Source organism: uncultured Acetobacterium sp. (genome assembly GCF_927416815.1).
Taxonomy (GTDB): Bacteria; Bacillota; Clostridia; order Eubacteriales; family Eubacteriaceae; genus Acetobacterium.
In genome coordinates, this window is record NZ_CAKMJU010000030.1 from 1 (window position 1) to 57,671 (window position 57,671).

At 42.8% G+C, this 57,671-nt stretch carries 52 protein-coding genes (1 of these 52 running past the window's edge); 45 read left to right on the plus strand and 7 right to left on the minus strand.

Annotation, left to right across the window (positions count from 1 at the left end):
- Window positions 1-401 precede the first annotated feature (401 nt).
- The 20 genes from QZ998_RS05405 (at window position 402) to QZ998_RS05500 (ending at window position 16,935) form a co-directional block, all read left to right on the plus strand.
- The gene (locus QZ998_RS05405) at window positions 402-821 is read left to right on the plus strand and encodes a type II toxin-antitoxin system HicB family antitoxin (RefSeq protein ID WP_296558681.1); all 420 of its coding nucleotides are present in this window, start codon (window positions 402-404) and stop codon (window positions 819-821) included.
- A gap of 195 nt (window positions 822-1,016) precedes the next feature.
- The gene (locus QZ998_RS05410) at window positions 1,017-1,448 is read left to right on the plus strand and encodes an arsenic metallochaperone ArsD family protein (RefSeq protein WP_296558683.1); all 432 of its coding nucleotides are present in this window, start codon (window positions 1,017-1,019) and stop codon (window positions 1,446-1,448) included.
- Window positions 1,449-1,702: 254 nt separating this feature from the next.
- Window positions 1,703-3,136: a nicotinate phosphoribosyltransferase gene (locus QZ998_RS05415; protein WP_296558685.1), complete on the plus strand. Its 1,434-nt coding sequence runs from the start codon at window positions 1,703-1,705 to the stop codon at window positions 3,134-3,136.
- Window positions 3,137-3,179: 43 nt separating this feature from the next.
- Window positions 3,180-4,226 (plus strand): L-threonylcarbamoyladenylate synthase, encoded by a 1,047-nt coding sequence (locus QZ998_RS05420; protein WP_296558688.1) that lies wholly within the window; start codon window positions 3,180-3,182, stop codon window positions 4,224-4,226.
- Window positions 4,227-4,242: 16 nt separating this feature from the next.
- Window positions 4,243-4,692, plus strand: a complete 450-nt coding sequence (gene rpiB / locus QZ998_RS05425; protein ID WP_296558689.1) for a ribose 5-phosphate isomerase B — start codon at window positions 4,243-4,245, stop codon at window positions 4,690-4,692.
- Between the two features lie 178 nt (window positions 4,693-4,870).
- Complete coding sequence (locus QZ998_RS05430) at window positions 4,871-5,212, plus strand: AtpZ/AtpI family protein (RefSeq protein WP_296558691.1); 342 nt, start codon at window positions 4,871-4,873, stop codon at window positions 5,210-5,212.
- The gene (locus QZ998_RS05435) at window positions 5,181-5,591 is read left to right on the plus strand and encodes an ATP synthase subunit I (RefSeq protein ID WP_296558692.1); all 411 of its coding nucleotides are present in this window, start codon (window positions 5,181-5,183) and stop codon (window positions 5,589-5,591) included. Before QZ998_RS05430 ends, QZ998_RS05435 begins: the two co-directional genes overlap by 32 nt.
- Window positions 5,592-5,658: 67 nt before the next feature.
- Window positions 5,659-6,321, plus strand: coding sequence for a F0F1 ATP synthase subunit A (atpB, locus tag QZ998_RS05440; protein ID WP_296558694.1), 663 nt, complete (start codon window positions 5,659-5,661; stop codon window positions 6,319-6,321).
- Window positions 6,322-6,345: 24 nt separating this feature from the next.
- A complete protein-coding gene (gene atpE, locus QZ998_RS05445) occupies window positions 6,346-6,645 on the plus strand; it encodes an ATP synthase F0 subunit C (protein ID WP_296558696.1) in 300 nt (99 codons plus the stop codon).
- A 32-nt stretch (window positions 6,646-6,677) separates the two neighbouring features.
- Window positions 6,678-6,926 (plus strand): ATP synthase F0 subunit C, encoded by a 249-nt coding sequence (atpE, locus tag QZ998_RS05450; RefSeq protein WP_296558697.1) that lies wholly within the window; start codon window positions 6,678-6,680, stop codon window positions 6,924-6,926.
- Window positions 6,927-6,977: 51 nt separating this feature from the next.
- On the plus strand, window positions 6,978-7,226 hold the full coding sequence (gene atpE, locus QZ998_RS05455) for an ATP synthase F0 subunit C (RefSeq protein ID WP_296558699.1): 249 nt from the start codon (window positions 6,978-6,980) through the stop codon (window positions 7,224-7,226).
- A 64-nt stretch (window positions 7,227-7,290) separates the two neighbouring features.
- Window positions 7,291-7,797 carry a F0F1 ATP synthase subunit B gene (locus tag QZ998_RS05460; protein WP_296558701.1) on the plus strand — a complete coding sequence of 169 codons (507 nt, stop codon included), beginning with the start codon at window positions 7,291-7,293 and terminating at the stop codon, window positions 7,795-7,797.
- Window positions 7,794-8,336, plus strand: coding sequence for a F0F1 ATP synthase subunit delta (locus tag QZ998_RS05465; RefSeq protein ID WP_296558703.1), 543 nt, complete (start codon window positions 7,794-7,796; stop codon window positions 8,334-8,336). Before QZ998_RS05460 ends, QZ998_RS05465 begins: the two co-directional genes overlap by 4 nt.
- A gap of 16 nt (window positions 8,337-8,352) precedes the next feature.
- Window positions 8,353-9,861, plus strand: coding sequence for a F0F1 ATP synthase subunit alpha (gene atpA, locus QZ998_RS05470; protein WP_296558704.1), 1,509 nt, complete (start codon window positions 8,353-8,355; stop codon window positions 9,859-9,861).
- A gap of 23 nt (window positions 9,862-9,884) precedes the next feature.
- On the plus strand, window positions 9,885-10,787 hold the full coding sequence (atpG, locus tag QZ998_RS05475) for an ATP synthase F1 subunit gamma (RefSeq protein ID WP_296558705.1): 903 nt from the start codon (window positions 9,885-9,887) through the stop codon (window positions 10,785-10,787).
- A gap of 87 nt (window positions 10,788-10,874) precedes the next feature.
- Complete coding sequence (gene atpD / locus QZ998_RS05480; protein ID WP_296558707.1) at window positions 10,875-12,275, plus strand: F0F1 ATP synthase subunit beta; 1,401 nt, start codon at window positions 10,875-10,877, stop codon at window positions 12,273-12,275.
- Window positions 12,276-12,290: 15 nt separating this feature from the next.
- Window positions 12,291-12,692, plus strand: a complete 402-nt coding sequence (gene atpC, locus QZ998_RS05485; RefSeq protein WP_296558709.1) for an ATP synthase F1 subunit epsilon — start codon at window positions 12,291-12,293, stop codon at window positions 12,690-12,692.
- A 202-nt stretch (window positions 12,693-12,894) separates the two neighbouring features.
- Window positions 12,895-14,226 carry a UDP-glucose/GDP-mannose dehydrogenase family protein gene (locus QZ998_RS05490; RefSeq protein ID WP_296558711.1) on the plus strand — a complete coding sequence of 444 codons (1,332 nt, stop codon included), beginning with the start codon at window positions 12,895-12,897 and terminating at the stop codon, window positions 14,224-14,226.
- A complete protein-coding gene (gene galU, locus QZ998_RS05495; protein ID WP_296558714.1) occupies window positions 14,227-15,096 on the plus strand; it encodes a UTP--glucose-1-phosphate uridylyltransferase GalU in 870 nt (289 codons plus the stop codon).
- Window positions 15,097-15,231: 135 nt separating this feature from the next.
- A complete protein-coding gene (locus QZ998_RS05500) occupies window positions 15,232-16,935 on the plus strand; it encodes a phospho-sugar mutase (protein ID WP_296558716.1) in 1,704 nt (567 codons plus the stop codon).
- A gap of 103 nt (window positions 16,936-17,038) precedes the next feature.
- On the opposite strand, the gene QZ998_RS05505 is transcribed toward QZ998_RS05500, so the two are convergent.
- Window positions 17,039-18,544: an LCP family protein gene (locus QZ998_RS05505; protein ID WP_296558718.1), complete on the minus strand. Its 1,506-nt coding sequence runs from the start codon at window positions 18,542-18,544 to the stop codon at window positions 17,039-17,041.
- A gap of 279 nt (window positions 18,545-18,823) precedes the next feature.
- On the opposite strand from QZ998_RS05505, the gene rfbD reads away from it, so the two are divergent.
- The 19 genes from rfbD (at window position 18,824) to QZ998_RS05600 (ending at window position 43,977) form a co-directional block, all read left to right on the plus strand.
- Window positions 18,824-19,681 (plus strand): dTDP-4-dehydrorhamnose reductase, encoded by an 858-nt coding sequence (gene rfbD / locus QZ998_RS05510; RefSeq protein WP_296558720.1) that lies wholly within the window; start codon window positions 18,824-18,826, stop codon window positions 19,679-19,681.
- Between the two features lie 115 nt (window positions 19,682-19,796).
- A complete protein-coding gene (gene rfbA, locus QZ998_RS05515) occupies window positions 19,797-20,666 on the plus strand; it encodes a glucose-1-phosphate thymidylyltransferase RfbA (protein ID WP_296558722.1) in 870 nt (289 codons plus the stop codon).
- A gap of 8 nt (window positions 20,667-20,674) precedes the next feature.
- Window positions 20,675-21,241, plus strand: a complete 567-nt coding sequence (gene rfbC, locus QZ998_RS05520) for a dTDP-4-dehydrorhamnose 3,5-epimerase (RefSeq protein WP_296558723.1) — start codon at window positions 20,675-20,677, stop codon at window positions 21,239-21,241.
- Window positions 21,242-21,302: 61 nt separating this feature from the next.
- Entirely contained in the window at window positions 21,303-22,406 is a 1,104-nt protein-coding gene (gene rfbB, locus QZ998_RS05525) for a dTDP-glucose 4,6-dehydratase (protein WP_296558724.1), read from the plus strand.
- A gap of 88 nt (window positions 22,407-22,494) precedes the next feature.
- Window positions 22,495-23,283: an ABC transporter permease gene (locus QZ998_RS05530; protein WP_296558725.1), complete on the plus strand. Its 789-nt coding sequence runs from the start codon at window positions 22,495-22,497 to the stop codon at window positions 23,281-23,283.
- A 33-nt stretch (window positions 23,284-23,316) separates the two neighbouring features.
- Window positions 23,317-24,519, plus strand: a complete 1,203-nt coding sequence (locus QZ998_RS05535; protein ID WP_296558726.1) for an ABC transporter ATP-binding protein — start codon at window positions 23,317-23,319, stop codon at window positions 24,517-24,519.
- Between the two features lie 15 nt (window positions 24,520-24,534).
- The gene (locus tag QZ998_RS05540) at window positions 24,535-26,745 is read left to right on the plus strand and encodes a glycosyltransferase family 2 protein (protein ID WP_296558728.1); all 2,211 of its coding nucleotides are present in this window, start codon (window positions 24,535-24,537) and stop codon (window positions 26,743-26,745) included.
- Between the two features lie 116 nt (window positions 26,746-26,861).
- Complete coding sequence (locus tag QZ998_RS05545) at window positions 26,862-29,696, plus strand: GBS Bsp-like repeat-containing protein (protein ID WP_296558729.1); 2,835 nt, start codon at window positions 26,862-26,864, stop codon at window positions 29,694-29,696.
- A 114-nt stretch (window positions 29,697-29,810) separates the two neighbouring features.
- Window positions 29,811-31,802, plus strand: a complete 1,992-nt coding sequence (locus QZ998_RS05550) for a GBS Bsp-like repeat-containing protein (RefSeq protein WP_296558731.1) — start codon at window positions 29,811-29,813, stop codon at window positions 31,800-31,802.
- Window positions 31,803-31,951: 149 nt separating this feature from the next.
- The gene (locus tag QZ998_RS05555; protein ID WP_296558733.1) at window positions 31,952-32,935 is read left to right on the plus strand and encodes a glycosyltransferase family 2 protein; all 984 of its coding nucleotides are present in this window, start codon (window positions 31,952-31,954) and stop codon (window positions 32,933-32,935) included.
- Between the two features lie 90 nt (window positions 32,936-33,025).
- Window positions 33,026-33,892, plus strand: a complete 867-nt coding sequence (locus QZ998_RS05560) for a glycosyltransferase family 2 protein (RefSeq protein ID WP_296558735.1) — start codon at window positions 33,026-33,028, stop codon at window positions 33,890-33,892.
- A gap of 23 nt (window positions 33,893-33,915) precedes the next feature.
- Window positions 33,916-35,316 (plus strand): undecaprenyl-phosphate glucose phosphotransferase, encoded by a 1,401-nt coding sequence (locus QZ998_RS05565; RefSeq protein ID WP_296558737.1) that lies wholly within the window; start codon window positions 33,916-33,918, stop codon window positions 35,314-35,316.
- A gap of 16 nt (window positions 35,317-35,332) precedes the next feature.
- Window positions 35,333-36,853, plus strand: a complete 1,521-nt coding sequence (locus tag QZ998_RS05570) for a DUF2142 domain-containing protein (protein WP_296558739.1) — start codon at window positions 35,333-35,335, stop codon at window positions 36,851-36,853.
- A gap of 85 nt (window positions 36,854-36,938) precedes the next feature.
- Complete coding sequence (locus QZ998_RS05575) at window positions 36,939-39,104, plus strand: hypothetical protein (RefSeq protein WP_296558740.1); 2,166 nt, start codon at window positions 36,939-36,941, stop codon at window positions 39,102-39,104.
- A gap of 11 nt (window positions 39,105-39,115) precedes the next feature.
- Window positions 39,116-40,069 (plus strand): glycosyltransferase family 2 protein, encoded by a 954-nt coding sequence (locus QZ998_RS05580; protein ID WP_296558741.1) that lies wholly within the window; start codon window positions 39,116-39,118, stop codon window positions 40,067-40,069.
- 13 nt (window positions 40,070-40,082) lie between these two features.
- Window positions 40,083-41,792: a hypothetical protein gene (locus tag QZ998_RS05585; RefSeq protein WP_296558743.1), complete on the plus strand. Its 1,710-nt coding sequence runs from the start codon at window positions 40,083-40,085 to the stop codon at window positions 41,790-41,792.
- 27 nt (window positions 41,793-41,819) lie between these two features.
- Complete coding sequence (locus QZ998_RS05590; RefSeq protein WP_296558745.1) at window positions 41,820-42,188, plus strand: transporter; 369 nt, start codon at window positions 41,820-41,822, stop codon at window positions 42,186-42,188.
- The gene (locus QZ998_RS05595) at window positions 42,178-42,528 is read left to right on the plus strand and encodes an EamA family transporter (protein WP_296558746.1); all 351 of its coding nucleotides are present in this window, start codon (window positions 42,178-42,180) and stop codon (window positions 42,526-42,528) included. Before QZ998_RS05590 ends, QZ998_RS05595 begins: the two co-directional genes overlap by 11 nt.
- 66 nt (window positions 42,529-42,594) lie before the next feature.
- A complete protein-coding gene (locus QZ998_RS05600) occupies window positions 42,595-43,977 on the plus strand; it encodes a DUF6056 family protein (protein WP_296558748.1) in 1,383 nt (460 codons plus the stop codon).
- A gap of 55 nt (window positions 43,978-44,032) precedes the next feature.
- Here QZ998_RS05600 and QZ998_RS05605 read toward each other — a convergent pair whose 3' ends face one another.
- Together QZ998_RS05605 and QZ998_RS05610 are read right to left on the minus strand one after the other, a co-directional pair.
- The gene (locus tag QZ998_RS05605; RefSeq protein WP_296558750.1) at window positions 44,033-45,946 is read right to left on the minus strand and encodes an LTA synthase family protein; all 1,914 of its coding nucleotides are present in this window, start codon (window positions 45,944-45,946) and stop codon (window positions 44,033-44,035) included.
- Between the two features lie 113 nt (window positions 45,947-46,059).
- Window positions 46,060-47,070, minus strand: coding sequence for an LCP family protein (locus QZ998_RS05610; protein WP_296558752.1), 1,011 nt, complete (start codon window positions 47,068-47,070; stop codon window positions 46,060-46,062).
- 498 nt (window positions 47,071-47,568) lie between these two features.
- Here QZ998_RS05610 and QZ998_RS05615 point away from each other — a divergent pair, with 498 nt between their 5' ends.
- The 6 genes from QZ998_RS05615 to QZ998_RS05640 all read left to right on the plus strand — a co-directional run bounded on the left by QZ998_RS05615 (window position 47,569) and on the right by QZ998_RS05640 (window position 53,634).
- Window positions 47,569-48,138 (plus strand): hypothetical protein, encoded by a 570-nt coding sequence (locus QZ998_RS05615; protein WP_296558754.1) that lies wholly within the window; start codon window positions 47,569-47,571, stop codon window positions 48,136-48,138.
- Between the two features lie 5 nt (window positions 48,139-48,143).
- Window positions 48,144-49,721 carry a hypothetical protein gene (locus QZ998_RS05620; RefSeq protein WP_296558756.1) on the plus strand — a complete coding sequence of 526 codons (1,578 nt, stop codon included), beginning with the start codon at window positions 48,144-48,146 and terminating at the stop codon, window positions 49,719-49,721.
- A 253-nt stretch (window positions 49,722-49,974) separates the two neighbouring features.
- On the plus strand, window positions 49,975-50,745 hold the full coding sequence (locus QZ998_RS05625; RefSeq protein WP_296558758.1) for a transporter substrate-binding domain-containing protein: 771 nt from the start codon (window positions 49,975-49,977) through the stop codon (window positions 50,743-50,745).
- Window positions 50,746-50,907: 162 nt separating this feature from the next.
- On the plus strand, window positions 50,908-51,573 hold the full coding sequence (locus QZ998_RS05630; RefSeq protein ID WP_296558759.1) for an amino acid ABC transporter permease: 666 nt from the start codon (window positions 50,908-50,910) through the stop codon (window positions 51,571-51,573).
- Window positions 51,554-52,282: an amino acid ABC transporter ATP-binding protein gene (locus QZ998_RS05635; RefSeq protein ID WP_296558760.1), complete on the plus strand. Its 729-nt coding sequence runs from the start codon at window positions 51,554-51,556 to the stop codon at window positions 52,280-52,282. Before QZ998_RS05630 ends, QZ998_RS05635 begins: the two co-directional genes overlap by 20 nt.
- A 152-nt stretch (window positions 52,283-52,434) precedes the next feature.
- Window positions 52,435-53,634, plus strand: a complete 1,200-nt coding sequence (locus QZ998_RS05640) for a hypothetical protein (protein ID WP_296558762.1) — start codon at window positions 52,435-52,437, stop codon at window positions 53,632-53,634.
- Window positions 53,635-53,677: 43 nt separating this feature from the next.
- Here the strand turns inward: QZ998_RS05640 and QZ998_RS05645 are convergent, their stop codons facing one another.
- From QZ998_RS05645 to QZ998_RS05660, 4 genes are all read right to left on the minus strand, one after another.
- Window positions 53,678-54,916, minus strand: a complete 1,239-nt coding sequence (locus QZ998_RS05645; protein WP_296558763.1) for a glycosyltransferase family 2 protein — start codon at window positions 54,914-54,916, stop codon at window positions 53,678-53,680.
- Between the two features lie 291 nt (window positions 54,917-55,207).
- Window positions 55,208-55,420, minus strand: coding sequence for a hypothetical protein (locus tag QZ998_RS05650; protein ID WP_296558764.1), 213 nt, complete (start codon window positions 55,418-55,420; stop codon window positions 55,208-55,210).
- 181 nt (window positions 55,421-55,601) lie between these two features.
- Window positions 55,602-57,515, minus strand: coding sequence for an ABC transporter ATP-binding protein (locus tag QZ998_RS05655; RefSeq protein WP_296558765.1), 1,914 nt, complete (start codon window positions 57,513-57,515; stop codon window positions 55,602-55,604).
- Window positions 57,512-57,671, minus strand: partial view of an ABC transporter ATP-binding protein gene (locus QZ998_RS05660; protein ID WP_296558766.1) — the final stretch only. It continues 2,075 nt past the right edge of the window; the window shows 160 of its 2,235 coding nt (coding positions 2,076-2,235); its start codon lies off the right edge, out of view; its stop codon occupies window positions 57,512-57,514. Before QZ998_RS05660 ends, QZ998_RS05655 begins: the two co-directional genes overlap by 4 nt.

Consider the following 57,671-nt stretch of genomic DNA (forward strand, 5'->3'; position numbering starts at 1 on the left):
CGCTCGGGTCTGACCCCTGCTACTAACTTATATTTGTTGGCGGCGTCATACCATTAGAATCAAATGCATATACAAGGTGCCTTAAGTATTTCTTCCGATTTGTAGAAAAAATTAAGCGAAACCTAGTTGATGTCATTGAAAAATGTGTGTTTGGTGTGTATGATATAATTGTCAGAAGGATGCTATGAAACGTAGAGACTTGATAAAGAAGCTGGAAAAATTGGTTTTGAGTTTGATCGTCATGGCGGGAAGCATGATGTTTGCCGGAGAGGTAAAGATTTAGAAGAAATTCCACGACACAATGAAATCAATGAACGTCTAGCAAAAGCAATCTTGAGGAAATGGGGCTTATAAAAGCCCTGCTTCCAATTGTACGATAAACAAACCAGGAGGATAAACAAATGAAAGCCATCTATCCCGTGATTTTCACACAAACAGATGATATTGTTTTGGTAGAGGTGCCAGATTTGGAAGTTCTGACAGAGGGAACCGATATGGCCGATGCCATTGATATGGCTCGTGATGCGATTGGATTAAAGGCGATCACGATTCAAGACGATGGTGAAGAGGTTCCAGAGCCTTCAAAATTCAATGAAATTGATCCATTAACGGGTACCTTTGCCACTGATGGGAGAGGGATTGTGTCGTTTGTTGATGTGGACTTTTTAGAATACCGCCGCCGATTTGATAATAAAACAGTTAGACGGAATGTAACTTTACCTAATTGGTTGAATCTTGAAGCAGATAAAGCAAACGTCAATGTTTCCAGAGTATTACAGGATGCACTTATGGAAAAGCTAGACGTTTCCAACCGAAGGTAGATTTTGGTGCTTGCCACCAATCTATTCGGAAAAAACTTTTTCGGCTAAGATTTTGATGTTTACCATGCCAACAATCAAAAGCAGCCGTAAAAAAGGGTAACCATCAACCGCCGCATCAAATTTAATAGTATTTTAAAGGTCAATCAATTATAATGATGACAAAAGATGAATGTCTGAGAATAATTGGAGGTAATAATGAAAAAATTAGAAATATACGAACCAGCCGGCTGTGCCAGCGGCGTTTGCGATCCGATGATCGAGGCCGATTTAAACCGCTTAGAGCGAATGATCGTCGATTTACGGGAACGCGGCGTTTCGGTGTCGCGCTATAACGTGATTGATGATATGCCAGCCTTTATGGAAAGCTTTGTGGTTAAGCAAGCCATCGCCACCAAAGGGATCGAGTGTCTACCACTAACGATTGTCGATGGCAAGATAGAATTGACGAGCGAATACCCGACTGATTTTGCCCTGGCCAGATGGGTAGGCTTACCCTGGAGTGATTTAGAAATTTATGCGGAACGGGAAAAACGCGAAAAAACAGTATTATTTGGCTTTAGCGATGATGTTAGTAACAGCGACTGCGACGACAGTGACTGTTCAGGGGATTGTGATAGCTGCGGCTGATTAGTAAAATAATTCGTGAAAAAATATGAAATGCGCAAGCATTTCTTTTTTTTGCCTTAATTTATCGCAAGAATTTATTATCGCAATTGTATAATTATTAACAAGTAGAAAATTGGCGAATGAATTTGGTTGAAACGGGGAAAAAAACGCGAAAACCGATAAACAGCATGCAAATATTTATATTGAAAAAGTTTGTATTTTACTCTAATAAAGTGGTAGAATAGTATGCAATGTGAAAAGAAGGAGAATTTAGTATGCAATTTGACCGAAAGCTTCAGCTGGCAACAGATTTATACCAATTTACCATGGGAAATGTATACGTTCAAGATGGTAAGGAGAATGAAGAAGCTGTATTCGACGTTTTTATTAGAAACAACCCATTTGAGGGCGGTTATACCGTTGTTGCCGGGTTAGAGCAGGTTATTGAATATATCAACGGGATCCGCTTTAGCAAAGAAGATACGGCATTACTGAAAAAGAATCATCCTGAATTTTCACCCGCTTTTTTAGCCTATCTGGAAAACTTCAAATTCGAAGGGGAAATTTTTGCCATTCCCGAAGGCAGCATTATTTTTCCGATGGAACCGATTATTCGCGTTAAAGCTCCGCTGATCCAGGCGCAGATTGTTGAAACCACGATTCTCAGTATTGTCAATCATCAAACCCTGATCGCCACCAAGGCATCGCGGATTATTGAAGAAGCCCGCGGCGATTTGGTCATGGAGTTTGGTTTGCGCAGGGCTCATGGAACCGAAGCCGGTTTTTATGGGGCACGGGCGGCGGTTATCGGTGGCTGTGCGGGAACCAGTGTGGTGGAAACCGAAGCAATGCTCGATCGCCCGGCCATGGGAACGATGAGCCACAGCTTTATCCTCAGCTATGATAGCGAACTGGAGGCCTTTGAAAAATATGTAAAATATAACCCCAACAATGCCACCCTTTTAGTAGATACTTACAATACCCTCGAAAAGGGTGTCCCCAACGCCATCACGGTTTTCAAAAAAGCCTTGGCCGAGGGCAGTCTTACCGGACGCTTCGGGATTCGGATCGATTCTGGAGATTTGGCCTATTTCAGTATCGAAGCCAGAAAAATGCTCGATCAGGCCGGTCTCGAAAAGGCCGGGATTGTGGCATCATCAGATCTTGATGAACATCTGATCAAGGATTTAAAGAGTCAGGGTGCAAAAATCAATTCCTGGGGGGTCGGCACCAAGCTGATTACCGCCTATGATTGTCCGGCTCTCGGTGGGGTTTATAAATTGTCGGTGATTTCCGGCAAAGCCAAGCTCAAGGTGTCGAATGATCCGGAAAAGATCACCAACCCCGGATACAAGAAAGTTTTCCGGATTTATGGGAAAAGCAATGGCATGGCGCTGGCGGATTTAATTACCCTAGAAGATGAAGTCATTAATGAAGCCGAACCGCTGACAATTTTTCATCCGGTTTATACCTGGAAAAAACGGATCATCACGGACTATTATATTCGCGAATTACTGGTGCCGATCTTTGTTGGTGGGAAATGCGTCTATCAATCGCCGAGCATCTCAGACATTTCGCAGCATTTAAAAGATGAAAAGGAAAGCTTGTGGCCAGCCTTTAAGCGGATGGTGAACCCTCACGTTTATCATGTCGATTTATCCCAAAAACTGTGGAACTTGAAACAACAACTGCTCAGCGAGGCCGAATGACAAAGTGATTGTGATAACGGATTAAGAATAGTGGAAACAAAAAATGAAAACAAAAATTATAAATATCGAAAACCTTGATGATGCGGCATTACGTGAATTAGTAGCAGCAGCGGTTTTGATCAAAGCCGGGGGAACGGTTGTTTTCCCAACTGAAACGGTTTATGGGCTAGGGGCTGACGCCCTAAACCCTGAAGCGATCAAGAAAATATTTGTGGCCAAGGGGAGGCCGGACGATAATCCGCTGATTGTTCATATTGCCGGTTTGGATGAGGTGGAGCCGTTGGTTGCCAATATTCCAGAAAAGGCACAAAAACTGATGCAGGTTTTTTGGCCAGGACCCTTGACAATTATTATGAATAAATCAGCAACAATTCCGACAGAACTAACGGGCGGACTCGATACGGTAGGCGTTCGATTTCCAGATCATCCGATTGCCCAGGCCTTTATCAAGATGGCAGGATGCCCGATTGCTGCACCGAGCGCCAATCGTTCAGGTCGTCCCAGTCCCACCCAGGGAAAGCATGTGCTACTAGATCTTGATGGCCGGGTCGATGCGATGATCCTTTCGGCGGATACTGAGTTGGGCTTGGAGTCGACGGTGATCGATCTGACAGTTGAACCGCCGGTGGTGCTAAGACCAGGCGATGTCACCCTGGCAGAACTCCGCGCGGTTTTAGGTGAGGTTGCGGTTTCAGCTCATGTGACCGACAATGTCGTGCCGGAAAAGGTCTCATCCCCCGGGATGAAATATACGCACTATTCCCCACAAGGGGAACTGGTGGTGGTTAAGGGAACGCCGGACGAGATTCGCGAGAAAATTACCAAGGCATTGTCGCACCACAAAGGAAAACCGATGACCATCGGGGTGCTGGCTAGCGATGAAACGATGGGTTTTTATCACGAAGGCCTGATTATCTCATTAGGAAGTCGCAATGATCCCAAGGAAATGTCGAAAAATCTCTTTTCCCGGCTGCGCACCTTTGATGAGCTTGGGGTAGAAAAAATCTATGCCGAAGATATTCCGCTCAATAATGAAACCTTGGCCTTAATTAATCGGCTCTATAAAGCGGCTGGTTATGCCTTTATATAATTAGGAAGGAACAAAGATGAAAATTGCAATTGGATCAGATCATGGTGGCCTGGCTTTAAAGGAAGTCATCAAACCATTTTTAATCGAACAGGGTCATGAGGTTATTGACTATGGCACCGCAACAGCAGATTCCTGCGACTACCCCATTTATGGGGAACGGGTTGGTGAAGCGGTCAGCTTTGGTGACTGTGACCGGGGGATCGCAATCTGCGGAACCGGTCTGGGGATCTCGATGGCGGTTAACAAGGTACCGGGAATCCGGGCAGCTTTGTGTACCAATGAGTTTATGGCCGAAATGTCCCGAGAGCACAACGATGCCAATGTATTGGTGTTGGGCGCGCGGGTCTTAGGTGAGGGTCTGGCGATGCGGATTGTTGCGATCTGGCTGCTAACAGAGTTTGCTGGAAACCGTCACCAACGGCGTATTGATGGGATTACCGCGATCGAAAAAAAGTATTCAAAATAGCTCCAAAAAGAGAGTTGTTGTATATACAAGTGTAAAAAATTGTGATACTATATGTAAAAGATTTCAAGAAGAAAGACAAAAATTTGCAGTTTCTTTAATTGCGCAGACAATTACAAAAGCTTGATGACAAAAAATAGCAGTTTGCAACAAAAATAATACCTGAATAGTGGAGAGATGGATGAAGAATCAAAAGGAAAAGCCTTATAAATATCTGGCGATGATTTCTCAAATTGGTATTTCGGTACTTGTCCCAGTGGGGATGATGATTTTCATTGGCAAAGTTCTTGATTTCTATTTTCAGACTGGAAATATGTTAGTAATTATTTTAGCAGTGCTGGGTGTATTGGCTGGCTTGAGAAACATGTATGTTATTCCTCTGAGGATGAGTGAAAGAGCCCAGAAGTTAGCGGCGGAGCAAAAGACTGAGGAAGAGCGAGAAGCAGAGAAAAAGCGGGCTCAGGAATACCGCGATCAGATAAAAAAGGAAGATGAAAATGATGAAAACGATACAGAATTTTAAGAAGTTATCATTAGAGTCAAGAATAATGATTTGTGGCGGGCTTGTCAGCCTGGGATTAATGATGTTCAGCTTTTTAACAAACGATCCCCTGGCCTTTGCCTTGGGCGTTGTTTTTGGCGGAATTTACAGTGTCCTCAACTTCAGACTAATGCAATTAACCTTTGACAAAGCAATGAAAATGCCATCGGCGAGGGCTCAAAAATATGTTCAGACCAGATATTTTTTGAGATACTTATTAACCGGTGTTGTTATATATGTGGCAATTATTAATCCCTGGGTAAACATCATTGGTGTCTTACTTGGGTTGGTTGCTGTAAAAATTTCAGTTTTAATCAATACAACAGTATCAAAAAAAAACGTCTTGATAAATGAGGCGTAAAAAATCCAAAAACACAATAGGCGATTTTAAGAATTTTAAAACGCCTGGACAATGAGGTGAAAAAACAATGGAAGGCCCAAAAATTTACGGGGAACTCTTCGGACTCCCGATCACACAAACACTTGTGAACACCTGGATCATCATGGTGATGATTCTGGTTGTGTGTGCTATTTTGACAAAAAATATGCAAAAGCGTCCAGGAAAAGCCCAAGTCATTGCTGAAACCATTGTCACGGTTATGGATGGTTTAGTCGGTCAAACGATGGGAAAAGATAAGATGAAGTTTGCACCATACATGCTCGCTTTAATTATGTTTCTTGCGTTTGCTAATACGTCTGGAATCTATGGTCTGAGATCTCCGACAGCCGATTTAAACTGTACAGTTGGCCTGGCTTTGATGACATTTTTTATGACCCAGTTTTTTGGTTTGAAATCAAAAGGACTGGGAGGCTTTCTCAAGGGTTTCCTTGAGCCAATGCCGTTCTTGCTTCCAATTAATCTAATTGGAGAGTTTGCCAATCCGGTTTCCCTATCTTTCCGTCTTTTCGGGAATTTACTTGGTGGTGGGATTATTATGGCATTACTGTATTCGGCATTAGCAGGACTGTATTTCTTTCCTGTTCTAGTTCCAGTTCCGTTCCATTTCTACTTTGATATCTTCTCAGGGTTATTGCAAAGCTTTATCTTTACAATGCTATCTATGGTGTTTATTTCTGGAGCTATGGATTAATGAGGGAGAAAGGGAGGAAACGGTATGATTGGTGATGCGAATATTGTAGATTTTTTATTGCAGTTTCTTGGTCAGTTTGATGGTGTTGATGTGATTAAAGCATTTTCAGCCATCGGCGCAGGTACCGCAATGATCGCCGGAGTAGGACCTGGGATTGGCCAGGGATTTGCAGCCGGTAAGGGTGCCGAAGCGGTGGGGATCCGACCCGATTCTCAAAGCGATATTATTCGAACAATGCTGCTTGGTGCAGCAGTGGCTGAAACCACCGGTATTTATGGGTTGATCGTCGCATTGATTTTACTCTTTGCGAATCCCTTTATGTAGGGAAGGAAATTATTTAGGAGGAAAGTACACAAATGGAAGGTTTAGATTTTATTAAAGCATGTTCAGCGATTGGCGCTGGTATTGCGATGATCGCTGGGGTAGGACCTGGTATTGGTCAGGGATTTGCCGCTGGTAAAGGTGCAGAAGCGGTTGGACGTCAGCCAGAAGCGCAAAGTGATATCGTGCGAACCATGCTTCTTGGTGCAGCGGTAGCTGAAACTACTGGTATTTATGGGTTGATTGTGGCATTGATCTTATTATTTGCAAACCCATTTATTTAGAAAAAAACTTAAGCTAAAAATTATCTGTAAAACGAGGAGGAACGTACACAAATGGAAGGTTTAGATTTTATTAAAGCATGCTCAGCTATTGGTGCCGGTATTGCGATGATCGCCGGGGTAGGACCTGGGATTGGTCAGGGTTATGCAGCCGGTAAAGGTGCAGAAGCGGTTGGACGTCAGCCAGAAGCACAAAGTGACATCGTCAGAACCATGCTTTTGGGTGCAGCGGTAGCTGAAACCACCGGTATCTACGGTTTGATTGTTGCACTGATTTTACTCTTTGCTAATCCCTTTATTTAAGAATGAGGTGGTTCTGTAATGAAATACTTCGATGCTTATGAATTAGAAAGGGGGCTATAACATTATGTTTGAATACGCAGGCTTAGTTGGAATTGATTTAAAACTCTTGCTAGCAACAATCGTTAACTTTATTATTTTCTTTTTAATACTGAAACATTTCTTTTATGAAAAAGTTAAGGATATTATTGCAAAAAGACAAGAGGATGTTTCTGCAGAAATAGTGGGTGCTACCGAAAAAAATGCCGCTGCAGCAAAACTGAAACAGGAATATGAAACAATGTTAGCTGATATCCGTTCCAAAGAACGTGAGATCATTCGAGATGCAAACGTCGATGCACAAGCTCAAAAACATGAAATTGTTGAAAAAGCGCATGCTGACGCAAAACTAATCATCGAAAAAGCCATGATTGAAATTGAAGTTGAAAAACGCAAAGCGATGAATGAAGTTAAATCGAACATCGTTGATCTGTCACTCTTTGCAGCTGAAAAAATTATTCACAAATCGATGGACAAAAAACAACATGAGGCTATGATTATGGACTTTATCGATAAGGTAGGGGATGCTAAATGAGTTTAGTAGCGAAAAGATATGCCCAGGCCTTATTTGACACAGCCGTTGATAACAATCTTGTTGATGGAATGTACGATGAGTTTTCTTCGGTCATTGATCTTTTCAAGTCTGAAGCCAGATTAATGAATCTGATGTTAACCCCCTCAATGAATACTTCTGAAAAGAAGGGTGTTCTTGGTCGGGTTTTTGGAGACTCATATAATCAGTACTTGAGAAATTTTTTAAACATTCTTTTGGATAAAAATCGTTTTGAATTTCTGTTAGAAATTCATGAAACATTTAAACAATTGGTGTTGCCTTACAAAAATACAGTCGAAGCCCGGGTATTAACCGTGGTGCCGCTGGATGAAGCGCTGCGAGTCGCTTTAGAAGCAAACCTGGCAAAACGCTTTGACAAAAAGGTGGTCCTTGAAAACATCATCGATACATCAATCCTTGGCGGTGCGGTGGTTTATGTAGGGGATCAGGTTATTGATGGGAGCATCAAAAATCAGTTAAATCAAATGAAAACACAAATGAACAGTTTAAGACTACATTAAAAAGAGGTGAGTAAAGTTGAATCTCCGACCAGAGGAAATAAGTCAAATTATTAAAAATGAAATAGAGCGTTATGAAGATAAGCTTGAAGTCGTCGATGTCGGTACGGTCATTCAAGTTGGAGACGGGGTTGCCCGTGTTCATGGTCTTGAAAATGCTATGGCAGGTGAGCTTTTAGCTTTTCCTAACGAGGTTTACGGAATGGTGCTCAACCTTGAAGAAGATAACGTTGGTTGTGTTCTTTTAGGTTACGATGATGATATCGTCGAGGGTGACATTGTTCGTTGTACCGGTCGTATTGTTGAAGTGCCAGTTGGCGAAGCCATGATTGGCCGTGTTGTTAATGCCCTGGGTTTCCCGATTGACGGAAAAGGCCCAATTGTTACGGATCAACGTCGTCCCGTTGAAGTTAAAGCACCGGGTGTAATTGAGCGTGAATCGGTTAATCAGCCAATTCAAACCGGTTATAAAGCGATTGACTCGATGATCCCGATTGGACGTGGCCAACGTGAGTTAATCATTGGTGACAGACAAACTGGTAAAACAGCGTTAGCGATTGATACCATCATCAACCAAAAAGGTGAAGATGTTATCTGTATCTATGTGGCTATTGGCCAGAAAGAATCAACCGTTGCCCAGATTGTTGGACAATTAGAAGAACACAATGCGATGGACTATACCATTATTCTTTCAGCCGGAGCTGCCCAGTTGGCACCACTCCAATATTTAGCACCTTACGCGGGTGTTACAATGGCTGAATATTTCATGAATGAACAACAAAAAGATGTTCTGATCATTTATGATGATTTATCAAAACATGCGGTGGCTTACCGAGCCATGTCCCTGATCCTTCGTCGTCCACCAGGACGTGAAGCCTACCCAGGCGACGTTTTCTACCTGCATTCACGACTTCTTGAACGTGCCGCTAAGCTTAAAGCAGGTGGATCGATCACCGCTTTGCCAATTATTGAAACCCAGGCAGGTGATGTTTCAGCCTACATCCCAACCAATGTAATTTCGATTACAGATGGTCAGATCTTCCTTGAAGGTGAACTTTTCCGTTCTGGTATTCGCCCAGCAGTTAACCCGGGGATCTCGGTATCTCGAGTTGGGGGATCCGCTCAGATCAAAGCCATGAAAAAGGTCGCCGGACCACTCCGTATTGAGTACGCTCAGTATCGTGAGTTGGCATCCTTTGCGCAGTTTGGTTCAGATCTTGACGAAGCCACCAAGGCGCAGTTAGCCAAAGGGGAACGGATCGTTGAAATCCTGAAACAGGATCAATATGACCCCATGAAGGTTGAAGAACAGGTGCTGATTCTTTTTGCGGCAACGAACGGCTTCCTGCTGGACATTGAAGTAAAAAATATCCGTGAATTTGAAAAAGGTCTAATGAAGTATGCTCAAAAGAATTACCCTGAAATCATGATTAAGGTTAAAGGGAAGGACGGCCTTTCAGATGAGGTTGTCGCAGCTTTTGCTGAATGTATTGAGGCTTATAAAAAAGTTTTCAGTAAATCTGTATAGATTGTCAGCGGAGGTGATTCTGAGTGGCAGAAAATATACAAGATATTAAACGTCGGATAAAAAGTGTAAACAGTACAAAGCAAATCACCCATGCCATGGAGCTGGTGGCTTCTGCAAAGCTGCGAAAAAGTCGTGAGCTGGCAGAAGGTCGTCGCCCTTATTTTGAGGCCATGATTGAAAGTATGGGACGCATTGTCGAAAAAAGTGGAAGCACCAGAAATGTTTTCATGAACCAGCGCGAAGTTAAAAAAGTGGCTTATATCGTCATTACTGGGGATAAAGGCTTGGCTGGTGGCTACAATGCCAATGTTGCTAAACTGGTTGAGGATCACATAGCGAATAAAGAAGATGTTGTTATTTATGCCGTTGGGTCTCGTGGTCGTGATCATTTTAGAAATCGCGCCTACAATATCCAGGGTGAATATCTCGGCATTTCGGAACGACCAAACTTTTTTAATGCCAGAGAAGTGACCGCGGTTGTCATGGAAGGATTTAAGAATGGCGAATATGATGAAGTTTATATTGCCTATACCAAATTTATTTCCACCCTTTCACAACATGCCCACTTAATGAAGTTGCTTCCCCTGAGTGAGGAAGATTTAAAACCGGTTAAAAAAGTCGAAGTAGTAGAAGATGAAGTGAAAAAAGAAGTAAAAAGCAATGATTTGACGGTGATGCTCTATGAGCCAGAACCAGAAGAACTGCTAAACTATCTGATTCCTAACTTCGTCAGCAGCACCGTCTATGGCTCAATGATTGAAAGTGCCGCCAGTGAACAAGGCGCTCGTCGTACCGCCATGGAATCAGCAACGACTAACGCCAATGAAATGATCGATGCGCTAACACTTAAATACAACCGCGTCCGTCAGGCGGCAATTACTCAGGAAATTTCTGAAATTGTCGGTGGCGCCGAAGCACTAAAATAATTACAAATTGCACATGGCAGGATCACAATGCCTGCCGGGACAGAAATTTATGAGTGCAAATTAATTTGCACAAGGAGGTTATAGGGAATGGCCCAAAATATAGGGAAGGTTGTTCAGGTTATTGGACCAGTTGTTGATGTTAAGTTTCAAAAAGATCAGCTGCCAAAATTGAACAACGCAGTAAATATTGAACTCAATGGTCACACCCTGGTAGTTGAGGTAGCTCAACAGCTGGGGGATGACATTGTCAGATGTATTGCCATGGACTCGACAGACGGCCTGGTACGAAATCAGGAAGCTGTCGATACGGGCGCATCGATTGCAGTGCCGGTAGGGAAAGCAACCCTCGGCAGAATGTTTAACGTTTTGGGTGAACCAATTGATGGAAAACCCTTTGATCGAACCGGGGTCACCTTACACCCGATTCATCGTCATCCACCAAGCTTTGAAGAACAACAAACCCAACCAGAAATGTTTGAAACCGGAATCAAGGTTGTTGACCTGATCTGTCCTTACGTTCGTGGTGGTAAGATTGGTCTTTTCGGTGGTGCCGGTGTTGGTAAAACCGTACTGATTCAGGAACTGATTAACAATATTGCTACCCAGCATGGTGGTTTATCGGTTTTTGCTGGTGTTGGTGAACGTACCCGTGAAGGAAATGACCTTTACTACGAAATGATGGAGTCTGGGGTTATTGATAAAACAGCCCTTTGCTTTGGTCAAATGAATGAGCCTCCAGGAGCCAGAATGCGGATTGCCCTGGCTGGTCTGACAATGGCTGAATATTTCCGTGATAACGAAGGTCAGGATGTACTTCTTTTCATCGATAATATTTTTAGGTTTACCCAAGCGGGTTCTGAGGTTTCAGCACTGCTTGGCCGGATGCCTAGTGCGGTTGGTTACCAGCCTACCCTGGCAACTGAAATGGGGGCCCTGCAGGAACGGATCACTTCCACCAGCAAGGGTTCAATTACCTCGGTTCAGGCCGTTTATGTACCTGCCGATGACTTAACTGACCCTGCTCCGGCGACTACCTTTGCCCATCTTGATGCCACCACGGTTCTTAACCGGGCAATCACAGAAAAAGGTATCTATCCGGCGGTAGACCCACTGGATTCAACTTCGCGTATTCTTGATCCCAAAATTGTCGGTCAAGAGCACTATGAAACAGCTCGTGAAGTACAGGAAATTTTACAGCGCTATAAGGAATTACAGGATATTATCGCAATTTTAGGGATGGACGAATTGTCTGATGCCGATAAAATTACGGTATCCCGCGCCCGTAAAATTGAACGTTTCCTTTCCCAACCATTTTTCGTTGCGGAACAATTTACCGGTACCGGTGGGGTTTATGTAACGATTGGCGAAACGATCAAGGGCTTCAAAGAAATCCTTGAAGGAAAACATGATGATTTACCAGAAAATGCATTCTTATTGGTGGGAACCATTGAAGATGCAGTTGCAAAAGCAAAAAAATTAAAAGGTTAGTTGAGGTGAGTTTTAATGGCTGAAACGTTCAGATTAAAAATCATTGCTCCAACCGGTATCTTTTTCGACGAGGATGTCGAGCGTATCGTTATCCGCGGAACAGAAGGTGAGTTTGCTGTACTTGCAGAGCATACACCACTGACCACTACATTAGCCATTGGTACCTTTAATATTATTTTTGAGGATAAGAAGAAAAAGTCCGGCACCCTTTTAGGGGGTGTTGCGACGATTAATCCCAGAGAGACGATTATTTTAACCGATGCGGCTGAATGGCCGGAAGAAATTGATCTTAAACGGGCAGAAGAAGCAAAAGAACGGGCACTTAAGCGTATTCAGGATGAAAAATACGATACCGCCCGGGCTCAGGCAGCCCTCGAAAGAGCAATTGCTCGAATTAATTCAAAAGAAAATAATTAACTAAAAAAGAAAACCGAGATTCCTAAGAGAATCCCGGTTTTCTTTTTTTATTAAGGCAAGTGTTTTAAAGACCCTTCTTCTGTGCTATAATTTAGGTTGAAAGACAAGGTATTGTGTGTCACTCGATGAATGAAAAATTCAGTTTAAATAGTAATAAGAAGGTCAATGGAAGAACGTGGCCATTGTAAACGGAGGATAAGGAATGAATATTTGTATTATCGGACTAGGGATCTTAGGGATTACCTATGGTTCCATTTTGTCAGATTCGGATGTTACAGTCATCTGTGTTGACACAGATGACGAAACAGTCGATATGCTCAATGAGGGCGAACTGCCTATCTATGAGCCGGGATTAAAGGCGTTAGTTTCGACTTCGGTATCAACCGGCCGGTTGTGTTTTAGTTCAAATATTCTAAAAGCCATTAAAGACAGTGAAATTATTTTTATTACCTGTGAAGTACCGACTAATGATCATGATTTCCCCGACCTCCGCTTTATGAAACCGATTGCCCAAAGCATTGGGAATCATATTGAAAAAAATGTAACGGTGGTAATTAAATCAACCGTTCCCCCGGGAACCTGCCAGATTATTAAGCAAACGATCCAAAAAACCTTGAATGAACGTCAAGTGGAGATTCCCTTTGAGGTGATCAGCAATCCTGATTTTGCTCGCAAAGGTTCGATGATCAAGGATTGTCTGGTACCCGATATGGTTGTCATTGGATCAGATTCACCGGCGGCGGTGGAGCGTTTAAAAAGCCTCTATGACAGCCTTCATGTCAGAGAAGAGAATTATGTGATTACCGATCCCCAAAGTGCCGAAATGATTAAATATGGCGTCAATGCCTTTCTGGCGACAAAGCTCTCATTCGTCAACGAACTGGCGCTGCTTTGTGAAAATGCCAATGCCAATATTATTGATGTTACCAATGGCATGAGCCGTGATGAGCGGATTGGCAAAGGGTTTATGGAAGCTGGCCCAGGCTACGGCGGCAGTGATCTGCCCAAGGATTCCAAGGCGCTGGTCGAGATTGCCAAAGCCTATGGCGAGGATTTTAAGGTGCTCACCGGTGCGATCCGGGCCAATGACAAACAGAAGCTCAAGATGGTCGAAAAAATCAAACGGATCATGGGTAACCTGGAAGGAAAAACGATTGGCGTTTTAGGTCTGTCTTATAAGCCGGAAACGACTGATATGCGGGAAGCGCCATCGATTATCATTGTCAAGGGGTTGGTTGCTGCTGGGGCTAGAATCCAGATTTACTGCCCCGAAGGAAACCAGGAAGCCAAGTGGCGATTCCATAAGGAGAAGGACGAAATCAGCTACTGCCACGACGCCTATGAAGCGGCACAGGATGCCGATGCCCTGGTGCTGATCACCGGTTGGCGAGAATTTAAGGGGATTGATCAGGAGCGGCTGCTGACTGCCATGAAGGATCGCTTTTTCTTTGATTTTAGAAATCTGTTTCATGACGAACCGCCAAAAGGCTTTATTTATTCAGGACTGGGAATTCCAGAAAAGGAGATAAATTAGATGAAAAAGGTACGCAAAGCAGTTATTCCAGCAGCCGGATTAGGCACCCGCTTTTTACCAATCACCAAGTCAATACCCAAAGAGATGCTGCCGATTGTCGATAAACCGACGATTCAATATATTATTGAAGAGATTGTGGCATCGGGGATCGAAGAAATACTGATTATAAATGGCCGAAATAAAGAAAGTATCATCAACCACTTTGATAAGGTGCCGGAGTTAGAAGCGGTCTTAAAAGCGGCCGGAAAAACCGCAGCCTTAGAAGAGGTAGAAGCGATCACCAATATGGCAAAAATATTTGCAGTCCGTCAAAAAGAAGCCAAAGGGTTGGGACATGCAGTCCTCTGTGCGAGGGAGTTTGTCGGCGATGAACCCTTTGCAGTAGTGCTGGGGGATGATATTGTCTATAACGATGAAACCCCGGCCCTTAAACAAATGGTCGAGGTTTATAATAGCTACGGCGCATCGGTAATCGGGGTACAGCAGGTTCCTGAGGATCAGGTCAATAAGTATGGGATCGTTTCCGGAAATGCCGTTGGCGACCGGGTCTATCAGGTCAATGATCTGGTTGAAAAGCCGGCAATTGGTGAGGCACCGTCGACGATGGCGATACTCGGGCGATATATCATCACCCCGGCGATATTTGATGTGCTTGAGCATACTGGCAAAGGTGCCGGCGGGGAAATTCAACTCACTGACGGACTAAAAACACTGGCGTCGATCGAAAAGATGTATGCCTATGATTTTATCGGTAAGCGCTATGATGTCGGCGATAAACTGGGTTTTCTTGAGGCCACGGTGGAATATGGTTTGCGGGATAACAAACTGGGAACAGCCTTCAAGCTGTATTTGGAAAGCCTGTTAAAATAATCGCGATAAAAAGTTGCGATAGCATCGGATCCAAACAGCCTTCCCCTCAGTTAAGCGGATAAGCGGCAAAACTTTGTTCCTGCTTCGATAAGATTGACATTTTAGAATTATTTTGATCAAAGGAAAGGAAACATCATGGACTATAAAAAAAGATATAAAAACTGGTTAGCACAACCGGATCTGGACCCAGAACTTCGTCAGGATCTGGAAGCGATAACGGATGAAAAAGAAATAGAGGATCGTTTTTACACCGACCTCGAATTTGGCACCGGAGGGATGCGCGGTAAAATGGGTGCTGGCAGCAACCGGATGAATGTCTATACGGTCGCTAAGGTCACCTATGGCCTAGGTAAATACCTTTTACGGGCAGATATGGCGAATTGGGAAAAGGGGGTGGTGATTGCCTATGACTCCCGCCACAACTCCCGCAAATTTGCTGAAACAGCAGCTGGGGTGCTCGGCAAAATGGGCGTTGCGGCTTATCTTTTTAAAGAACTGCGACCAACACCGGAACTGTCTTTTGCAGTCCGGAATTTAAAAGCGGCTGGTGGCATTGTCATTACCGCATCCCATAACCCCAAAGAATACAACGGCTATAAAGTCTATGGGCCAGATGGTGGCCAGATGGTAACCGCTTCGGCCGATGCCTTGATCAAAGAAATTGAGAACATTACTGATATTTTTGATATCCCGACGATGACATTGGCTGAAGGCCTCAATCAGAGGATTATTACGATGGTCGGAGAGAAGATGGATAATGCCTTTACCGATGCCGTTACCGCCATCTGTTATCCCAATCCCGACAGTCAACTAAAGGTAGTATACACCCCGCTTCATGGTTCTGGCAACACCCCGGTTCGGCGAGCATTGGCTGAACTCGGTTATCAGCATGTGTTTGTTGTCCCCGAGCAGGAGTTGCCAGATGGCGACTTTACCACTGCGCCCTATCCAAACCCTGAGGATCCGGCAGTATTTGTGCTGGCAATGGCACTGGCTGAAGAAAAAAAAGCTGATATCATTATTGGAACTGATCCTGATGGTGACCGGGTTGGTGTGGTTGGCCGCAATCAAAAAGGTGAATTTGAAGTATTTTCTGGCAATCAAACCGGGGCGCTACTGGTTGATTACTACCTGAAAACGCGAAAAAACCTGCCGCAGAATAAGGTCGTTATTAAAACAATTGTTACCAGTGAACTGGGCGGAATTGTCGCAAAATCTCATGGGGCAGCGGTACTGGATGTGCTGACCGGTTTTAAATACATCGGCGAGTGCATGACAGAATTTGAGAAAACCGGCGATTACAGCTTTGCCTTTGGTTACGAAGAAAGTTACGGCTATCTGGCCGGCGACTATGCCCGCGATAAGGACGCCGTAGTGGCCTCAGCACTGATTTGTGAGATGACCGATTATTATAAAAAACAGGGCAAGACCCTTTATCAAGCCCTGATTGATTTATATGAAAAGCATGGTTATTTTATTGAAGATGTGGTTGCCCTGACTCTTGAAGGGATTGAGGGAAAAACAAAAATCACCGAAATTATGGAAAAATTCCGAAACGTCAGCTTCCCAGGTTTTGCCGAGGCCAAGCTGGTTTCCTTTAACGATTATCAAGCGGGTGTCAGCAATGACATCGTTTCAGGAACAAAAGTCGAAATCGATCTGCCGTGCTCGAATGTCCTGAAATTTGTTTTTGATGACTACTCCTGGTTTGCCTTACGTCCCTCAGGGACAGAACCCAAGCTTAAGATCTATTTCTCGGTAACCGGAAAAACCCGGGAAGAGGCAATGGCGAAAAAAGAATTGCTGAAAAAACAGGTAACCGGTTTAATTGAAGTTTAAAAAACGATTGGATTGTGGTTGATAAAAATAGTGGTTAATATTAACATCGGTTGATATAAATAAAAGGCATCACTCCCGGTACCGGGAATGATGCCTTTTGGTTTTAATCGCTGTCGGGATCAGAGCCGGAATCAGAGTCAGTATCAGAGTCAGTATCAGATCCAGATCCAGAATCTGAATCAGAGCCAGATTCAGTGTTATCTGATCCGGATCCGGAGCTGGAGTCTGAACCAGAAGAACTACCCCCGGTACTGGAGTCAGATCCAGAGGAGCCGTAGTTACCGGAAGCGTCAGAACCAGTTGATTCGGTATTTGTATTCGAAGAGCCGGAATCATTGCTATACGAATAGTTGCTATTGCTTTCGGTGGTGGTTGTTTCATTATAGGTATACGATGAACCAGTGCCGGCGTAGTAGGCAATCGCATCGCTTATTTCGATGACCCGGGCAGATGGGACATAAGCCTTATAGGTGGTCGACCCCGAGCTCGTGCCGGTACCGCCACTAGATGTTGTGTTTGAAGTTGAACCGCTAACGGGACTGCTGACATTGGTTCGGTTGCCACTACTGGTTGAGGGGCTGTCGGTACCGCTGCTATCAGTTGTCGTAGTTGAACTACCGCTGGCAGGGGTGCTATCAGTTGCTGCTGTTTGGACAGGTCCATAAATAAAGGCATGCAGGGCAATGACATTATCGGCAAGGCTGGTCGGCACCACATAGGAGACGCTATTGAGCATCGTGGTCGTTACATGGGTATCGGTGGGTAGTCGGAACTCCAGAAACTGTTTGTCCGGAGATTCTAAAAAGGCCTTGGCATAGGTAGTGATCTCACTGATTGACAGGGTTGTTTTGATATAAGGATAAACCTTGCTTAGCAGGCTGATGCCGGTACCCATATCAATACTAAAGGCCTTGGCGGCGATTTGACCAACAACCTCGCGTTGGCGCTCGGTGCGGTGAAAGTCATCATCGCTGAAGCGGTTTCGGGCGTAGGCCAGCGCCTGAACCCCGGTGATCGTCTGTACGCCGGTTGTTTCCAGATAAGGATCGGCCTTGCCAACCTTATCATTGACATCATCGATATACTTATTGGTCCAGTCCAAAACATCTTCGTTTTGGACATTGACCTCGACCCCGCCAATCGCGTCGACCGTATCGACCATCGCGTCAAAATTGACGATTACATAGTCTTTGATGTTTAAATCAAAATTTTCATTAAGGGTTTTTACAGCCAGCTCTGGACCCCCATAGGCATAGGAGGCATTGATCTTATCAAAGCTTTCGTAGGTATCCTTGGTTTCGGGAATTTGGACTAACAAGTCACGCATCACCGAGGTAACCTTGATGTTGCCGTTTCTAAAATCCATTGAGAGGATCATGATCGTATCGGCGCGATCACCATCGATGTCGCTGCGGCCGTCGACGCCAAAAACAGCGATATTAATGGTCTCAATATCAAGATCGTTATTTACTTTTAAATCAGCCGCATTCATTTTTGGTTCGGCAACCATTTCATTGATCTGGCTGATGGTATTAAAACCATATACAAGTCCGGTGCCTATTAGTGAAACAATCAAAAATAGGATGACTAAGGTTACTTTCTTTTTCATAGAGATTCCTTTCGATTCACGAGCTAAAATCATATCAAATAATAATACCATAGATATACTTAAAAAATCATTGAATTAACGGGCAGAATCGAATATTTGATCAGAAAAGTTTGTTTTTATTTAATTGGGATTATCTTAATAAGCTGAAAGAATCTAGAAAAAAATAGACTTTTATGGGGATATAAAGTATAATGACAATGAATTTTTATGGGGTATAGCTTTAAAAAATGGAAAACAGAACAGATAAATACTTAAAAGTACGATGAAATAAGGTGAAGTATGAAAGTTTTATTAACCGGTTCGAATGGGCAACTGGGACGAGAGTTAACCCGGCAGCTTACGAAAAAAAAGATTAACCATGTTGGGTATGACATTCCCGAATTTGATATTACCGATAAAGCGAAAATGACGGGGATTATTGCCAAGGAGCAGCCAACTGTGATCATTAATTGCGGGGCGCTGACTAATGTCGATGGTTGCGAAACCCAGAAAGAGCTGGCGATGGCAATTAATGCTGCCGGGCCAAAATCGTTAGCTGAGATCGCCCGAGATCAGGATATTGTGCTGGTTCAAGTTTCCACCGATTATGTTTTTGATGGTGGCGGGATTACGATAAACGGCGCCTTACGGCCTTATGTGGAGAGTGATCCGATCGATCCCAAAACGGTTTATGGCGAGAGCAAAGCGGCCGGTGAGAAAGCAGTTTTAGAAATTACACCAAAACATTTTATCATCCGAACCGCCTGGCTGTATGGCGATGGCAATAATTTTGTCAAAACAATGCTGGAGCTGGCATCAAAGCATCCCAAACTGACGGTTGTCAATGACCAGGTCGGTTCGCCCACCAGTACCGTCGATTTGGCGGCAGCGATTATCGATTTGATCCACACCGATTATTACGGCACCTATCACGGCACCTGTCAAGGACAATGCAGCTGGTATGACTTTGCGCTGGAAATTTTTAGATTATCAGGGATTGAGATCCCGGTCGAACCGGTAACCTCCGAGGAATTTGTCAGACCGGCACCGCGCCCTAAATACTCGGTGCTTGAAAACAAGGCGCTCAATGATTTAAAAATGAACAATTTCAGACCATGGCAGATTTCGCTGGCAGAATATCTAAAAGATTTAAAATAGGCACTCAAAAATAATCCTTTAAAAGAGTGGGTACTGCCAGCTTTGATGTGAACCCATATCAAAGCTGGCAGTAGCGCTTAAAATGAGTAAATAATTTTCAAGAGAAGAGGCAAAGATGAAAGGTATTATATTAGCCGGAGGTTCCGGCACACGACTTTATCCGATCACTCGGGCGGTGTCCAAACAATTACTACCCATTTATGATAAACCAATGATTTATTATCCACTAGCAACCTTGATGCTGGCTGGGATTAAAGATATTTTAATTATTTCGACACCCCACGATCTTCCCATGTTTGAACGGCTATTTGGTTCAGGGGAAGAATTGGGGTTAAATTTTTCCTATGAAATTCAGGATGCTCCCAATGGCTTGGCCGAGGCTTTCATTATTGGCGAAAAATTTATTGGCGATGACAATGTGGCACTGGTCTTAGGCGATAATATTTTCTATGGTCATGGCTTTACCGAGACAATCAGAAAAGCAGCTGAGCTACAAAGCGGGGCGGTGATTTTTGGCTACCCGGTGACTGATCCAGACCGCTATGGGGTGGTTGAGTTTGCCAAAGACGGAAGAGTTCTTTCGATCGAAGAAAAACCAGAAAGTCCTAAATCCAATTTTGCGGTGCCTGGTCTTTATTTTTATGATAATACAGTAGTCGAAATTGCCAAAAATATTAAACCGTCAGAGCGCGGCGAACTGGAAATCACCACGGTTAATGAAATTTACTTGAAACAGGGTAATTTAAGGGTAGAACTGTTTGGTCGGGGAATGGCCTGGCTGGATACCGGCACCCATGACAGCTTGATTGAAGCCTCCAATTTTGTCGAGACGATTCAAAAAAGACAAGGTCTTTATGTCGCCTGCATCGAAGAAATTGCTTATTTGCGTGATTTCATCGATCAAGACCAACTGTTGAGACTGGCAGAACCGCTGAAAAAAACAGCTTATGGACAATATCTGATCCAGTGTTCTAAAGTCAAGTAGGTGACGTGATGGCAAAGATCAATGTAATAAAGACGAGTATTGACGGATTGGTGATCATTGAACCATCGGTTTTTGGCGATCATCGCGGTTATTTTATGGAATCCTACAATGAAGAAGAATTTCATAAAGCCGGTTTAACGATGCGGTTTGTTCAAGACAATGAGTCTAAGTCCTGTCAGGGTGTCTTACGGGGACTTCATTTTCAGACCAAGTTTTCCCAGGGAAAGCTGGTTCGGGTGACCAGCGGCGAGGTTTATGATGTCGCTGTTGATTTGCGAAATGGCTCACCAACCTATGGACAATGGGCAGGGGTATTGTTAACAGCCGAAAACAAGACCATGTTTTATATCCCGGAAGGCTTTGCTCACGGCTTTTTAGTGGTATCAGAGGAAGCCGTGTTTAACTATAAATGCACCAACTTATATGCCCCGGAATACGATGGCGGAATTCGCTGGAATGACCCGGAAGTTGGGATAAAGTGGCCGCTTGAGACAATCGAGGAAGTGCTGCTTTCCGAAAAAGACAGCCAGCTGCCCTTTTTAAGTGAGATCAGCGCTAGCCTAAGATTTGAATAGAGAAACTCGATATAATAGAACTTGGATAGACAGAACTTGAATAGATAGAAATGGAGTAATCATGAAAACAGTATTAGTCACCGGTGGAGCCGGATTTATCGGCTCTAACTTTGTAAAATATATGCTCAATGCGCACCCGGATTATAAAATAATTAATGTGGATGTATTAACCTACGCCGGAAACTTGGAAAATTTAGCAGATATCGAAGGCAAGCCCAATTACGTCTTTGCCAAAGGCGATATTGTCGATCGGCCTTTTATTCAAAAGCTTTTTGATCAATACAATTTTGATACAGTAGTCAACTTTGCCGCTGAATCCCATGTCGATCGCAGCATTGAAGATCCTGAGATTTTTATCAAGACCAATGTGATGGGCACCCTGGTGCTGTTGGATGAAGCGAAAAATCACTGGCAAACTGGCAAAGACGAAAATGGCTATCCGACCTATCGGGATGGGGTGCGTTTCCATCAGGTATCGACCGATGAGGTGTATGGCGCGCTGGGAAAAACCGGCCTGTTTACCGAAGCGACCCCGATTGCCCCGAACAGTCCTTATTCAGCCTCAAAGGCCAGTGCCGATTTATTGGTGCGTTCCTACGGACAAACCTTTAAGCTGCCAACCACCATCAGCCGCTGTTCTAATAATTATGGCCCCTACCATTTTCCCGAAAAACTGATTCCGCTGATGATTTCTAACGTGGTGGCTTTAAAAAGCTTGCCGGTTTATGGTGATGGGATGCAGATCAGAGACTGGCTGCACGTTAAAGATCATTGCAGTGGCATTGATACCATCCTTGAAAAAGGGCTGGCTGGCGAGGTTTACAATATTGGCGGTAATAATGAAAAAGCCAATATCGAGATTGTCAATTTAATTATTGAGGACGTCGGTGAAATGCTCCGTTCCGGTAAATATGATATTGATAATGACGGTTCAAAAATCAGCAAAGACCTGATTACCTATGTCGAAGACCGCTTGGGCCATGACCGCCGTTATGCCATTGATAATTCAAAAATCACCGCTGAGCTGGGTTGGGAACCTTCCTATACCTTTGAAGAGGGCATTGCTGAAACGATTGAGTGGTATTTAAACAATCAGGAGTGGCTGGAGCAGGTAAAGTCGGGCGATTATCAGCAATATTATGACAAGATGTACTCAAAAAAGTAGAATAGCTGTAAAAGAAAAAGCACAGTTTTTGTGCTTTTTCATTTAAGAATAAGAATGAGGTGTCAGTTTGTACTTGTTTAAAGATTTAATGGATTATATCAGAGATTTGTATGCAAATCGGAAACTGATCCGAAAATTTTCGATCAATGATTTTAAATCCCGCTATGCGGGGTCTTTTTTAGGTATTATGTGGGCCTTTATTCAGCCGACGGTCACCATTGCGGTCTACTGGTTTGTTTTTGACGTGGGTCTGAAGTCTTCTCCTACTGGCGGGATACCCTTTATTTTATTTTTAATCACCGGGATCATTGTCTGGTTCTTCTTTTCCGAGTGTCTGGTAAATGGCACCAATTGTTTTCGGGAGTACAGTTATCTGGTCAAAAAAGTAACTTTTAATATCAAAATATTACCAACGGTTAAGATCATCTCTTCGTTATACACCCATGTCTTTTTTATTGCCTTTGCGGTGGTGATGATGTTCTTATATAGTCAGCCGATCACCCTGCATCTGGTTCAGATTATTTACTATCTGATCTGCTTGATTGTCTTTTTAACCGGTTTGACCTGGGTGACTGCCTCGCTGCAACCATTTTTTACGGATATTTTGCAATTTATCAATGTCGGGATGCAGGTGCTTTTCTGGGGAACACCGATTCTTTGGGATGTCAATATCTTTCCGCCAAGACTGCTGTGGATTTTAAAGCTAAATCCGCTATATTATATTGTTCAGGGATATCGCGAGAGCTTTTTTGGAACCGGCTGGTTTTGGGAGCACCCGGCGATGACAGCATATTTTTGGGGTTTTTCATTTGTAATGCTGCTAATCGGAATTGCCGTGTATCGAAAACTAAGACCGCATTTTGCTGATGTCTTATAAAGAAATGTTGATCACAGATCAGTGGAGGAAATTATGTCAGATGTGGCAATAAAAATAGCAGAAGTGACAAAAATATACCAACTCTATAAACGGCCGATGGATCGCTTAAAAGAATCAATGAGCCTGATCCGAAAAAAAGAATACCATCAAAAGTTTTATGCCCTTAATAATATCAATTTGGAAATTAAAAAAGGTGAATCGATTGGAATTGTGGGTAAGAACGGATCAGGGAAGTCAACCCTGCTCAAAATCATTTCCGGGGTACTGACCCAAAGTAAGGGCCAGGTTTATGTAGATGGGAAGGTTTCGGCGCTTTTAGAGTTGGGCACCGGCTTTAACCCGGAGTATACTGGCATCGAAAATATCTATGCCAATGGTCTGATCATGGGCTATAGTAAGGAAGAAATGGATGAACGGTTGGATGATATTGTCAACTTTGCCCAAATTGGCGAGTATATTTATCAACCGGTTAAAACCTATTCCAGCGGGATGTTTGCCCGGTTGGCTTTTGCCACCGCCATCAATGTCGATCCGGAAATTTTAATTGTCGATGAGGTGCTGGCGGTAGGGGATGCAAAATTTCAGATTAAATGCATCAATAAGATGGAAGAGTTTAAAGCATCGGGAAAAACAGTGCTCTTTGTATCGCACACCCTCGAACAAATCAAACGTTTTTGCAGCAAAGGGATCTGGATTGACCAGGGCGAAATGCGGATGTTTGATGAGGTGACCCATGTCATAGATATGTATGAAAGCGAAATGCTCAAAGAAGCCATGGAACAAAAAGCCCTTGATGAGGGGAATCCGATGGCAAAAATAATGGAAATCGATGCCCATCTGGGGAAAATCACCGCCGTCAGCTGCAACACTGAAACGCTTAAGACCTTTGATGACTTTAGTGTCGATATTGAATATGAGTTATATGATGATGTAAAAAGCGAACCGCTGGTGGGAGTAGCCTTTTATACCATTGACCGCCAGTATATCTTTGGTCCGAACACCCACTTGGATGAGTTCAAGATCCCCAAAACAAAGGGCATCCATAAGGTTCGTTATGTGGTGCCAAGCTTACCGCTGCTGGGCGGGAAATACGAGGTCGATGTCGGCCTTTTTGCCAATAAAAGCATTGTCAATCTGGACTACGAAACAGCTGCCTTTGTGATCTCGGTGGTGGCCGATTATTTCACTGAGGGTCTGGTACATATGGAACATCAATGGCAAATAATAAAGGATTAGAGAAAGGTTATTGGGATGGAAAAGAAATCAGTTATTGAACAAGAAGAAATAAAATATTTCATCGATAAAATTGTCAAAGACGAAGCGAGTCGCTGTGCCACGGTTCAGGGATGGGCCTTTAATACCAAAACCAAGGAACCGGTTGAATTGTATTTGTTGGGCAAAGAAGCGGTTGGGGTTCAATTCAAACGGGATTTTAGAATTGACGTCAATAACAAGTATGTTTTACCGGATGATGCCAAGGTCGGTTTTATTATTGAATTCGATGAAAATACCTATGGAGAAAAGCTGAAGCTTAAATTAAAAGATGACAATAATATCCGCGTCGTGCCAGTAAATTTGAAAAAAAATTATGACTATTTAAAAAAACCGAATCTCTTTAATGCCAAGCGACTGGCCGGTGTGACAACCCGAACCCTGGGCTATCTCGGCCGTAATGGACTAAAGAACACGATCCGCAAAATAAAGTTTGAACTGAAGTATAAAAACCAGGAAAACTATGATTTCTGGATTGATGTTCATGAAGATTATGATCGAAAAACAGTCAGCGAAGAAATTAGAAAATTTTCCTATAAACCTAAGGTATCGATTGTTATGCCGGTATATAATGTAGAAGAACAATGGCTCAGAGCCTGCGTTGATTCGGTTTTAAATCAATATTACGACAATTGGGAATTATGTATCGCTGATGATTGTTCTACCGATATCCATATTAAGCCCTTATTGGAAGAATTCAAAAGGCTGGATTCCCGGATCAAGGTGGTTTATCGGGAAGAGAATGGCCATATTTCAGAGGCGTCAAACTCGGCGTTGGCAATTGCCACTGGCGAATTTATCGGGCTTTTGGATAATGACGATACCCTGGCCGAGTTTGCTCTATACGAAGTGGTTAAATTATTAAACGAACATCCGGAAGCAGATCTAATTTATAGTGATGAAGACAAGTTAAGTGAAGATAATAAACGTAGCCAACCCTTTTTTAAAACCGACTGGGCGCCGGATATTCTGCTGGCAACCAATTATATCTGTCACTTTGGGGTGTACCGCAAAACCATTATCGATCAAATCGGTGGCTTTAGAAAAGGCTATGAAGGTGCCCAGGATTATGATCTGGTACTGCGCTTCACCGAGAAAACCGATCGGATTTTCCATATCCAAAAGATCTTGTATCACTGGCGGATGATCAGCAATTCTACGGCGGTCAATCCGGAGTCAAAAGGTTATGCCTTCGAAGCGGGTCTTAAGTCTCTCGAAGATGCCCTAGCAAGAAGATCGATCAAAGGCACGGTTAGTCATGGGGCTTTTCCCGGGGTTTATAATATTGACTATGAGATTGTCAATGATGGCTTAGTCTCGGTGATTATTCCAACCCGCGATAATGCTGCGGATTTAAAAGGCTGTATCGATTCGATTTTTGAGAAAACGATCTATCAGAATTTTGAAATTATCGTTGCTGATAATGGTAGCGAAAAAGAAGAAACCTTCAAATTGTTTGAATTCTATACCAAAAAATACAAAGATCAGTTTAAGGTGGTAAGGATTGATATCCCCTTCAACTTTTCACAAATAAATAATCTTGCTGCTAAAGAAGCAAATGGCGAGTATCTGCTGTTTCTCAATAATGATATCACCGTGATCACTAAAGGTTGGATGAAGCGGATGGTCAGCCTGGCGCAACAGGATCATGTTGGTGCAGTCGGGGCAAAGCTTTATTATCCTGACGATACCATCCAGCATGCTGGCGTCTTACTGGGAATGGGCGGCGTTGCCGGACATGGCCATGTCGGTTATCCCCGCGGTGATTATGGTTATTTTGGTAAACTGGTGACCACCAATAATTACACATCGGTGACAGCGGCCTGTATGATGGTGAAACGGGAAGATTTTGACCGGGTTAACGGCTTTGAAGAAAAACTGACAGTCGCCTTTAATGATGTCGATTTGTGCCTTAAACTTTATGAACTGGGCAAATTTAATGTCTGGCTGCATAATGTCGAGCTCTACCACTACGAATCTAAATCTCGTGGAGCAGAAGACACCTATTCAAAATATAAGCGCTTCAACAGCGAAATCAAATATATGAAAGACCATTGGTTAAAATATATTAAGAATGACCCCTATTATAATCGAAACCTAACCCGCGTTGATGGAAACTATGCAATAAGTGTCGATATCGTCGGTTATGTCAAGGGAAAAACCAAGGAAGATGAAGAGAATGATATTTAACTTAAGCGTTCATAAGATGTAACGAATAAATTGACGGTGTAAAATAACTGTGATATTATCGTTACATCTATAAGTATAATGACAGCAGGCAATGATTTTAAGAAAGGAGGAAAATAATGGAGTCGATTAAAAAAAGAAGAAAGCAAATTGCTTTAGTGGGGGTAGGAATCCTTATCTTGTTTACTTTCTTTGCAAATTTCAGCCTGACTGTTAATGCTGCAAGCACAACAATCATCATAAATCCGGGGCATTTAGTTGGGGTTGATCCTGGTGCAGTCAACGGCAGTACCGGGATTCGCGAGGTTGATCTCAACAATGCCTTGGCAATCAAGGTTGTTGCAACCCTTAGAGCAAGTGGTTATAATGCGATGCTGAGCCATCCGGTTCCTGGCAATCCAGGCTTACCGACGATGCTGCCAAGCGCGCCGGTTTATTCATCATTTTCGACAACGATCTGTAATAAAGCAAATCAAATGAATGCCGATCTCCTGCTTAGTATTCATCATAACTCCGGCGGTGCGACTGCCAGCGGTTATGAGTTTTATTGGAGCTCTTATCATCCAACGGTCGATAACAATGGGATTTACCAGAAAGCCGGATTATGGGGCGATGGATCACTTGCAGATTTAGATGCAACGCCGCCAGCTATTGCGTTAATGTCAAAAGAACTGGCAAATATTCTCAATACAAATTTCAAGGCCAATCTGACCCACGTTCCCAGTCGCAATAAGATTGTTGAACGGGATGATGCGATTACCAGGAAAACCAGCATGCCTTCAGTTTTGATTGAAGCTGGCTTTGTGTCGAACAGTGCCGAATCATTGAAATTAGCCGATGGAGCCAATCAACAAAAGATGGCCGACCAGATTCTGGCCAGCGTCAAAGAGCTTTTTGGAGCCTCAACAACACCGATGACCGCAACCGGCTTTAGTGCGACTGTCAGTGGCGATAAAATCACGGCAACGGTTAAAGGCGTTACAGCCCCCAATGGCTTGCAGGTGATCTATATCCCCACCTGGAGTGATGAGGGTGGACAGGATGACTTAAAATGGTACACCGCCACCAAACAAAGTGATGGAAATTTTACGGCAACAATTGATGTAAAAGATCACGGTTTTGATAGCGGTAATTATCAATTGCATTGTTATGGTGTCGATGCATATGGCAAGTACACCTTACTCGGCAATACAACTGCCACTGTTACGGCCTCAGTTCAGGAAAAAATGACGGCAACCAGTGTCACGAGCAGCGTATCCGGTAATAACATTACAGCAACGGTAAAAGGGATAGTAGCCCCCAATGGCATCACTTCAATGTCGATACCAATTTGGAGCGAAACTGGCGGTCAGGATGATCTTAAGTGGTATACCGCGACTAGACAAGCGGATGGCAGCTACAAGCTAGTGATTGATATTAAAGATCATAACTACGATGGCGGCAGCTACAATATCCACGCCTATGGAACAGATAACAACAATAAGATGACCTTTTTAGGTAGTAGCTTAGCAACCGTTAAAGTCGATACAATGACAGTGGCTAGTATCGCAGGAACGGTTTCGGGCAGTAAAATCACAGCAACGATTAAGGGCATCACCGCGCCAAATGGGATCACCGATATGGCAGTCCCAATCTGGAGTGAAACTGGTGGTCAAGATGACATCAAATGGTATACCGCCACCAAACAAAGTGATGGTAGCTATAAGGTAACGATTGACATCAAGGATCATAACTTTGATGGTGGAGCCTATAACATCCATGCTTACGGCAAAGATAGCAATGGAAAAATGACCTTTGTCGGGGCAACTACCGTTAATGTAATTGTTGAGCCGATGACAGCGACTAGCGTGACAGCAAGTGTGTCCGGCAATAAAATTACAGCAACGATTAAAGGGATCTATGCTCCTAATGGGATCAAGTCAATTTCATTCCCGATCTGGAGCGATGTCGGCGGACAGGATGATATCAAATGGTACACCGCCACCAGACAAAGTGATGGCAGCTACAATGTGACTGTCGATATCAAGGATCATAACTATTCAGGTGGAGCCTATAGTATCCATGTTTATGGAACCGACAATAATGATAAAATGACCTTCTTAGGTAATACCTCGGCCAGTGTGGCGACATCGCCAATGTCGGCATCAACAGTTGCGGCAACGGTAATGGAAAATATTATTACGGTCAAGGTTAGCGGAATAATCGCCCCCAATGGAATCAATAGTATTCAGATCCCAAGCTGGAGTGATGTAAATGGTCAAGATGACATTAAGTGGTATACTGCTACCAAACAAAGCGATGGCAGCTACCAGGCGATCATTGATGCCAAAAACCATAAGGGTGATAGTGGTACCTATTCAATTCATGCCTATGGGGTTGAAGCTGATGGTCGAATGGTATTTTTGGGCAACACCGCTGTGAGTGTCCGCTACGTGGAAACCCCGATTATGGGGGCAACCACCGTGACGGCGGCTCAGCTGGTGGCCTATTATAAAAGCACCGGAAGCGTTTATCCCCAACATTACAATGATCTGGGTGTTAATCTGGAAAAATTTGTGGAGCTTTACATTCAGGAATGCAATATTGAAGGGGTTCGCGCCGAGGTCGCCTTTGCTCAGGCGATGCTGGAAACCGGTAATCTACGCTTTGGTGGTGATGTTAAAGTGACCCAATTTAACTTTGCCGGGCTTGGAGCCACCGGCGGCGGCGTACCGGGATTTGATTTTGCAGTGGCTTACGGTAGCAACAGTACCGGACTTCAAACTGGAATCCGCGGTCATGTCCAGCATTTAAAATGTTATGCCAGCAGTGCGCCGTTAAAGCAAGCCAATGTTGATCCAAGATGGAACAATTCCCTGCGTTTAAAAGCTATTTCAGTTGAAGAGCTAGCGGGAACTTGGGCAGCTGACCTAACCTACGCAGGTAAGGTTAAGACGATTATGAAAAAGTTTTAATTTGAATGCGTATTAGTTAAGTACGTTTAATTTGAAAAAGTTTTATTTTGAAACAGAGCCAAAACAGTTTGGCTCTGTTTTTTAAAATTAGCAGAAAGAAATGAGGATGCGGAAGTGAAGAGAAAAATCGGGATAAGGTCGTTGGTTGTTATCGGACTGATCGTTGTGCTTTTTCTACCAGGCCAAATTTTTGCACAGGAATCATCGGAGCCGGTTAATCCAGTGACAATGGTAGCAATAGAAACGCCAGAAATGGCTGATCCAGAACAAGCGCTGTTAAAAGAAGATGTAGAAGTAACCGAAGAAGTGCCAGCGAATCGACCGGATACAGAGATAAAAGATCCGGACGAAGCAGTAATTGATGAAAAAAAACCAATTGTAGAGCCCGAAGAGATCGTTACAACGGCGCTGGACTTTAGCGATGTAATCGTAACCATCTCGCCGGTTTCCGATAACACGACCCTGTTTACCATCAGTACCCTTGGTTATGCCGGGAAAACCGGAATCGGTAAGGTTATGTTTCCAGTATGGTCAGAGCGAAATGGTCAGGACGATATCCGTTGGTATCAGGGATCAAAAAATAGTCAAGGTGAATATAGCATCACCGTAGATATTAAAGACCACGGATTTGAAACCGGCGACTATCATGTTCATACTTATATATATGGATTAAGCGGAGAGGTGATTAAGACCGATGTGAATAAACATCGTCTGGAAACGCCCAAATCTTCTATCACAGTTGGAGCAGTTATAAACAATGCCTACACGATTCAAATAAATGGAGTGAGCAATCCTCAGGGCGTTACCGGGGTGAGTTTCCCTACTTGGAGTCAGGTAAACGGTCACGATGATATCCGCTGGGAAAAGGCGGCCTATATGGGTAATGATACCTGGGAAGCGACGATTTCGATCATTAATTATAAACGGAGTTATGACACCTTTATTACGCATGCCTATGTGACCAATAAGGACGGTCAACAAAAATACAGTGGATCTGCTGAGCAGGTGATCGCCAATCCATTTTTGGCGGAACCTTTAAAAATAAAAGTCGCGCAGGACAAGGTTAGCTCAAAATTTTCGATCAGCACTGAAAATTGTAAAGGCAAAAGTGGCCTTAAAAGTGTTGCCTTTGCGGTATGGTCAAATCGTAATGGTCAGGATGAACTGAAATGGTATCAGGGCGAACTGGGACCCGATGGTGAGTTTTATGCCTACGTTGATATTGAGAACCACGGCTTTGAAACAGGTTTCTTTATTGTTCACGCCTATCTCCAGGGAATAAGGGGGGATAACATTGCTTTTAGTAATTCTGAATATACGATGCCTGTTATTAGCCCGACCATCGAATACGATAACGCGGTGCTCAACAATACCTTTAAAGTGCGGATTAAAAATGCCAGAAATGAAAATGGCGTCTCAAGCATTCTGTTTCCGACCTGGAGTAGTGCTAATGGACAGGATGATGTGCGTTGGGAACAGGCAAACTACATTGGCAATCATACCTGGGAAGCGACCATCAATTTAAAAAACTACAATATTATAGTGGACGAGTTTATTTCGCATGCATATCTAGCCGATAAAAATGGCAAATTTGTCTTTGTGAAAGAATCAAGTAAGAAGGTTCTGCAGAATACCGCCACGATTTATGGTTTTTATAATTATCCCTTGAATAAAAATTACAAACCAAATCCCAGCGACCCAACCGATTGGTTTGGTCCAAGATGGGGAGACATCCACGAAGGTATTGATATCCCCGCACCCTATTATGCACCCTGTTATGCAGTCGGCAATGGCCTTGTCGAACGTGCTGGCTATTTTATGGGATATGGACGTTATGTCAGGATTCGCACAACCGATCGGTATGGGGAAAGTGTGTCCTTCTTTTACGGGCATCTACAAGAGATCAATGTCGGCGTTGGACAAACAGTGAGCAAGGGTCAGAAGATTGGATCAGTCGGTGGATCAGGATATGTTTCTAAGGACAAGTATGCCGACAATGCCTATGGGCCACACCTCCATTTTGGGGCCATTGCCAATGCCGATGATGCCTGCGTCAATCCCGAAATATGGATCGATTTCCATAACCCATACAGCAACGCTAATTGATGAATAATAAGAATTGATGAAGTGCTAAAATTAATGAAGTGCTAAGAAAAGCGACAGGGACAAGGTTCCTGGTCGCTTTTTGTTTAGTAAAAGATCATCCTGTGTTATAATAATACGGACTTATTGATGGCGATAAAAAGGATGGTTTTATGAAGAGTGACGTTTCAGTGATTATTCCGAATTACAATGGTGAAAAATTTATAGCAAATTGTCTGGATAGTATAATGGTGCAAAGTTTTTATGAGTTCGGGCGCTTAGAAATCATTGTCGTCGATGATTGTTCCACGGATACGAGTGTCGAGATTATAAAAACCTATAAAAACGTAACGCTCATTGAAAACCCGGTCAATGCTGGTTTTGATCGGTCTGTGAATCAGGGGATTTTAGCCAGCAATGGCAAGTACTGCCTGCTTTTAAATAATGATGTGGTGGTTGACCCTGATTTTGTACGCTATTTATATTTGCATATCGATGATGATCAGGGGATCTTTTCGGTGAGTTCAAAAATGATTCGTTATTATGAACGTGATAAACTCGATGACACCGGTGATTTTTATAACATTCTGGGCTGGGGTTATAAACGGGGGGATGGGCAGTCGGTCGCGGCGTATCATAATGCAAGCCCGATTTTTAGTGCCTGTGCTGGAGCGGCGATTTACCGCCACGCGGTTTTAACTGAGATTGGTCTTTTTGATGAAGCCTTCTTTGCCTATATGGAAGATATCGACATTGGCTACCGCGGCTTGATTTATGGCTATAAAAACTGCTACGAACCGAAAGCTATCTGTTATCATATTGGTAGTGCGACCACCGCGGAAGGACAAAAATACAGCCCCTTCAAGGTGCAGATTTCTGCCCGCAACAATATTTATGTGGCCTATAAGAACATGCCCTTGCTGCAGTTGCTGGTGAATAGTCCGTTTTTAGTGGTGGGTTTCATCGTGAAATACGTGCTTTTTTTAAAAAGGGGTTTCGGTAAAGATTATGCGGCTGGCATTAAGGCAGGCTTGAAAAACTATAAAAAGGTAGAAAAAGTACCCTTTAAAGCTAAGAATCTTAAAAATTACTTTTTGATTGAATTTCAATTGATCTTAAATGTTTTTCGAATGATTGAAAATAAGCGGATGAAGTAGGTAATCCTGACATAGGCCTTCCATATTTGCAAGGATTATGGTAAAATATAATGTCTTTTGAAAGACAAAACGGCTTAAGAAAGGCTAAAAATGGATTTATCAATTATTATTGTTAACTATAAAACAGAAGAATTGACATCGAATTGTATTGATTCAATTATAAAAAGCAATACCAAAGGACTCAACTATGAAATCATTCTAGTCGACAACGCTTCAGAAGATGGCAGCGTGGAAGCGATAAAAAAACAGTTCCCGACTGTGACAATTATAAAAAATCCCGAGAATCTGGGCTTTTCGAAGGCCAATAACATTGGTATTGCAGCCTCGACGGGAGAGTATATTCTGTTACTTAATTCCGATACAATTGTCGACTTGAATACCCTAAAAGGGGTGATGGCATTTATCAGAGATCATAAACATGTTGGAGCACTGGGATGTAAGATCCTGCTAGCTTCGGGTAAGCTGGATCCGGCCTGCAAACGGAGTTTTCCGACTCCCCTGAATGGGCTTTATCACAGCCTTAATCTGGATATGGCTTTTCCCGAGAGTATCCGTTTTGGCGCCTATAACCTGACCTATGTGGATGAGAATAAAACCTGCTCGATTGATTGTATTATGGGTGCCTTTATGCTGGTTCCCAAAGCTGTCATTGATGTGGTGGGGATGCTCGATGAAGATTTTTTTATGTATGGGGAAGATATCGACTGGTGTTACCGGATTAAACAGGCCGGCTATCAGATTATCTACTATCCGGAATTCCGGATTTTTCATCATAAAAAAGCCAGCGGGATTGGAAAGCGAAACCCCAAGGTGATTGCTGCCTTCTATGACTCGATGATAATTTTTTACAATAAACATTATCAGCATAAATATAATGGTCTGACCCGCTGGGCGGTGACTACCGGTACGACGATTCTCAAAAAAATGGCTCTGGCTAAAAATAAGCGACGAAAATAAGGGTAAGAAAGGGGAGATAAAAAATGATCAAAAGTAATCAGCGATTTTTTAACTTTATTCTGGTATTATTGGATATTGGTGTTGTAACGGCTTCCCTTTTATTTGCCTGGTACATCCGGTTTGTCTCACCATTTTTTGACGATGGGGTACGCACTATGAATTTAAGGGCTTATATTGAGTTGTTGGGTATTATTATCCCGCTCTATTTAATCCTTTTTGTTTTTTTTGGTCTCTATCAACCCTATCGAAAACAGCGGTTTTTTAAAGAGTGCCGCGAAATAATATTTGCTAATATCATTGGGATTGCGATTCTAATGTCAGCCTTGTTTACGCTAAAGAGTATTCATTTTTCTCGAATCATGTTGGGGATTTTCTTTTTGACATCGACTATTTTGATGATTGTCGAGCGGGGCTCGCTACGAAAAATTTTAAGAATGGCCAGAGAGCGCGGTTTTAATATCAAGTATATTATTATTGTCGGAGCAGGCAGCATTGGCCAGACCTTCGCCGCAAAGGTTGTTGGCGATCGGCAGCTGGGTTATAAGGTCACCGGGTATGTCGATGATTACTATCATAAAAGCGATAAGGATGGAATCCCGATTTTGGGAACTACCAAAGAGATGAATAAAATCCTCGAAGAGTATCAGGTCGATGAGGTCATCATTGCCTTGCCCAACACCAGTTTTAAACGGATTGATGAGGTCATTGATATCTGTGAATATCAGGGCATTAAAACCCAGATCATCCCGGATTATTTTAATTTGATTCAGGGGACCAAGGCTTATTTTGACGAGCTGGATGGCATACCGCTGATCAATACCCGCTATATTCCCCTGGATCAACCCCTAAATAAGTGGGTCAAGCGGCTGATTGATATTATTCTGTCGATTCTGATTCTGGTACTGATATCGCCGATTTTGCTCGTCACGGCAATCCTGGTAAAACTAACTTCCCCGGGGCCGGTTATCTATAAACAGATTCGGGTCGGGATGGGGCGTAAAGAATTCTGGATCTATAAATTCCGGTCAATGCGCTGTGATGCCTCGATTACATCGGGAGATGTGGGGTGGACCACGGCTGATGATCCCCGAAAAACGAAATTCGGAACATTTATCCGCAAAACCAGTATCGATGAGTTGCCACAGTTTATCAATGTTTTAAAAGGTGATATGAGTATCGTTGGGCCACGGCCAGAGCGACCCCACTATGTCACCCAATTTCAGCATGAGATTCCCAAATATATGATTAAGCATCATGTTAGACCAGGGATCACCGGCTGGGCGCAGGTTCAAGGATGGCGGGGCGATACCTCGATCCATAAACGAATTGAATGTGATATTGAGTATATCGAAAAATGGACCCTGTGGTTCGATGTCAAAGTTTTTTTTATGACCTTTAAGGCGGTGTTTGAGAGTGGGTATTGATGAGGGTGACTAACAGATGAATCGAGGACTCGGTCAGATTAAAGATAAGCTTGACATTTTTGCTTTATTCAAAAAGAGCCGCATGCAAATCAGGGAGCGTTGGCTCTATGCCGTGCTGGGCGGGATTGTTTTTTTTGGATCGCTTTTTATATTTGATGGCTGGAGTGGGCTGGCGCTGACGATTTCTAGCGTGGCTACGGTGATGATTATGCTATTGATTGTCTTGATGGGCAAGGTCTTATATCGGGATGCGTTTTTGACAATTGTGTGTTTTGGGATACTTTTTTGTCTGCTCACGCCGGTTTTGGATACCCCGGATGAAACGGCTCATCTGGCCAGAGCCATGTATCTGGCCCGGGGAAAGATTTTTGTCAGTCAGGAAGATTCACAATTGCTAATCAGTGAAGACTATGAGCTGATCTATGATCAATCCCAAAAGACATTGTTTGAAAATGATTTAAATGTTCATGACAGTGGTATTTTAATGATTGAAAGTGACGGATTGAAGGCAACCAATGCATACGCCTTTATCTCCTATCTGCCCCAAGCTTTGGGCATTGGCTTTGGAAGAATGGTTAATTTAAGTGTGCTATGGTCATATTATCTAGGTAGAATATTTAATCTACTCTTTTATGCAACCATGATTGCGCTGGCAATTAAGATAACGCCCTTGTTTAAGCAGGTCTTTTTTATTGCCGGAACGATCCCGATGGGAATTTACATTGCCGCCTCATATAATCAGGATGCCTTTGGAATTGGGATTATATTTGTAACCCTAGCCTTTTATTTTAGATTATTAAGTAAAGAAGATCATCAGATCAAAGTGCTTGAAATAGTTGGCTACACCGGTTTATGCATGCTGATTACAGTGACGAAATTTCCCTTTGTTTTGCTGGTATTATTGCCAGCATTTATTCCCTTTCGAAAGTTTGACAAAGCTGCCTATCAATGTGTTTTTCTGGGAATCATCCTGGCAGCCGGTTTTTCGCTGGCCTGGATGAACTTTTATACAGCGATTCCCCATCCCTTTGTTCCCGAAGGGGTGAATATGATCAAACAGCTCCAATTTCTGGTGGGAGATCCCATCGCAAATATGCAAATGATGGGACTTAATCTTTTAGAGGGAAGCATCAATTACCTGATGCTATTTAATTTTGGTTGGCTGTCTTATGGGTCGAATGGACTGGGGTTGCTGTATCTATTTTTTTATGGATCAGTCGCAGTTTTTTATCCACGCGAATTGCGGCAAAGTCGCTTGACGCGAATCGGCGCCTTGTTGATCACAGTGGGAATTTATGTAGGGATCACGCTGTCGATGTATTTAACCTGGACACCGGTTGGATCAAGTGTTGTTAATGGTGTGCAGGGCCGCTACTTCATTGGTTTTTTACCACTGATTCCGCTAATGCTGAATATCGGACCAGCTTTTAAACAGCTGGATCAGCTTCAGGTCAAGCATTATTATAATATCGTGACCCTGGTGCCGGTCTATTTCTTAATTATGTCGTTCACATTGACATTAAAACAATATTATTAAGCGTGTAAAACAAGTGAAAAATTCGAAGGATGCGAGAATGATGCAGACTATTAGGCGGTAGTCGATGTGTTAGGGTGGTTAATTCATGATAGAGTTTTATAATCGTTACAAAAAAATAGGATGGAGTCTTTTAATCATTATCGCTGTGCCGCTGCTGGTAGAGAGTTACTTTTTAATTATTGAAACCGTCATTTCACCAAATGATTTGTTTAGATCAGATTTTTATGATAATTTTTTCGTATTGATAAAATTAAAACGATTAATCATTCTTTTTTTATTAGTACTTTTGGGGGTCGGGCTGTTTAACCACTTTGGCAAAGAGACAATTTTTTATTATCTCTATCAGTATCGGTATGGACTAGGAGCGTTGTTTCTAATTGGCTGTGTGCTATTTGAAATACATGGTTCCTCGATTCAATATTGGGAGAATTTCTTTCAGGACTCAAAGCATTTTGAAACATGGATTGGCATCAGCAGAAGCATCCGCAGTGATGAATGGGCGGTTAATACGCCAATGATGATTTCACAGTATTTTAATGGGGCGGCGCCTTTTCCGTATTTTAGTGAGACGATCCGGGGCGCATTGACCGATGTCTTTATTATTTATGGACAACCGGTGCTAAATATCGTTGAAATATTTAGACCTTTTCACTGGGGATATCTACTGTTTTCACCAGCCAAGGGCCTTTCTTTTTTTTGGATCGGGCGGATCATGGGATTGTTTTTCGTATCATTTGAATTGGCAATGATACTCGGCAATAAAAATAAGCATTTAGCTGTGATCTATGGACTACTTGTGACCTGGGCGCCAATTGTACAGTGGTGGTTTGCGGTTAATGGCTTGGTCGAAATGCTTATTTTTGGTCAATTGGCAGTGATCATGGTTGATCGCTATCTTAATACCCACCGCTACGATCAGCGGTTTTTATTCGCGCTGGTATTTTTAATATGTGCTGGTGGATATGTGCTGACCTTTTATCCGGCCTGGCAGATCCCGTTGGCCTATGTATTTCTGGTGTTATTTATTGGGATAGTATACGAGAATCGCGAAAAAATTGCTTTTAAGATGAAGGATCTGGCGATTATAGCGGCTTTGATTCTGGCTTTTGTTTGTGCAATGGGATATATTTTAGTCATGTCCTATGATACAATTCATTTAGTTATGGGAACCGTATATCCTGGAGCGCGCTTTGAAACAGGTGGCGGACAATTATATCGCTATTTTCTTTACCCGGGAAATTTGTTTTTTGTTACCTCCCGGGAGTTGTCTTATTCAAATATAAATGAGTTGGCCACCTTTTTTGATTTTTTCCCCGCCGGCATTATTATGGCACTGTGGGTGCTGGTGATCGAAAAGAAACAGGATGCATATCTGATTCTCTTTTTAATCAGTTTTTTTATTCTAAGCGCGTTTTGTCTGGTCTCCTGGCCGGATTGGCTGGCTTCTGTCAGCCTGTTAAGCCATGCTCAGCCAGCCCGGGTATTTTTGGCAATTGGGTTTTTAAATCTGCTATTATTGATGCGCGCACTACCCTTGATTGAAACAGAATTTTCGGGTTGGCTCAAAGTAAGCTTGGCGATAACAATAGCACTGATCATATCGGTAGGATCAAAGATTATCTATCATGGCTACCTGGATTTTAGAATGTTTAGTCTGGTTCTGCTCTTCTTGGTATTTATATTTTACCTATTGCTTAGTTGGAGTAAAGTAAAAATGCAAGAGCTATTGCTGGTGATAACTATTCTGCTTGTATTTGTTTCAGGAATGTTCGTAAATCCGGTTGTCAATGGTTTAGACGTTATTCTTGATCAACCACTGATCAAAATGATCAAAGAAACAGCCGATAGCTCGGATGCCTTATGGATTGTTGATTCAGAAGCGGGAGCGGGATATCCTTTAAACAATCTCCCGATTATGGCTGGTGCAGCGACGATTAATTCAACAAATGTATACCCTAATCTAGAACGCTGGCAAAGCCTGGATCCGGATCGATCAGACGAAGGGATTTATAACCGCTATGCTCATATTACAATTAGTTTATCAGATCATGATGAAGAAAGCAGTTTTATCCTGGATTCAGCCGATTTAATAACGATTAGGCTAAGCACCAGGGATTTAGAGAAACTGGAGGTTGGTTATGTTCTATCAAAAAGAGATCTCAGCGTTTTTTCAAATGAAGCAGTTAGTTTTATCCCGATAGAAAGCGCCAATGGGTTTACAATATATCAATTAAAATATCTAATAAATTGAGAGGTGAAAAAATGGAAGAGAATAGAAAAACAGCAATACTCATTCCCTGCTACAATGAATCGAAAACGATCGAAAATGTAATCAAGGATTATCAGGCAGTGATGCCCCATGCAACGATCTATGTTTATGATAACAATTCGTCGGATGGCACCGATGAGATCGCCAGAAAAGCCGGAGCGACGGTGCGATATGAGTATCGTCAGGGTAAAGGCAATGTGGTACGATCGATGTTTCGAGAAATCGATGCAGACTGTTATATTATGACCGATGGTGACGATACCTATCCGGCAGAGTTTGCTTTGGAACTGGAAAAACAAATATACAGTAAACAGGCGGATATGGCCATAGGTGATCGGCTTTCTTCGACGTATTTTACTGAAAACAAGCGCCCTTTTCACAATATTGGCAATGTCCTGGTAAGAAAACTGATCAACGTGATATTTAAGGCCGGTGTAAAAGATATTATGACTGGGTCTCGCGGATTTACCAAAGAATTTGTTAAATCCTTTCCGGTGACGTCAAAAGGATTTGAAGTTGAAACAGAGATGACCATCTTTGCTTTGGACAATAATTTCAAAATTGTCGAAGTGCCGATTGATTATCGGGATCGACCAGAAGGCAGTGAGTCCAAGCTGAACACCTATTCTGATGGTTATAAGGTGCTAAAAACAATCGGAACCCTTTTTAGAGACACCAAGCCCTATGCATTTTTTTCGATCATCTCGCTAATTTTACTGGCGGTTGGTGGGGCATTCTTTGTGCCAATATTACTTAATTATCTGGAAACGGGCACTGTCGCCAGATACCCGACCCTGATTGTCATTACCTCACTGTGGATTATTGCGATTATCAGTTATTTTTGTGGGGTAATTCTGGAAGTATTAAAAAAACAGCATCGTCATAATTTTGAAAGAAATTTAAATTTACTTAATGAACTATGGCTTAAGAATGAAGATAAATCGTAGAAATGAGGAAAAAATGGTTGAATTATTATTGAAATCAAAATTAGAGCAGGGAATTCGTTTTGTCAAGGAACATCGATTGCTGGTTTTTATGGCGGCAATCATCCTCTTTAAGCATGTGTTGCTGACTGGTTTGCCAATCTTTGCCCATCCCGGAGCTGATCATGATGATGGGATGATGGTAAAAATGGCAGAAGCCCTGTTAAATGGACAATGGTTAGGCGAGTATCATGAATTGACCCTGGTAAAAGGTTTGTTCTTTCCTTTGTTTCTGGCCGTCAATGCGCTATTTGGGATTCCCTATAGTGTAGCTGTGCCTGGATTTTACACCGTCGCCTGCGTGATTTTTATTGTTGGTAGCAGAAAACTGTTTAAAAACGAATGGCCGCTTTATTTTATTTTCGCGGTCTTAATGCTAAACCCAATTTCTTTTGCCAATGAGACCTTTACCCGGGTGTATCGGAACAGTCTGATTGCCGGTCAGGTTTTGATTATCAGTGGAAGTCTGATCGCGGTTTACCTCAATCGTTTTGAAAAAAATAGCAAGCTGGCTTTCTGGGCAGTTTTGAGTGGCCTTGGGGTAGCGTCACTGTGGCATTCCCGAGAAGATGGCATCTGGATTATTCCGTTGGTATTAGGAGTCATTTTGATCAGCTGGGGAACCTTTTATTTTAACAAGGAACTGCGCTTGAAGGACAAGCTAACAAAGGGAGCGATTGTCGGTTTACCGGTTGCGATCTTGATTTTATCAACAGTGTTGATCGCTTCAATTAATTATGCCTATTATGGGATCTATACGACTAATGAATTAAATGATAGCCATTATACCAAGACCATCCAGCTGATCTACTCAGTGGAAGCGATTGAAGCGGTTCATAACGTTTCAGTACCGCGCAGTTCGATGGAAAAAATTTACGAGGCAGTGCCATCACTTAATGAGATACGTGATGAAATTGATGCAAGTATGGATCACTGGTCCTGGTATGATCAGGATGTCGCCGTCAGAGAAGTTGAAGACGGCTGGTTTTTCTGGAGCATTCGCGAAGCGGTGGCCAATAGTGGATATTATCGTGACGCACAAACAGCGAATAACTTTTACAAACAGGTCAACAAAGAGCTGGAAGAGGCCTTTGAAACCGGTCAATTGGAAAGAAGAAAAACCATGCCTTCAGCCCTAATGTCACCCTGGCGAGATGAGTATTGGGAAGAATTACCCAAGGCCTTTCTGGTTACCCTACATTATGTGGCAGGCTATGAGAAGCTTGAAACAAGTGTACTGGAGAGTATTGAAGACGGTCGAAATGGAATGCGCCTGTTTGAACGGATGACCAATAATTTAGCCCTGTATCCAGGCGAAGAAATAAAATGGAATGACCAGCTGCGAATTGAGATCCTGAATGTCATCCAGAGCTTTTATCAACTTGTGGGGGTACTTATTTTTCTGCTGGCGGGATTTGGCTATGCGATCATCACGCTTTTGTTATTCCAAAAAAAATGGCGCAATCAATACAATCTATTGGATTTCTGGCTGGTGTTAACGGGCTTATTATTCAGTGCCTTCGTACTGATCGGTGGCGTGGCCTACACAGAAATTTCTGCCTATGTGGCGATTTCGTACTGGTATCTGGCAGGTGCCTATCCACTGATTGCCTCATTTAATGTCATTTCGATTTACAAAATTTCAGAGCTGTTGATCGATCAGCAAAGAGAAAAGAGCCGACTTTGAATGTGGTTTTTAAAATGGAGTTAAGCAATGAATGTTAAGACGAAGTTAGGTGAGACGATCAAGCTAAAAAATTATTTATTCCTGCATACCAGCCTGTTGCTTTATTCAATCGGATCGGTTTTCTCAAAGTTGGCCAGTCAGGAAAAGTTTCTTTCATTTGGCTTTATTCTCTTTTATGGCTTATTTTTAATAATCCTTTTTGTTTACGCACTGCTCTGGCAACAGATACTAAAGCGATTTCCGTTAACGGTAGCCTTTGCCAACAAGGCGATTACTATTTTATGGGGAATTGTTTGGGGCTATCTCTTTTTTGGAGAACCGCTGCGCTTAGGAATGTTACTAGGATCAATAATCATTGTTTCAGGAATTTATTTGGTGGTGAGTGATGAGCAATAACCCATGGACGTATTATGTGCTATATCTATTTTCGGTATTGGTGGCCTCTTTGTCTCAGGTCATCCTAAAAAAAAGCGCCATGATTTCTTATGAAACACGACTCAAAGAATATCTCAATCCTTATGTCATTGGCGCTTATTTCTTTTTCTTTGGATCCTCTCTGTTAACCACCTTTTCCTATAAAGGGGTGCCTTTAACGATGGGTCCGGTATTGGAAGCCACCGGTTACATCTATGTTGGAGTGCTGGGGATGCTGATTCTCAAGGAGCGTCTCAGTCGACGAAAAATTATTGGTAACCTGCTGATTGTGGCAGGAATCATGATTTATGCCTTTCTTTAACAGCGATGAAACCTGAGAAGTCAAAAAAGATAGCAGCATTGATATGGGAAGGAGTGTGGAGGTCAGATGAAAGCGGTCAACTTGTTTAAGCGCAATACCGATGAAATAATCAAAAAATGTCTGGAATCAAAAAAGATTAATGGGGTGATGTTTCTGCTGGTGTTGGGAATAACCTTTGTTTACATGGTATTTCTCAACAGTCAAACACCATTGATTGCCGATGATTTTGTGTATACCTTTATTTTTGGAACTTCGACGCCAGTTAGCAGTGTTGGTGATATTATTGATTCTCAGGTTTCTTATTATTTGACCTGGGGCGGCCGGGTAGTGGCAGAAACGCTGACCCAGCTTTTCATGTTTTTGGGAAAAGATGTTTTTAATATTTCTAACAGTCTCTGCTATCTTATCTTTTGTCTGACTGTTTATTTTTTGGCAGTTGGTCGGAGTATCCGATCTGAATTATTATTGTTAACAACTGTCATAATTTGGTTTTTTACCCCGATGTTTGGGCAAACCGTGATGTGGTTAACTGGTTCTTGTAATTATTTGTGGTGCGGAACCATTATTTTACTGGCGCTGCTGCCCTTCCGATTTTATGAGGAAAAACAGACGCGGTTGCTAAAAAGCAAGGTTCTGGCAATAGCCATGATTCCGCTGTTTTTTATAAGCGGCATCACCAATGAAAACACTGCTGGAGCAATGATCTTGATTATGTTATTATTTATCCTGTTTTACTACAAGCGAAAAATAACCATTCCAGCTTTTGCTTATACAGGGGTACTATTTTCGATTTGCGGATTTATTGCGATGATCTTTGCCCCCGGCAATAGCATGCGGGTAGAGAATGAATCGGCGGTGGCAGAGGTTACAATGATGGTGGGATCGAACCCAATCATTACCCGGTTGTCCTATTTCGCCTATAACCTTTATGCCCTGATGCCGTTGCTGATTATGGTCGCCCTGGCCTTTGTCGTGCTGAGAAATAAAAGCAGTCGCGAAAAATGGTTAAATTTTGGTATTTTTACAAGCGCCTCCGCAGCAGCGATGCTGGTGATGCTGCTGCCGCCGAAATTTCCACCCCGGGCGATGTTTGGTCTGGTCGCTTTTCTCATCATTGCGGTGGTTTATGTATTTAGTCAGGTTGAATTAAATCCAGTGCGGGTGCGAAAGTTTATCATCATTCCTGGCGCTGTGATTCTGTTATTTTATGCGATGTCATTCGGTTATGTTGGTGTTGATGCGATTACTGTCAATAAGAAATATCAGGCCCGGCTTCAAATCATAAAGGAACAGCATCTTGAAGAAGTAGTTGCGGTGCCGGCGATTGTCCCCTTATCCAGTCATAATGGTATGTACGGTTTAAAAGATGTGCAAACAGATCCGAATCACTGGGTTAATCGGGCACTGGCCGACTATTTTGGGGTTAAAAATATAGTATTGAAGCCTTAATCATCGTATTAGGGTAATTAATAAAAAGACGTGTTGGATTTTCCAACACGTCTTTTTATTGCTCAGTGGCAGCCTGGAGAAGTTCCTTGTCAAAAGCGTTACTATAGCTATTCCCGAAAAGCAGATCGTATTCGAGCAGCCAATGTTTGGTATTAAAGGCATTGGTTTCTGCGATAATCCTGTCGGCATCGTGGGGATCGGCGGTGAAGAGGGCAAACTTATTCTGGTTGGCACGGTTTTCCCGTTCGGCCAATAGAATTTTCCAGTAGAGCGGCAGCTCCAGCTGTGCTTCTTCAATAACCGCAGCTCCTAATAAATTGGCATCGAGAGTTCCCCAATCCTGGGGATTGAGTGCATAATTGTTCCAGACCACAAAAGGGGTGGTGTAAAGCTTGCCATAGTCTTCATCAGTTAGCCGACCTTCTGAGGCGAAGCCTAGCTGACGATAGATCTCGTAATCTTCGCCCAGGGTTGGCAGGTGATCGCCAAACATTACAATAATAGTGGGCTCCTGATTTGCCGAAAAGTAGCTGATTAATTGGTTTAAAGCAGCGTCCGAATCATAAACCCCCTGGACATAATTTTGCAGGATCAGCTGATTTTGTGGTGAAAGATCCGGAGCATCAATGGTGATATCAAAATAGGGAAAATTTTTATTATCGTAGCTGCCATGGTTTTGCATCGTCACCAGAAAACAAAAGATCGGATCTGAGGACTGGGCGCGATGCGTTTCATAATTGTTAATAACTTTTTCACTGGCCACCTGATCCGATATAAAATTTCCCCGGAATTCCGATACAGGGAAGTCAACATCGGCATCAAAGCTGTCAAAACCAATCAGCGGATAGACATCATTGCGGTTCCAGAACCATTTTTGATAGGAATGAACAGCCATGGTGGTGTAGCCTTCATTCTTTAAATAAGCTGGCAGCGCCGCGGTTTCTTCTTTAATATATTGTTGGTAGGCCATCGAGCCCGAGGGCAAAAAGCTGGTTTTATGGCCGGTGAGCACTTCAAACTCGGTGTTGGCAGTCCCACCGCCAAATTCTGAAACCAGCAGATTGCCACTGATGCCTTCCTGACGGATCCGATTGACAGTCGGTAAGGGATCGCCTGAAAAACTGACATTGGGTAGTTGGGTTGGGTCAAAAAAAGACTCGCTCATAATGAAGATAAGATTCGGATTATCAACAGTGCTTGAATCAACCAGCGCACTAGTGTGAAAATCGAATTCGGAAAGAATCGCTTGGATGGCTTCGGGATTGTAGTTATCCGGTTTATCAATCAGTATATATTTGATGTTGTTCATAAAGGCCATCAAAAAGCCGTTATGATCGTAGTTAATAGTTTGGTTCCAGCGCAAATCTTCAATTCCCATTGCAGTCAGGGTATCCTGATTGAAAATAACCTGAGAAAAATAGCTGTTCAATAGGATGCCACAGGAAAAAAAGAGGATTGCTCGGGTTTTAATCGAGTAACGCGGCTCTTTGAGCAGAAATGGCATCAGGCTGAGTAACAGCAGTAAAATTAACAGGCCGATAAAACTCACCGGCAAATTGATTTCAATATCTGAAAGGATATTAAGCGCTTCATTTCGAAAAAAAACATCCCAGGGTAAAAAGGGTTCGCCACGGAGATTAAACTTTAAAAAATTAATCATGCCTAGACCCATGTAAAAAATGGTGATCAGTAGCGAGGTTGTTCCCAGACGGGATGTAATTGCGTATAATAGTACGAAACTCAGCAAGATAATTAGATAACTCAGGCAAAAGCTGCTGATTCCATAATCGCTTTGCCACTGCCAGAAAGTCGAGAGATTGTCGCGTTGGATCAATTCGACACAAAAAGCAACAAACAGCGGAAAGAGAAAAGACCAGGCAATCGACTGGGCGCGGTTTAATTGTATTGGAATGGCGGCATCAGGCAAAAAATGCCTGGCTGGCAGGAAATATTCTTTTAAGGTATTCATGGGCTTGATTTCCTCAATTTAGATTATAAATAAGTCATGACCACTGATTTTTCGACAAATAAGTGGTCATGTAAGATGTCAGCAATCGCGTTCTACGGTGGTTGGAATTTCTTTTATTCCAGAATCGTCTCAATCTCATCACTGATAGTGGTGGCAGTATCTGAGGGAGTATAGGCAGTTTCATAAATAAATTGATAGAGTGCTTCAATGTTTTTATTTAGGGTATCTGGAATAACATAGGAAACTCCGTCGAGCATATCAAGGGAAATCAGTTCATCCGTTGGAAAGCGGTCTTGTTCGATATCCTTTGACGGCATTAATGCCAGGTTTGCCCCATATTTGATGATTTCCAGGGTGCTCAGGGAGGTTTCGACATAGGGCAAGGTGGTCATAATCAGATTATATTGATCTTTCAGACTTAGGCTTAGGGCTTTGGACAAGACCTGCTCAAAAACAACCCGCTGCCGTAAGGTACGATCAAAGTCGCCGTCGCCGACATAGCGTACCCGGCAGTAGGATAGTGCCTGGGAGCCGTCAACAAGCTGAGATCCGGTTTCTTCCAAAAAAGGCGAACCGGTGGCGACCTTTTCATTGACATCCATCAGATACTCATTCACCCAGTCCAATTCGTCCTCGGTTTCAATATCGATGGTGACGCCACCGACGGCATTGACCATTGAAACCATAGCATCAAAGTCGATGGTGATATAATCGGTGATGGTGGTATCAAAATTCTGATTGATGGTTTGCAGTACCAGGTTTGGGCCACCATAGGCATAGGCTGCGTTTAGTTTGTCATAGTCGTATTTGGGGTTGATATAAACATAGGTATCACGCATCAGTGAGGTGATCTTAACCTTGCTGTGCTGATAATCGGCGCTGGCAATCATGATGGTATCGGTGCGTTCGCCCTCAACATCATCGCGACCATCGACGCCAAAAACAGCAACGTTAACAATTTTATACTGTTTCGCAAAATTGGCAGCTTCATTACTGATGCCATAGCGGCTTAAATTACCGCTTAGATTACTGGTGACGTTACCCAGAAAAAAAGCATTGACGGCAAAGCCAGTGGCCATCAGAAAAATAATTACCAGCAAGACAGCCCGGATGAATTTTTTCATAAAGCCCCTGAATTTTTTTCGTTTCCGGGGTAATGACGCGGGCAGAACGATCGGTTTTGTTTTTTCTTTAGAGGAAGAAGGCTTAGCTTTATATTCTGCCTTCACGGTTCTTTGGGGGCGGGTGTCCTGTCTTACGTTTTTACTGGGTATTTTGCTGGAGGTTGGATTACGTCTATTTTTTATTACACTTTTATTTTGATTTTTCAAATTTATACCTCATTTGGAAATCGTGAATCTACAAATATTGAATTGTAGATTGTTAAAGAAACGTGGCCTAGGATCGTTTATTCACGTCTATAATTTGGAAATGAGTCCGAAATACTTTGTAATATGCCGTGTTTTAGACTTATAGAAGAGTATTATATCATACTTGTAAATATTTGTAAAAAAAATATAAATAGAAAAGATCGGCTAGCGGTAAATCTTGTTATACATTTTAGGAAAACTTTGTTATAATAGAAGGCAAAGAATGATAGCAAATATAGGAGTGGGGTTATTATGGCAAATGAACAGGAACTCACTAAAAAAAATGAGTACTTTGAATATGTTGAATCACGCATTGAGAATTTAGAAAAATTGATTTTAAAAAAAGATGAAGAACTAAAGTCGTTGATCCTAAGAACGGTCCAAAGCGGAGCCTCCCAGCCAGCGCAAAGTTTGCCAACGGCGAAGTCACCGATCTATGACCGGGGGAGTATTGATCACGTCTTTGAAGATCTTAAGGAAGAAGAAAGCCGGTTTTTAAGCAGCGAAGGCGAGATGCCTAATTACAAGGCAGCGGAATTGAATAACCAGTTGATCAATATCGAAAAACGCGAAAAAATGGTGCAGGACATGCTAGATTCATTGGGAACCGCCCTTGCCATTTTGAAAAAACGCCACGAAGAAGTGAATCGTAAAGAAGCGACCTTGAATCGGGAGTACCAAAAACTTCAGGAAATTGAAGCATTATACCGGGATTCAGAAGGCTTGGACGGATTGACATCAACCTTTGGGCAGATTTCAATTGATGGTGGAAGTTCTCGGGAAAGCCGTAGAACCTCCCTAAAAAATGACAGCGAGGAGTAGAGTTGATGAAACTAAGTTTTGGTAAATGTTGGGGTTTGTTATTTTTTGATATCGTTGGCTTAGCTATCTCAGGATATGCGTTTCTTTTGGGATATCAGGTTCTGCAGACTCTTCCTAATGCGAATGCCTATATTATTTTGATGGGTTTTTTTGTGGGAATAAAAGTAATTGTTTTAGCCTTGTATGATTTAAACAGAAATATGCTCGGTAAGAATATTCCCTTTATCGGCGGTGCGATATCAATCCTGGGCAATGGTATCATCTTTGCGATGTGTTTCTTTCTGATCCCTGAGGTGCCACTGATGTTTTTTGCCGGCTTAGCGATTGCAGATTTCCTGATCGTCACGCTGTGCCATTTTTTATGGTGGATTCTGATAGGTAAGGGCGACGGCCACACCGATGACGAGAATAGCGTGGCAAAAGAAGATCGGGCAGCCGCCAGGGCAGCGGCTAAAAAAAGCAAGAAAGCTCCCAAAAAGGAGCCGAAAAGTGAAAAAGACGGAGACGCTTTAAAAAAAGAAAAGAAACCCGAGAAAAAGGGTAGAAGCGAGAAAAAAAATTGGTTGTCCCGCGATGAAGAAGAAGAATCTGAGTATGACAGTATCTTTACCAGTTTGCTGGAAAATGAGAAAAAGGGACAGCAACGCTATATGGAATCACCCAAAGCCAGCGAATCGCGAGTTATTGAAGAAGAAAAGCGCTATCAAACCAGTGATTTTCTCAATGAAATTAAAGAAAATCTAAAAAAAGAAAATAAAATCACATTAAACCAAACTGAAGAGCCGGGTGCTGTGGCTCCTCGGTCTTTTGATCAGGATTTAAAGCCACGGCCAGACAGAATGGCGGTGGGATTACCAGAAATGGAATCTGATCTGATGCCGAACCCCGGGATTGGCTCGGAACCGATAATAAATAATCAAATAGCAGAATCGGTCAAAACACCAATACTAGAGACCGCTAAGCCGATCCCTCAAGCTGACAGTAGCGATCATTTTGCTGATTTACCAACGTTCAAAGAGACCAAACCGAGTCTTCAGAAAATCGAAGCATTAAATACATCGGCAATGGATGTGTCTGATATCGGCGACAATGAAGAGGGGTTTCTTTCGATTGAGCGCCGACTGGGTTACCTGTTTCACGAAATCGAAAAATCGATGAAGGAAACGCATTACCTCCAAAGTGCCATCGGTGATTTTCAAAAGGAAGTCGAAAATTATCAACCCATTGCCGGAGATGAAAAAATTGTCGCTGCCGGCAATCTGATTCGTGAAAAATTAAAAATGATTATCGACAAACAATTTGTCGTCGATGAGGTTCTCGATGACCTGATTCGCTTATCAAAACTGATTAATAAACGGATCAACGATTTGGATATTATCGAAGCTGGACTCAATCAACGCAAGATCGCCCTGGATCAAAAAGATTTATTATTGGTAGAAGCGCATAATCGAAAGATGGTCGATAAAGAAATCGAAATTTTGCCAGAAGAAGTGGTGCTGGAAAATATGGACTCAGAGTTCATCGTAGCTGAGGGTGATTATGAATCAATCCGAAAATATCTGACCGAGAATCAGGAAGTATAGATAAGCAATGATCGCTTAAAAACGAAAATATGACCGGATCTGTCTGTCGAATCTGTACGAGTTTGACGCACACAAGCAATTGACAAATACTAGCAATATCGCTGATTAGCGAAGCAAAGACCATCGTTTTGTGAGAATCGATGGTTTTTTTTATTGCGAATTTCGAGCAGAAATGATATACTTCTATCTGTATAAAAGTGGGTGTATTGGCTAAAGATACATCAAAACTTATTACGATTTAGGAGGAAAAGAAATGAAAAAAATTACAAAGCTCGGTGTTTTGGTTATGGTGGCGGCGATGGTATTATCACTGGCTGCTTGTACCAGCGGAACAACAACTAGTGGTGACGCAAAGAAATATGTCATCGCTACAGATACAACATTCAAACCATTTGAGTATGAAAATGAAAAAGGTGAACGGGTTGGGATTGATATTGATCTTTTAGCTGCTATTGCTGAAGATCAGGGTTTCGAATATGAACTGAAGGCAGTTGGTTTTGATGCGGCTTTAGGCGAAGTATCAACCGGTCAGTCTGATGGGATGATCGCTGGTATGAGCATCACCGACGAACGTAAAAAAACCTTCGATTTTTCTGACCCATACTTTGATTCAGGCGTCGTGATGGCTGTTTCATCTTCAAACGATACAATAAAGGGCTATGCCGATTTAACCGGAAAAAAAGTAGCAGTTAAAACAGGAACAGAAGGCTCAACCTTTGCTGAATCAATCAAAGATCAGTATGGTTTTACAACCGTTTCATTCCCAGATTCAGCTAACATGTATGAAGATGTAAAAGCCGGAAATTCGGCAGCTCTCTTTGAGGATTATCCAGTTGTTGGGGATGCCATTGCCAGCGGTGTGCCACTGAAAATGGTTACGGAAATGGAAAAAGGCAGTTCTTATGGTTTCGCAGTGAAACTAGGTCAAAATCCTGAATTAATTGAAATGTTTAACGCCGGCCTGGCAAATGTAAAAGCCAGTGGAAAGTATCAGGAAATCCTGGATACCTATATTAAAAAATAATCTGTTACAAAAAATAACACGTTATTAATTTTGGAATCATCTGTCAGTGGATTATGCTACTGGCAGATGATTTCTCTAAGTTATCTAAAAGTGTTTACTTGCGTGATCTCTTGCGCGAGAGTAAAGACTATTGGACAACTGGAACCATAGAAGGAGGTTGACGTGAATATAGTCGCATTAGTTGTACAGTATTGGCCCCGCCTGATTGCAGGTCTGGGTTTAACGGTTCAAATTACAATCATTTCGCTTTTTTTTGCTGGTATTCTAGGGATGGTTTTTGGTCTCTTGTCAGTGTCAAAAAGAAAAAGCCTCAGAGCAATTGCCTTGGTTTATGTGGATGTTGTCCGGGGCACACCCTTATTGGTCCAGGCATTTTTCATTTATTTTGGGATTCCGCAGGTGCTGGGAATTCAATCCGATCCGGTAGTTTCTGGTATTATTACCTTAAGCCTGAATGCGGGTGGGTATTTGGCTGAGATTGTCCGCGGTGGGATTGAGTCGATCAGTAAAGGTCAGATGGAAGCCGCCCGGAGCCTCGGTTTGCCCTATGGCATGGCGATGCGGAGCGTCATTTTACCGCAGGCGATTCGCACGATGACGCCAGCACTGATTAATCAGTGCATTATTACCTTAAAGGATACGTCGTTGCTTTCGGTAATTGGAGTAACTGAATTAACGCAGACCGGACGATTGATTATTGCTAATAATTATCAATCCTTTGAGGTGTGGGCGATTGTAGCGGTGATGTATTTTATCATCATTATGATCTTATCAAAGATTTCAAAACGAATTGAAAGGAAAATGTCTTATGGGAAAAGTGATAATTAAGAACCTTGAGAAGCGTTTTGGTGATTTAGAAGTCCTCAAAGATATTAACCTGGAAGTGAAAGAACAGGAAGTAATCTGTATTATTGGCGCTTCCGGTTCGGGGAAAAGTACGCTTTTGCGCTGTATCAATGCCCTTGAAGAAGCCACCAGCGGTACCATTGAGGTGGATGGCAATGACATTACCAAGGCGGATGGTAATATTAACAAATATCGACAGAACATCGGGATGGTTTTTCAGCAGTTTAATCTCTTCCCGCATATGACCGTTTTAAGAAATATTTCCTTTGCCCCAGTATCACTAAAGCTAAAAACAAAAGCAGAAGCCGAAGAAACCGCAATGAAACTGTTAAGACGGGTTGATCTGGCAGAAAAAGCTAATGTTCATCCGGAGCAGTTGTCTGGGGGACAACAGCAGCGGGTGGCTATTGCCCGAGCCCTGGCCATGAATCCAGATGTCATGCTTTTTGATGAGCCGACCTCGGCCCTAGACCCCGAAATGGTCGGTGAAGTGTTGAATGTTATGAAGCAACTGGCAAAGGATGGCATGACGATGATTGTGGTGACTCATGAAATGGGCTTTGCAAGGGAGGTTGCCGATCGGGTAATCTTTATTGATGAAGGCTTTATTGTTGAAGAAGGTCCGCCAAGCGAAATCTTCGGTAATCCTAAAAACCAGAGAACCATCAATTTTCTCAATAAGGTTTTATAATGGCATTTTTATTTAGTCCGAATATCTGAACGTTAAAATTAGATGACAAAAAAACCATTTCGTGAGAGATGGTTTTTTTCTGCCTGATGGTATTGATTTGCCTTTTAGGGTATAATTGGCTATAGAATCCCAGTGAGAGGACTAGAATTGAGATGATAATAATTAAAGAGCGGTTAATTGAGTGGTTTGATTGGATTAAAACAAGGGTGCTAAAAAACAGACTGAGAAGCGGAGCGCTGCTGTGTGGCTTGCTTGCGCTGACAGGTTTTTTTATGCCATTTATGAGTGCCAAGGCCGATCTATCGATATCGGGGATTATGAACAATACCGTGACCGTGATCAGTCCCGAATATGACATGATCAATTTTTCACTGAGCGAGTTTGTCCGCCAGGAACCCATTGACGCGTTTAAAATCTATGGGGTTCCGCTTGGCAATCTCAAAATAATGGATCAGTCAGTGCTGGAGATGCTAAGAAATCCGCTGCCGGATAAGGGTTACCTCAGCAGTGTGAATGAAGCCTTAGCAAGTCCGGCACTCGATTATCTGGTCGATCCCAAGGTTCAGGAAATCTTAGAAACCCGTTTAAGTAATGGACAAAATATCAGTGCTATTCTTGAAGACCTGTGGACGGTTATCCAAAGCGCCAGAAGTATTGCCGGTAAGGTCAATGATATAACTATTCAAGCTCGCGAATCGATGGATCAGATCAACCTAGCGATGGCAACCATCGATGGTTATAAAGCGACCGCCAATGGTGGCGTACTGCTGCTGTTTATCCTTGTGATTGGTTTAATAGCGCTGATTTCATACAAACGCGCCAGTCTCAAGCTGTCAATTTTTGTTTCTGGATTATTATCAGCGCTATTTATTTTGGTTGGGGTTGTTACCAACATTGCCAACAACAGCATAAATGACCAGCTTATAAGCTTAGCAAGTCAGATCAATAGTGGTATCGTGGAGGGGCTGAGAACCATCTTAACCGGGACATTTGGAGATATCGGTGCTTTTATTGCTAATTATATCAGCGGACAGGCCAATTTTATGGTAATAGCCTTTACCCTTAAGTTGGAGGTCGGCTATTGGATCATCCTTCTAGGTTTGATAGGTACACTAATTTTGTTAATTCTGACCGCCCGAAAAGAGAATCGGATCAACGACGAAGCAGAAATGGAAGCAGCGTTGGTAGAATCGGAATTGGCGGGAGAAATTGATCAGGTGATTAAAGCTCAGCTAGATGAACAGCACGAACAGCACGAACAGAACGAACCATTGATAAATGAAGCCATCAGACAAGCGATAGAAATGGATGAAATACCAGAAATCGATAAGGCAGAAAAGCCAACGATGTAATCAGTTAATCGAAAAAGGATGATCCTCAGGATCATCCTTTTGTTTACTCTGCTAATTGAGAGATCTTAATGCTTTTGGTATGCTCAATCGGTTCCCAGATGTCAATCGGTTTAATGAAACATAACACATTAATGGGAATCCAGGAGGCCAGATAAAACCAGAAAGAAAAAACCGAAATATTGTTGATCTGACGGATTTTTTTACCCTCCAGCCATAAAACCAGGGCAGTAAAAATGACACTGAAAATGACGCCGCCAACAGAAATGAGAATCGCAAAGGTTAAAGCGTTGGACCAGACACTAGTGGTGATGAACAGCATTCCTAAGATAATAAAAGAACAAATCGTATAAATACAGGTTAACACCTGCATAAAGGGTGAAACCAGAAACATCAGCATATCCAGGGCACAGCGATTCTTATCGTTGATCACAGCGTCGATGAGCTGCTGCGAATACTGATTGAAACACTGAATCGTACCAGTCGACCAGCGTTTGCGCTGAGACCAGGATTGGTCAAAGGTAATCGGGTGCTCGTCGTAGGTAACCGCCTCGGGAACCCAGGCAACCCGGTAGCCCTTGATAATGCACTGGGTGGTAAATTCAATATCTTCGGTTAGGCTGAAAGTCTTGAAACCTTCTTTTTTGATAACATCAGCATGCATCATAAACCCGGTTCCATTTAAGGTGGCGGACCAGCCCAGTTTATGGCGAGCCAGATTCATAAAGCGATTCAGGGTCCAGTAAAATACCGATTGGCAGCCGGAAATCCAGGAATCATCGGGGTTTTTACTGTCCCGGTAACCCTGAGCAATTTTTTCTCCCGATTCAAGGACGTTGTTCATTGACGAAATAAAACGCTTATCAACCAGGTTATCGGCATCAAAAACGCAGAAAGCATCGTAAACATCATGCTCTTTAAAAATATAATCAAAGAATTGCGAAAGGGCGGCACCCTTTGACTTAACTTCGGCCGCGCAGGTCATAATTTTGGCACCGTGTTCCAGGGCGACTTCTTTGGTATTGTCAGTGCAATTATTGGGAATAACATAGACATCGATCAGTTCTTCCGGATAATCTTGTTGATGGAGGCTTTCAATCAGATTGCCAATAACCGCAGCCTCGTTTCGGGCGGCAATTACCACAGCAATGCGGTTTTTGGGTGGTGAAAGGGTGTATTTATTGTGTTTGGTATACCCGAATAGTCCAATACCTAAATAGTAGAACCCATAGATAAAAAACGGGATACCTAGAATAAATAACAGTGTGAAAATTTGTGAAACCATCTCTATTAAATTTCTCCTTTTTATCAAATTATATCGATCGTTGTGAAAGCCGGAAACAAATTGTGATGTTCGGATTGAATAACCACCGGATATAGTGTAAATGCTTTTGCTTCATACAGACGACCACCAGGAATTGTCATTCTTGGTGGTCGTGTGAGTTTAGGTTCATCGCACTTAAGTTGTCTTATTTTAACACGCATTAGAGTATTTATCAAGGATATGGGGTGTTTCCTGAAAACGAAATCATCAATATTTTAAGCTTATTCAAAGGTTTCTATTACGTTTGTGTATTTATAGGTCCTCTAAATTGTCTTTAATCAGTCGGGTACGTGGCATTTCATTTTTATGCATGTTGGAAAAATAACCCCAGAGCATAATCAATCCGATTGGCCAGATAAGAAGACTCCATACAACAAGCCACCATTTCGAATGGTAAAACGGCTTATTTTTGGATTCTTCATCGTTGGTATTTTCTGACATCCTATCTAATCTATCTTCTAACATTGTCACAGCCTCCTTAATTTTCTTTGTTGGAGTATAGATACCCCAAAACTTAAAAGAAAAACAAAAATGGAAAAAATTAAGAAACTAAAGGCTTCATTAATAAAAAAGCAGGGAGCAGCTCTGATCGTTTCAAACGACCAGACCAGCTCCCTTTAATTCGGATTATTTAACGGACTGGAGATTAAATAGTTTGTAAGTCCTCGGCTAATTCGTTTTCTAATTCCTCGGCTGCTTCAAACTGCGAGTTGTAAAGTTTGGCATAGAAACCATTCTCAGCCAGCAGGTCGTCATGGTTACCCTGTTCGACAATGTCGCCTTCATTCATGACCAGAATCAGGTCGGCATTTTTAATGGTCGATAAGCGATGGGCGATCACAAAGCTGGTTCGTCCTTCCATCAGGTTATCCATGGCTTTCTGAATCAGCACCTCGGTACGGGTATCGACCGAGCTGGTGGCTTCATCGAGAATCAGGATTTTAGGATCCGCCAAAATCGCCCGGGCAATCGTTAGTAGCTGTTTTTGTCCCTGGGAGACATTGCTGGCTTCTTCATTTAAGAACATGTTATAACCATCCGGCAGGGTGTGAACAAAATAGTCCACCTGGGCGGCGACAGCGGCGGCTTCGACCTCGGCATCAGTGGCATCCAGACGGCCATACTTGATATTGTCGCGAATGCTGGCATTGTAAAGCCAGGTGTCCTGGAGCACCATCCCAAAGAGACTGCGCAGATCGCCACGACTAAAGTCCTTGATATTGTGGCCATCGACCAGAATGGCACCGGATTCGACGTCGTAAAAACGCATCAACAGTTTGACAATAGTCGTTTTACCGGCTCCGGTGGGGCCAACAATAGCAACCTTCTGCCCTTCTTTGATATGGGCAGAAAAGTCTTTAATAACGGTTTTGTCGGGGTTATAACCAAAGTTCACGTGGTCAAAATCGACACGGCCAGCAACCGTTTTTAGATCAAAAGCAGTGTTGCTATCGGCAACCTCTTCCGCTTCGTCCAGAAAGGTGAAGACCCGCTCGGCGGCAGCTGTGGTTTGCTGCAGAATATTAGAAATATTGGCAATCTGCATAATCGGATGGGTAAACTGCCGAACATATTGAATAAAGGCCTGAATATCGCCAACACTTAAGCGCCCATTAACGGCCAGATAACCACCGAGAATACAAACCGCCACATAGCCGAGATTGCCGATAAAGGTCATCATCGGCATCATCAGTCCAGACAAAAATTGCGATTTCCAGGCTGAACTGTAAAGCGTGGTGTTATAGTGGTCAAAGGCTTCAAACGCTGATTCTTCGCCATTAAAGGCCTTAACCACGTTATGTCCACTAAACATTTCCTCGACATGGCCATTGATATGTCCCAGATAGGTTTGTTGTTCGCTAAAATGCGGCTGGGACTTTTTAACCAGACTGACAACAATCACAAATGAGAGCGGCACAATCAAAAGTGCGACAATGGTCATTTGCCAGCTGATTGAAAACATCATAATTAGAATACCCACCAGGGTAGCCACTGAGGTGATGATTTGAGTGACGCTCTGGTTTAAGGTCTGATTGACTGTTTCGATATCATTGGTCAAAAAAGAGAGCACCTCGCCATAGCTGGTTTTATCAAAATATTTAAAAGGTAGCCGATTGATCTTGGCAAAAATATTCCGTCTGAGTTGATAGGTTACCTTCATCGAAATGTCGGTCATAATATAGCCCTGAATATAGGAAAATAGCGCCGCGATGATGTAGAGACCGAGCAGCAGCAGCAGGATCTGACCGATATAGTTAAAATCGATGCCTTTGCCATTATCGGCTATCAGATTCATGACCCCTTCAAAAAGGGCAGTGGTGGCGTTGCCTAGTATTTTGGGGCCGACAATCATAAAAATGGTCGAAGCAACTGCAAAGATTAGGACAAAGAAGAGACCAATTTTATAGGCAGACAGATAACGGGCCAGTTTTTTAAGGCTAGCCTTAAAATCTTTGGGTTTCTCACCAGGTATCATTCCGGCCGGACCGCCGGGGCCGCGACCCATTCCACCGCCGGTGTTACCGCGTTTGGGGATATTGATATTTTTTTGATCGCTCATCGGTTTAGTTCCTCCTCTGATAATTGTGAGGATGCAATTTCCTGGTAGGTGGTACAGGTTTTTAATAGTTCATGGTGAGTACCTTTACCAACCACCCGGCCGTGATCCAGAACAATGATCTGCTGCGCATGCATAATGGTGTTGATCCGCTGGGCG

Excerpts from the sequence above, each read along its gene's own strand:
- QZ998_RS05405 (WP_296558681.1), top strand. The coding sequence starts at position 402 with ATGAAAGCCATCTATCCCGTGATTTTCACACAAACAGATGATATTGTT.
- QZ998_RS05410 (WP_296558683.1), top strand. The coding sequence starts at position 1,017 with ATGAAAAAATTAGAAATATACGAACCAGCCGGCTGTGCCAGCGGCGTT.
- QZ998_RS05415 (WP_296558685.1), top strand. The coding sequence starts at position 1,703 with ATGCAATTTGACCGAAAGCTTCAGCTGGCAACAGATTTATACCAATTT.
- QZ998_RS05420 (WP_296558688.1), top strand. The coding sequence starts at position 3,180 with ATGAAAACAAAAATTATAAATATCGAAAACCTTGATGATGCGGCATTA.
- rpiB (WP_296558689.1), top strand. The coding sequence starts at position 4,243 with ATGAAAATTGCAATTGGATCAGATCATGGTGGCCTGGCTTTAAAGGAA.
- QZ998_RS05430 (WP_296558691.1), top strand. The coding sequence starts at position 4,871 with ATGAAGAATCAAAAGGAAAAGCCTTATAAATATCTGGCGATGATTTCT.
- QZ998_RS05435 (WP_296558692.1), top strand. The coding sequence starts at position 5,181 with ATGAAAATGATGAAAACGATACAGAATTTTAAGAAGTTATCATTAGAG.
- atpB (WP_296558694.1), top strand. The coding sequence starts at position 5,659 with ATGGAAGGCCCAAAAATTTACGGGGAACTCTTCGGACTCCCGATCACA.
- atpE (WP_296558696.1), top strand. The coding sequence starts at position 6,346 with ATGATTGGTGATGCGAATATTGTAGATTTTTTATTGCAGTTTCTTGGT.
- atpE (WP_296558697.1), top strand. The coding sequence starts at position 6,678 with ATGGAAGGTTTAGATTTTATTAAAGCATGTTCAGCGATTGGCGCTGGT.
- atpE (WP_296558699.1), top strand. The coding sequence starts at position 6,978 with ATGGAAGGTTTAGATTTTATTAAAGCATGCTCAGCTATTGGTGCCGGT.
- QZ998_RS05460 (WP_296558701.1), top strand. The coding sequence starts at position 7,291 with ATGTTTGAATACGCAGGCTTAGTTGGAATTGATTTAAAACTCTTGCTA.
- QZ998_RS05465 (WP_296558703.1), top strand. The coding sequence starts at position 7,794 with ATGAGTTTAGTAGCGAAAAGATATGCCCAGGCCTTATTTGACACAGCC.
- atpD (WP_296558707.1), top strand. The coding sequence starts at position 10,875 with ATGGCCCAAAATATAGGGAAGGTTGTTCAGGTTATTGGACCAGTTGTT.
- atpC (WP_296558709.1), top strand. The coding sequence starts at position 12,291 with ATGGCTGAAACGTTCAGATTAAAAATCATTGCTCCAACCGGTATCTTT.
- QZ998_RS05490 (WP_296558711.1), top strand. The coding sequence starts at position 12,895 with ATGAATATTTGTATTATCGGACTAGGGATCTTAGGGATTACCTATGGT.
- galU (WP_296558714.1), top strand. The coding sequence starts at position 14,227 with ATGAAAAAGGTACGCAAAGCAGTTATTCCAGCAGCCGGATTAGGCACC.
- QZ998_RS05500 (WP_296558716.1), top strand. The coding sequence starts at position 15,232 with ATGGACTATAAAAAAAGATATAAAAACTGGTTAGCACAACCGGATCTG.
- QZ998_RS05505 (WP_296558718.1), bottom strand. The coding sequence starts at position 18,544 with ATGAAAAAGAAAGTAACCTTAGTCATCCTATTTTTGATTGTTTCACTA.
- rfbD (WP_296558720.1), top strand. The coding sequence starts at position 18,824 with ATGAAAGTTTTATTAACCGGTTCGAATGGGCAACTGGGACGAGAGTTA.
- rfbA (WP_296558722.1), top strand. The coding sequence starts at position 19,797 with ATGAAAGGTATTATATTAGCCGGAGGTTCCGGCACACGACTTTATCCG.
- rfbC (WP_296558723.1), top strand. The coding sequence starts at position 20,675 with ATGGCAAAGATCAATGTAATAAAGACGAGTATTGACGGATTGGTGATC.
- rfbB (WP_296558724.1), top strand. The coding sequence starts at position 21,303 with ATGAAAACAGTATTAGTCACCGGTGGAGCCGGATTTATCGGCTCTAAC.
- QZ998_RS05530 (WP_296558725.1), top strand. The coding sequence starts at position 22,495 with ATGGATTATATCAGAGATTTGTATGCAAATCGGAAACTGATCCGAAAA.
- QZ998_RS05535 (WP_296558726.1), top strand. The coding sequence starts at position 23,317 with ATGTCAGATGTGGCAATAAAAATAGCAGAAGTGACAAAAATATACCAA.
- QZ998_RS05540 (WP_296558728.1), top strand. The coding sequence starts at position 24,535 with ATGGAAAAGAAATCAGTTATTGAACAAGAAGAAATAAAATATTTCATC.
- QZ998_RS05545 (WP_296558729.1), top strand. The coding sequence starts at position 26,862 with ATGGAGTCGATTAAAAAAAGAAGAAAGCAAATTGCTTTAGTGGGGGTA.
- QZ998_RS05555 (WP_296558733.1), top strand. The coding sequence starts at position 31,952 with ATGAAGAGTGACGTTTCAGTGATTATTCCGAATTACAATGGTGAAAAA.
- QZ998_RS05560 (WP_296558735.1), top strand. The coding sequence starts at position 33,026 with ATGGATTTATCAATTATTATTGTTAACTATAAAACAGAAGAATTGACA.
- QZ998_RS05565 (WP_296558737.1), top strand. The coding sequence starts at position 33,916 with ATGATCAAAAGTAATCAGCGATTTTTTAACTTTATTCTGGTATTATTG.
- QZ998_RS05570 (WP_296558739.1), top strand. The coding sequence starts at position 35,333 with ATGAATCGAGGACTCGGTCAGATTAAAGATAAGCTTGACATTTTTGCT.
- QZ998_RS05575 (WP_296558740.1), top strand. The coding sequence starts at position 36,939 with ATGATAGAGTTTTATAATCGTTACAAAAAAATAGGATGGAGTCTTTTA.
- QZ998_RS05580 (WP_296558741.1), top strand. The coding sequence starts at position 39,116 with ATGGAAGAGAATAGAAAAACAGCAATACTCATTCCCTGCTACAATGAA.
- QZ998_RS05585 (WP_296558743.1), top strand. The coding sequence starts at position 40,083 with ATGGTTGAATTATTATTGAAATCAAAATTAGAGCAGGGAATTCGTTTT.
- QZ998_RS05590 (WP_296558745.1), top strand. The coding sequence starts at position 41,820 with ATGAATGTTAAGACGAAGTTAGGTGAGACGATCAAGCTAAAAAATTAT.
- QZ998_RS05595 (WP_296558746.1), top strand. The coding sequence starts at position 42,178 with ATGAGCAATAACCCATGGACGTATTATGTGCTATATCTATTTTCGGTA.
- QZ998_RS05600 (WP_296558748.1), top strand. The coding sequence starts at position 42,595 with ATGAAAGCGGTCAACTTGTTTAAGCGCAATACCGATGAAATAATCAAA.
- QZ998_RS05605 (WP_296558750.1), bottom strand. The coding sequence starts at position 45,946 with ATGAATACCTTAAAAGAATATTTCCTGCCAGCCAGGCATTTTTTGCCT.
- QZ998_RS05610 (WP_296558752.1), bottom strand. The coding sequence starts at position 47,070 with ATGAAAAAATTCATCCGGGCTGTCTTGCTGGTAATTATTTTTCTGATG.
- QZ998_RS05615 (WP_296558754.1), top strand. The coding sequence starts at position 47,569 with ATGGCAAATGAACAGGAACTCACTAAAAAAAATGAGTACTTTGAATAT.
- QZ998_RS05620 (WP_296558756.1), top strand. The coding sequence starts at position 48,144 with ATGAAACTAAGTTTTGGTAAATGTTGGGGTTTGTTATTTTTTGATATC.
- QZ998_RS05625 (WP_296558758.1), top strand. The coding sequence starts at position 49,975 with ATGAAAAAAATTACAAAGCTCGGTGTTTTGGTTATGGTGGCGGCGATG.
- QZ998_RS05635 (WP_296558760.1), top strand. The coding sequence starts at position 51,554 with ATGGGAAAAGTGATAATTAAGAACCTTGAGAAGCGTTTTGGTGATTTA.
- QZ998_RS05640 (WP_296558762.1), top strand. The coding sequence starts at position 52,435 with ATGATAATAATTAAAGAGCGGTTAATTGAGTGGTTTGATTGGATTAAA.
- QZ998_RS05645 (WP_296558763.1), bottom strand. The coding sequence starts at position 54,916 with ATGGTTTCACAAATTTTCACACTGTTATTTATTCTAGGTATCCCGTTT.
- QZ998_RS05650 (WP_296558764.1), bottom strand. The coding sequence starts at position 55,420 with ATGTTAGAAGATAGATTAGATAGGATGTCAGAAAATACCAACGATGAA.
- QZ998_RS05655 (WP_296558765.1), bottom strand. The coding sequence starts at position 57,515 with ATGAGCGATCAAAAAAATATCAATATCCCCAAACGCGGTAACACCGGC.